The 50,742-nt window shown below is 57.5% G+C and carries 53 protein-coding genes (1 of these 53 running past the window's edge); 25 read left to right on the forward strand and 28 right to left on the reverse strand.

Going from position 1 to position 50,742, the window contains the following annotated elements; genetic code table 11:
• From CHB83_RS19055 to CHB83_RS19105, 11 genes are all read left to right on the forward strand, one after another.
• Nucleotides 1-69, forward strand: partial view of a hypothetical protein gene (locus CHB83_RS19055; protein WP_089333794.1) — the 3' end only. Its footprint begins 255 nt before the window's first position; the window shows 69 of its 324 coding nt (coding positions 256-324); its start codon lies beyond the left edge, outside the window; it ends in the stop codon at nt 67-69.
• Nucleotides 29-2,668, forward strand: coding sequence for a VirB4 family type IV secretion system protein (locus CHB83_RS19060; RefSeq protein ID WP_089333795.1), 2,640 nt, complete (start codon nt 29-31; stop codon nt 2,666-2,668). Before CHB83_RS19055 ends, CHB83_RS19060 begins: the two co-directional genes overlap by 41 nt.
• Nucleotides 2,669-2,674: 6 nt before the next feature.
• Nucleotides 2,675-4,252, forward strand: a complete 1,578-nt coding sequence (locus CHB83_RS19065) for a hypothetical protein (RefSeq protein WP_089333796.1) — start codon at nt 2,675-2,677, stop codon at nt 4,250-4,252.
• Nucleotides 4,253-4,336: 84 nt separating this feature from the next.
• A complete protein-coding gene (locus CHB83_RS19070) occupies nt 4,337-5,047 on the forward strand; it encodes a hypothetical protein (protein WP_089333797.1) in 711 nt (236 codons plus the stop codon).
• A gap of 66 nt (nt 5,048-5,113) precedes the next feature.
• Nucleotides 5,114-6,268 carry a DUF4138 domain-containing protein gene (locus CHB83_RS19075; protein ID WP_089333798.1) on the forward strand — a complete coding sequence of 385 codons (1,155 nt, stop codon included), beginning with the start codon at nt 5,114-5,116 and terminating at the stop codon, nt 6,266-6,268.
• 6 nt (nt 6,269-6,274) lie between these two features.
• Nucleotides 6,275-7,909: a conjugative transposon protein TraM gene (gene traM / locus CHB83_RS19080; protein WP_089333799.1), complete on the forward strand. Its 1,635-nt coding sequence runs from the start codon at nt 6,275-6,277 to the stop codon at nt 7,907-7,909.
• 120 nt (nt 7,910-8,029) lie between these two features.
• Complete coding sequence (locus tag CHB83_RS19085) at nt 8,030-8,938, forward strand: hypothetical protein (RefSeq protein WP_143437202.1); 909 nt, start codon at nt 8,030-8,032, stop codon at nt 8,936-8,938.
• 57 nt (nt 8,939-8,995) lie between these two features.
• Nucleotides 8,996-9,565 (forward strand): hypothetical protein, encoded by a 570-nt coding sequence (locus tag CHB83_RS19090; protein ID WP_089333801.1) that lies wholly within the window; start codon nt 8,996-8,998, stop codon nt 9,563-9,565.
• A 283-nt stretch (nt 9,566-9,848) separates the two neighbouring features.
• The gene (locus CHB83_RS19095; protein ID WP_143437203.1) at nt 9,849-10,862 is read left to right on the forward strand and encodes a hypothetical protein; all 1,014 of its coding nucleotides are present in this window, start codon (nt 9,849-9,851) and stop codon (nt 10,860-10,862) included.
• Nucleotides 10,863-10,875: 13 nt separating this feature from the next.
• Nucleotides 10,876-11,172: a hypothetical protein gene (locus CHB83_RS19100; protein ID WP_089333803.1), complete on the forward strand. Its 297-nt coding sequence runs from the start codon at nt 10,876-10,878 to the stop codon at nt 11,170-11,172.
• Nucleotides 11,173-11,313: 141 nt separating this feature from the next.
• The gene (locus CHB83_RS19105; RefSeq protein ID WP_089333804.1) at nt 11,314-13,848 is read left to right on the forward strand and encodes a T9SS type A sorting domain-containing protein; all 2,535 of its coding nucleotides are present in this window, start codon (nt 11,314-11,316) and stop codon (nt 13,846-13,848) included.
• Between the two features lie 72 nt (nt 13,849-13,920).
• On the opposite strand, the gene CHB83_RS19110 is transcribed toward CHB83_RS19105, so the two are convergent.
• The 8 genes from CHB83_RS19110 to CHB83_RS19145 form a co-directional block, all read right to left on the reverse strand.
• The gene (locus CHB83_RS19110; RefSeq protein WP_089333805.1) at nt 13,921-14,571 is read right to left on the reverse strand and encodes a hypothetical protein; all 651 of its coding nucleotides are present in this window, start codon (nt 14,569-14,571) and stop codon (nt 13,921-13,923) included.
• Nucleotides 14,572-14,829: 258 nt separating this feature from the next.
• Complete coding sequence (locus CHB83_RS19115) at nt 14,830-15,861, reverse strand: Fic family protein (protein WP_089333806.1); 1,032 nt, start codon at nt 15,859-15,861, stop codon at nt 14,830-14,832.
• On the reverse strand, nt 15,858-16,043 hold the full coding sequence (locus tag CHB83_RS19120; protein WP_089333807.1) for a hypothetical protein: 186 nt from the start codon (nt 16,041-16,043) through the stop codon (nt 15,858-15,860). Before CHB83_RS19120 ends, CHB83_RS19115 begins: the two co-directional genes overlap by 4 nt.
• 6 nt (nt 16,044-16,049) lie before the next feature.
• Nucleotides 16,050-16,640 (reverse strand): hypothetical protein, encoded by a 591-nt coding sequence (locus tag CHB83_RS19125; protein ID WP_089333808.1) that lies wholly within the window; start codon nt 16,638-16,640, stop codon nt 16,050-16,052.
• 52 nt (nt 16,641-16,692) lie between these two features.
• A complete protein-coding gene (locus CHB83_RS19130) occupies nt 16,693-17,124 on the reverse strand; it encodes a hypothetical protein (RefSeq protein WP_089333809.1) in 432 nt (143 codons plus the stop codon).
• 10 nt (nt 17,125-17,134) lie between these two features.
• Nucleotides 17,135-19,771: a TraM recognition domain-containing protein gene (locus CHB83_RS19135; RefSeq protein WP_179225568.1), complete on the reverse strand. Its 2,637-nt coding sequence runs from the start codon at nt 19,769-19,771 to the stop codon at nt 17,135-17,137.
• A 157-nt stretch (nt 19,772-19,928) separates the two neighbouring features.
• Nucleotides 19,929-21,392, reverse strand: a complete 1,464-nt coding sequence (locus CHB83_RS23890) for a DUF5712 family protein (RefSeq protein ID WP_179225569.1) — start codon at nt 21,390-21,392, stop codon at nt 19,929-19,931.
• 18 nt (nt 21,393-21,410) lie between these two features.
• Nucleotides 21,411-21,971, reverse strand: coding sequence for a hypothetical protein (locus CHB83_RS19145; protein ID WP_143437204.1), 561 nt, complete (start codon nt 21,969-21,971; stop codon nt 21,411-21,413).
• A gap of 1,631 nt (nt 21,972-23,602) precedes the next feature.
• On the opposite strand from CHB83_RS19145, the gene CHB83_RS19150 reads away from it, so the two are divergent.
• The 7 genes from CHB83_RS19150 (at nt 23,603) to CHB83_RS19180 (ending at nt 31,049) form a co-directional block, all read left to right on the forward strand.
• Nucleotides 23,603-23,965: a hypothetical protein gene (locus CHB83_RS19150; RefSeq protein ID WP_089333812.1), complete on the forward strand. Its 363-nt coding sequence runs from the start codon at nt 23,603-23,605 to the stop codon at nt 23,963-23,965.
• A gap of 898 nt (nt 23,966-24,863) precedes the next feature.
• Entirely contained in the window at nt 24,864-25,850 is a 987-nt protein-coding gene (locus CHB83_RS19155) for a replication initiation protein (protein ID WP_089333813.1), read from the forward strand.
• Between the two features lie 306 nt (nt 25,851-26,156).
• Nucleotides 26,157-26,987, forward strand: a complete 831-nt coding sequence (locus CHB83_RS19160) for a ParA family protein (RefSeq protein WP_089333814.1) — start codon at nt 26,157-26,159, stop codon at nt 26,985-26,987.
• A 5-nt stretch (nt 26,988-26,992) separates the two neighbouring features.
• The gene (locus tag CHB83_RS23615; protein WP_143437205.1) at nt 26,993-27,457 is read left to right on the forward strand and encodes a hypothetical protein; all 465 of its coding nucleotides are present in this window, start codon (nt 26,993-26,995) and stop codon (nt 27,455-27,457) included.
• Nucleotides 27,458-27,683: 226 nt separating this feature from the next.
• Nucleotides 27,684-29,630: a sensor histidine kinase gene (locus CHB83_RS19170; RefSeq protein WP_089333816.1), complete on the forward strand. Its 1,947-nt coding sequence runs from the start codon at nt 27,684-27,686 to the stop codon at nt 29,628-29,630.
• Nucleotides 29,630-30,394 carry a LytTR family transcriptional regulator DNA-binding domain-containing protein gene (locus tag CHB83_RS19175; protein WP_089333817.1) on the forward strand — a complete coding sequence of 255 codons (765 nt, stop codon included), beginning with the start codon at nt 29,630-29,632 and terminating at the stop codon, nt 30,392-30,394. The genes CHB83_RS19170 and CHB83_RS19175 overlap by 1 nt, the downstream gene beginning before the upstream one ends.
• Before the next feature lie 232 nt (nt 30,395-30,626).
• Nucleotides 30,627-31,049 carry a hypothetical protein gene (locus tag CHB83_RS19180; protein WP_089333818.1) on the forward strand — a complete coding sequence of 141 codons (423 nt, stop codon included), beginning with the start codon at nt 30,627-30,629 and terminating at the stop codon, nt 31,047-31,049.
• Between the two features lie 76 nt (nt 31,050-31,125).
• On the opposite strand, the gene CHB83_RS19185 is transcribed toward CHB83_RS19180, so the two are convergent.
• The 13 genes from CHB83_RS19185 to CHB83_RS19245 all read right to left on the reverse strand — a co-directional run bounded on the left by CHB83_RS19185 (nt 31,126) and on the right by CHB83_RS19245 (nt 37,807).
• Nucleotides 31,126-31,488, reverse strand: a complete 363-nt coding sequence (locus CHB83_RS19185; RefSeq protein ID WP_089333819.1) for a hypothetical protein — start codon at nt 31,486-31,488, stop codon at nt 31,126-31,128.
• A gap of 192 nt (nt 31,489-31,680) precedes the next feature.
• Nucleotides 31,681-32,115 carry a hypothetical protein gene (locus CHB83_RS19190; protein ID WP_089333820.1) on the reverse strand — a complete coding sequence of 145 codons (435 nt, stop codon included), beginning with the start codon at nt 32,113-32,115 and terminating at the stop codon, nt 31,681-31,683.
• Nucleotides 32,116-32,215: 100 nt separating this feature from the next.
• A complete protein-coding gene (locus tag CHB83_RS19195; RefSeq protein ID WP_089333821.1) occupies nt 32,216-32,539 on the reverse strand; it encodes a hypothetical protein in 324 nt (107 codons plus the stop codon).
• 134 nt (nt 32,540-32,673) lie between these two features.
• Entirely contained in the window at nt 32,674-33,336 is a 663-nt protein-coding gene (locus CHB83_RS19200; protein ID WP_089333822.1) for a hypothetical protein, read from the reverse strand.
• Nucleotides 33,337-33,489: 153 nt separating this feature from the next.
• Nucleotides 33,490-33,813: a hypothetical protein gene (locus CHB83_RS19205; RefSeq protein ID WP_089333823.1), complete on the reverse strand. Its 324-nt coding sequence runs from the start codon at nt 33,811-33,813 to the stop codon at nt 33,490-33,492.
• Between the two features lie 123 nt (nt 33,814-33,936).
• On the reverse strand, nt 33,937-34,158 hold the full coding sequence (locus tag CHB83_RS19210) for a hypothetical protein (protein WP_143437206.1): 222 nt from the start codon (nt 34,156-34,158) through the stop codon (nt 33,937-33,939).
• A 132-nt stretch (nt 34,159-34,290) separates the two neighbouring features.
• Nucleotides 34,291-34,575 (reverse strand): hypothetical protein, encoded by a 285-nt coding sequence (locus CHB83_RS19215; RefSeq protein WP_089333825.1) that lies wholly within the window; start codon nt 34,573-34,575, stop codon nt 34,291-34,293.
• A 3-nt stretch (nt 34,576-34,578) separates the two neighbouring features.
• Nucleotides 34,579-35,919: a DNA phosphorothioation system sulfurtransferase DndC gene (dndC, locus tag CHB83_RS19220; RefSeq protein ID WP_089333826.1), complete on the reverse strand. Its 1,341-nt coding sequence runs from the start codon at nt 35,917-35,919 to the stop codon at nt 34,579-34,581.
• Between the two features lie 22 nt (nt 35,920-35,941).
• Nucleotides 35,942-36,373 (reverse strand): hypothetical protein, encoded by a 432-nt coding sequence (locus tag CHB83_RS19225; protein WP_089333827.1) that lies wholly within the window; start codon nt 36,371-36,373, stop codon nt 35,942-35,944.
• Nucleotides 36,374-36,500: 127 nt separating this feature from the next.
• A complete protein-coding gene (locus tag CHB83_RS19230) occupies nt 36,501-36,773 on the reverse strand; it encodes a hypothetical protein (protein ID WP_143437207.1) in 273 nt (90 codons plus the stop codon).
• Entirely contained in the window at nt 36,760-37,056 is a 297-nt protein-coding gene (locus CHB83_RS19235) for a hypothetical protein (RefSeq protein ID WP_089333829.1), read from the reverse strand. Before CHB83_RS19235 ends, CHB83_RS19230 begins: the two co-directional genes overlap by 14 nt.
• Nucleotides 37,053-37,424 carry a hypothetical protein gene (locus tag CHB83_RS19240; RefSeq protein WP_089333830.1) on the reverse strand — a complete coding sequence of 124 codons (372 nt, stop codon included), beginning with the start codon at nt 37,422-37,424 and terminating at the stop codon, nt 37,053-37,055. Before CHB83_RS19240 ends, CHB83_RS19235 begins: the two co-directional genes overlap by 4 nt.
• 44 nt (nt 37,425-37,468) lie before the next feature.
• The gene (locus tag CHB83_RS19245; protein ID WP_089333831.1) at nt 37,469-37,807 is read right to left on the reverse strand and encodes a hypothetical protein; all 339 of its coding nucleotides are present in this window, start codon (nt 37,805-37,807) and stop codon (nt 37,469-37,471) included.
• A 199-nt stretch (nt 37,808-38,006) separates the two neighbouring features.
• On the opposite strand from CHB83_RS19245, the gene CHB83_RS19250 reads away from it, so the two are divergent.
• Complete coding sequence (locus CHB83_RS19250; RefSeq protein ID WP_089333832.1) at nt 38,007-39,206, forward strand: T9SS type A sorting domain-containing protein; 1,200 nt, start codon at nt 38,007-38,009, stop codon at nt 39,204-39,206.
• Between the two features lie 66 nt (nt 39,207-39,272).
• Here CHB83_RS19250 and CHB83_RS19255 read toward each other — a convergent pair whose 3' ends face one another.
• A complete protein-coding gene (locus tag CHB83_RS19255) occupies nt 39,273-40,013 on the reverse strand; it encodes a hypothetical protein (protein ID WP_089333833.1) in 741 nt (246 codons plus the stop codon).
• A gap of 99 nt (nt 40,014-40,112) precedes the next feature.
• Nucleotides 40,113-40,319, reverse strand: coding sequence for a hypothetical protein (locus tag CHB83_RS19260; RefSeq protein WP_089333834.1), 207 nt, complete (start codon nt 40,317-40,319; stop codon nt 40,113-40,115).
• A gap of 256 nt (nt 40,320-40,575) precedes the next feature.
• Between CHB83_RS19260 and CHB83_RS19265 the strand changes: the two genes are divergently transcribed.
• From CHB83_RS19265 to CHB83_RS19290, 6 genes are all read left to right on the forward strand, one after another.
• Complete coding sequence (locus tag CHB83_RS19265) at nt 40,576-41,253, forward strand: response regulator transcription factor (RefSeq protein WP_089333835.1); 678 nt, start codon at nt 40,576-40,578, stop codon at nt 41,251-41,253.
• Nucleotides 41,250-42,524, forward strand: a complete 1,275-nt coding sequence (locus tag CHB83_RS19270; protein WP_089333836.1) for a sensor histidine kinase — start codon at nt 41,250-41,252, stop codon at nt 42,522-42,524. The genes CHB83_RS19265 and CHB83_RS19270 overlap by 4 nt, the downstream gene beginning before the upstream one ends.
• 61 nt (nt 42,525-42,585) lie before the next feature.
• Nucleotides 42,586-43,368 carry a phosphatase PAP2 family protein gene (locus tag CHB83_RS19275; protein WP_143437208.1) on the forward strand — a complete coding sequence of 261 codons (783 nt, stop codon included), beginning with the start codon at nt 42,586-42,588 and terminating at the stop codon, nt 43,366-43,368.
• Nucleotides 43,369-43,495: 127 nt separating this feature from the next.
• Entirely contained in the window at nt 43,496-44,890 is a 1,395-nt protein-coding gene (gene omp85, locus CHB83_RS19280) for an Omp85 family outer membrane protein (protein WP_089333838.1), read from the forward strand.
• Nucleotides 44,891-44,996: 106 nt separating this feature from the next.
• The gene (locus CHB83_RS19285; protein ID WP_089333839.1) at nt 44,997-45,200 is read left to right on the forward strand and encodes a hypothetical protein; all 204 of its coding nucleotides are present in this window, start codon (nt 44,997-44,999) and stop codon (nt 45,198-45,200) included.
• A gap of 305 nt (nt 45,201-45,505) precedes the next feature.
• Entirely contained in the window at nt 45,506-46,075 is a 570-nt protein-coding gene (locus CHB83_RS19290) for a hypothetical protein (protein WP_089333840.1), read from the forward strand.
• 51 nt (nt 46,076-46,126) lie between these two features.
• On the opposite strand, the gene CHB83_RS19295 is transcribed toward CHB83_RS19290, so the two are convergent.
• The 5 genes from CHB83_RS19295 to CHB83_RS19315 all read right to left on the reverse strand — a co-directional run bounded on the left by CHB83_RS19295 (nt 46,127) and on the right by CHB83_RS19315 (nt 50,423).
• A complete protein-coding gene (locus CHB83_RS19295) occupies nt 46,127-47,911 on the reverse strand; it encodes a class I SAM-dependent methyltransferase (protein ID WP_089333841.1) in 1,785 nt (594 codons plus the stop codon).
• A 132-nt stretch (nt 47,912-48,043) separates the two neighbouring features.
• On the reverse strand, nt 48,044-48,346 hold the full coding sequence (locus CHB83_RS19300) for a hypothetical protein (RefSeq protein ID WP_089333842.1): 303 nt from the start codon (nt 48,344-48,346) through the stop codon (nt 48,044-48,046).
• 35 nt (nt 48,347-48,381) lie between these two features.
• Nucleotides 48,382-49,143, reverse strand: a complete 762-nt coding sequence (locus CHB83_RS19305) for a holo-ACP synthase (RefSeq protein ID WP_089333847.1) — start codon at nt 49,141-49,143, stop codon at nt 48,382-48,384.
• A 209-nt stretch (nt 49,144-49,352) separates the two neighbouring features.
• Nucleotides 49,353-50,087 (reverse strand): hypothetical protein, encoded by a 735-nt coding sequence (locus CHB83_RS19310; protein ID WP_089333843.1) that lies wholly within the window; start codon nt 50,085-50,087, stop codon nt 49,353-49,355.
• A gap of 93 nt (nt 50,088-50,180) precedes the next feature.
• Nucleotides 50,181-50,423: a hypothetical protein gene (locus CHB83_RS19315; protein ID WP_089333844.1), complete on the reverse strand. Its 243-nt coding sequence runs from the start codon at nt 50,421-50,423 to the stop codon at nt 50,181-50,183.
• Nucleotides 50,424-50,742: the final 319 nt, after the last annotated feature.

The following is a 50,742-nucleotide window of genomic DNA, read 5'->3' on the forward strand; positions in this document are numbered from 1 at the left end:
CCTAAACGCCTCACCATAGGCATCAACCATGTTCAAAAGCAAAAAGGTAAAGCAGGGCGGGCTAAATGATGCCCACCCGGTGTATCTCTACGAGAACCATAAGCTCGTGCTGAAGGATGGCCGGGTTGGGGTGGCCTTTAAGCTCAATCCGGTGGAAATGGAGCTATGGGACCCCGACCAGTATACTGCCTGCCACGCGGCCTTTCAGGCGGCATTAAAGGTACTGCCGCCCGGTACCGTCGTGCAGAAAACCGACGTGTACTATGACCGTCCGTATGTGCACCCCCCAGCGGCCGGCCACTACTTCTCCCAGCGTATGGGCCAGTACTTCGGCAACCGGATGGTACTCTACCATTCGCCGTACCTGTTTCTGAGCTTTGCGCCCGTTTCGGCTAAAGCCAACGGCAAAGCCAGTGGTAAAAAAGCCAAGCCTCCGCGTCCGGTATCGGCCTTGAACGCGCTGATCAACAACGTGGATCAGAAGCTACCCGATAACCCGTTTGAGTCGGTGGCGCAGACGCTGGCCATGGCCGACCAGTATACCCAGGAATTTATCCAGGCCATGCGGGGGGTTCCCGACATTACGCTGGAGCGGCTGGATGAAAACCAGATCCGCGGCCTGTACCTCCAGTTCCTGAACCTGGACTTTGACCGCCAGCCCGAACACTACGAGCGGGAAATCTACAACGAGGTGGGTACGCTGGCCGTCGGAGAGCAAAAGGTGTCGTGCGTAAGTCTCACGGGTCAGGGCCTGCAGATGTTTCCCTGCGTGCGCAACAATTACGGTGTGACTTCGCCCATGCTGTACCCGCTGACGCACTTTTTGGCCATTCCGCACATTCTGACCCAATCCATTCAGATTGTCGACACAAAGGCAGAACTGGAAGCGCTGGACCGCGACAAAACGATCAACAAGTCCCTTTCCAAGCTGGCCACCCAGGACAACCACCTGCGCGTAGCTGAAATTGATTCGTTCGCTGCGGAAGTACGGGCAGAAGGCAAGCAGCTCTGCAAGCTGCACGTGAGCCTGCTGACTTGGGAAACCCAGGATGCGCTGCGGAAAGAAAACATCGAGAAGGCCGCCGCGGCAATGCGCTCGATGTTCAGCTCCGAGGCTGCCGTAGAAAATTTCCTGACGCTGCCCCTGTTCTTTTCAGCCCTGCCCTGCAACGGTTACCAGGTGCCGGACCGCTGGCTGCCGACGACAACCGACCGCGCGGCCTGCTACGTGCACTGGACGACTACCTACAGATCGGCTCGCACCGGGGAGTATATCTGTGACCGGTTCCGGAATCTGATTCGCATCAACCTGTTCGACGTTAGCCAGGATAACCAGAACAGCTTGACCATTGGCCCTTCCGGCTCGGGCAAAAGCTACACGATGGGCAATTTCATTGCCCAGCGCTTTGAGAACGGTGCCCGGCAGATCATCATTGACGTGGGCGGCTCCTACCGCAACGTCTGCCAGTCGCTCAACGGGCCGGATTTTGACAAGTCGTACTTCGAGTATGACCCTGCCAACCCGATTGAGTTCAACCCCTTCTTCGTCCCCCGGGACGCGGAACACAAATGGCTCTACGCTGACGAAAAACTCAATTTCCACCTGGCCCTGCTCACGGCGCTATGGAAGTCGGGGAAGGACGGCGTGCTAAGCAAATCTGAGCGGGCTATTCTTTCGCGCTTCCTGCAGGACTACTACGCCACGCTCAACAAGTCCGACAAGCTGGGCCACCATGACGAGGACTATCCCGGCATGCAGAGCTTCTACCAGTTCGTGCAGGACTACCATGAGCGCATGACGCGCAAGCTTACGCCAGTTGAGCTGGAGCAGGAAGATCCGTTGTTCTGGAAGCAACGCGAGCAGTACCGCAAGGACTCGGCCTACATCCAGATGGACGAACTGTTTCTGGTGCTGGGGGAATACATTGAGGGCGGGCGTTACGCCAAGGTACTCAACGCCAAGCTGGACGTGGATTTGTCGGACTACCGCCTGATCAGCTTCGACATGCTGCGCGTCAAGGCTGACCCGACCTTATACCCGGTGGTGGCCATGCTTATTACGGAACTGTCGCTGGACCTGTTCCGCAAGTTCCCGCATGATGTGAAGTACATCCTAATGGATGAGGCCTGGTCGATGCTCAGCGGCGCCCTGGAGGACTTCATTGTGAATATGTACCGCACCATTCGGAAAACGAATGGCAGCATTGGCATTATCACGCAGGGTATCAAGGAAATCGTGGATTCCCCGATTGGCTACACGCTGATTGACAACTCGGCCACGAAAATCATCCTGCGCCACACCAACGAGGCCAGCCTGGAGCGTCTGGAAAAGCCCCTGGGTTTCTCGACCCACGAAATGAGCCTGATTCGCTCCATTCAGTCAGGGGAGGGCTGGCGCCAGTTCCTGATCAAGCAGGGGCCGGTAGCCAAGATCTACACCCTCGAAGCGGCCCCTCAGCTGAACGCTATTCTCAGCTCCCGCGCCGCCGACCGCAACCTGCTCAACAGCCTGGTAACCCATTACCAGCGCAATCGGCCGGTACTGGTCTTGGACCCGGCTACGGGCCGGCCTAAGCTCGGCCCGGATGGGCTGCCGGAGTACTCAACCATTGTCGAGCAGCGGCTTGATTTCGCTGTGGATGAATTCGTTTCCTCGCAATCTAAGTAATCAGCTATGCTCCTTACCCTACTTCTCTCGGGCATCGGCGGGGACCTGAACGTACAGATTTCCCAGGCTGCTTATGATATGACCCGCAATGTTATCGTGCTGCTGATGTCCTCTGTGGTGCCTATCATGATGACCATTACGCTAGTCACGACTATTGGCCGGGGGTATCTGAGCGGACAGTCGCTGCAGATTGATCTAGCCCCCCTATTCAAACTCATTCTCATTGCGGGCTTTTTGCTTTCCTACCGGACAATAATGCCCAAAGTAGGGGATTCGGTCTACTGGATCTCGCGGGCGGTAACGGGTAACGGGGCGCAGGCGCAGGCTTACACTACGCTGGAAAATTTGAAGCCGAAGCCGCCCGGCACGGCTACCCCGCCGCCGCCTACCACCGTAGCGAATGGCACTCAGGATCAGCCGTCGGTTATCTCCGGCCTGGCCGACAAGATTGCTTCGATTGCTGGCTCTATCGGGGGCTTTTCGTTTCGGCAGTGGCTACTGGAGCTGGCCACGGGTACCATTGCTCAGCTCATTCAGGTCTGCATGTTGTTCATTCAGGCCTTTCTGGCGGCCTTCCTATTTGTGGTCGGGCCCATTGCCTTTACCCTCTCGATGCTGCCCGGCTTCGGAGGGTTAATGAAATCGTGGTTTCAGTCTTACCTGAGCGTGCATCTATGGACGGTCACGTTTGCCATCATCAACAAGCTGTTTGCCCAGTATTCGGCCGCAATGGCGGCGCTGGCCGCCTCTAAAATCACGACGGTTGACCAGTATTTTGCCCAGTACGCCTCGGATGGTCAGTACCAGGTAGCGTGCATCATCTTCATCATCATGTACCTGATGGTGCCCTACATGACGAGCTTGGTTGTCGGCTCCTCAGCAGCACAAAGCTTTGTTGGCGCAGCGGCTGGCCTGGTAGCCTCCCGGGCAGCTATGGGGGCCGGTAAAGCGGCCGGCGGCGCAGTTAATGCCCTGGGAAGTGGTGCTTCCGCCGTTGGGTCGGCCATGGCCAGCGATATGCGGGGTGCCGGCGCAGCTATGAATACCGCTATGGGCGGATTCGGGGGCTTCGGTGGGGGCGGGGGCGCAGCTTCCGCCGCTGGTTCCGGGGCGGGCATGTCAATGGGGGTTGCTCCCATGATGCCAGGCGCCGGGGCCTCCAACGGCTCGGCCCGCACGGCCGCCAGCTACGCCACGTACTCCCCGCCTCCGCAGCTGGGTGCTCCCTCCTCTGCGCCTGGGGGTTCGGGTGGCTCCTGGGGCTCGGCAGCCCCTTCCAATCCGGGGGCCCCGAACCACATGGTCAACTTGGGCAGCTCCGGCACTATGCGCGGGGTAGCCAATGGCACGGGCCAGGTTGGTGCAGCAGCCGGCGGCTCCGCAGCCGGTTCAGCTGCTCAGGCCGCGCTGCCTGGCCCTCCTACCGTTTCTGCGCCTTCTTCCAGCGTCGCCCGCTACCAGGGCGGCTCCGATGAGGGCACCGGCGCGGTCGACGTAACCGGCGGCTCGGATGGCGGCAAGCCTCAGCCGCCCATGCTCATAGCTCCAGGCCTCGGCCGGGGCGGTTCAGGTGGCTCCTTTTAAGCCGCATTCACTCCTTCAAATTTCACCTTCGGAAGCCTGGGCAGTCGGGAAGATAAGCCCCAGGTTCCCCAACTCAACAGCGAAATGAGCAACCTCAAAGACTTAAACCAAACTTACTCGTCGATGCGCCTGGTGGCGCTGGCTGCCGTGGGCCTGGCCATTGTAACGATGGTCGTTAGCGGCGGGCTGGTATTTCATGCCTACGGCGTCGTGGGCCAGCGCGTGTACGTGGTAGGCAATGGTGGTTCTACGGCAATGGCCTTGGCCGAATCACCGGAAGATCATACTGAATACGAGATGCGCAACCTGGTCCGCACCTTCGCCCTGAATATGTTCGGCCACGACCAGTACACGTTCAAGAACAACCTGAATACGGCTCTACCCCTCATTGATGATATGGGCGGCCGTCTGCTTTACGATGGGTTTAAAAAAGGCGCTGTACTCGACAACTACATCAAGTTCGGGGCACGCACTACGGCCAGTGTGGATAGCATTGTCCTCGATACCAATACGCTGCCGGTCAAGGGTCGCCTCTACATCCGGCAAAAGGCCTTTATCGGGGACCGGCAGAGTAAGTCGATGCCCATGGGCATGAGCTTCGAGCTGACCAATACCCACCGCAGCAACTTCAACCCCTTTGGGTTGATGATTACCCGCTTCAACTATATCCCCTACAATCCGGAAGCCTCCGAGAAAGAGAAGCGGATACTGCAGGCTCAGAAGGACCGCGACGATGCCCAACTCCAGCAGGCCAAAGTTGAAGCGGAGGAAGCCCAGAAAGAAGCCGCCCAATAATCGCCGCTCCACCGGGGCCTGCGGGCCCCGGTGCTAATCCTCAACTCACTTTTTACTCCCCAACTCGTGAAACTCTATATCCTGCTCGGCCTGGGACTACTTGCAGCACCAGCCGTTCACGCGCAACGCCGCGTTCAACCCCTTCCCGCCCAACTGCCCGCTTACTCACCGGCGGCCTCGTCGTCAGATCCGGCCGTTGGCCCGGCTGGCTTCCATACTGGCGGGTACACCAACCAAGGCCAGCACTTTACCGTGTCGCGCCTGGCCCCGCCGCCGCCGCCGACGCCCCCCGGGGCTACGGCAACTACGTTAGATATTGCCGTTTCGGATAGCTCAACAACGTATCTGGTGTTTCCGGGCTCTGTGTCGCTGGTCGACGTGGGGATGATGGATAACTACCTCGTGAAGATTGAAGCCAACTCGGTTTTCATCCGCGCCCGCAAGAAAGTATCGCCGCCTACGCCCATCATGGTGCGCCACGGCAGCAAGTATTGGATTGGGCGTCTGGTGACGGTGAAGCGGCCGGTCCTCACGCTGTATGACTTCACGAAACCTGGGGCGTTAAACCCGCCCCCCGCTCCGGCTACGCTGTCGGGGGCGGATTTGCTGGGCAGCCCGGATGCCATTATCGGGGACGTGCAGGTAGATCTGAGCGGTGACGTTCAATCAACGGCCGGGGGGATGCAGACCGGCACTGGCGCCGTGCTGCAGGAATCCTCGACCGGCGTTGGCCCCGACAATGAGCTGGCCATGGACCGCGCCGCCAGCAAGAAAGCGCGCATCAATGCCATGCTGCGCCGCCTGGATCAGTACCGGGAGGAAATCAACAGCGTGGCCGTGGTCGACAACCGCCTGTCTTTTTCCCTCTGCAATGTTCGTAACGACAAGCAGTTTACCTACCTGCGCTTTAAGCTGGTCAACTCCTCCAGCATTGACTACCAGGTAGACTTTGCTGATTTCACGCTGGTCGAAAACGACAAAAAACGCTTCCTCGGCAAAAAACGCAACGAGGCCCGGCGTCCGATGATGCCGGCTGGAGGCCACCCCAACCAGCGCGTGAAAGGCAATTCTACCGGTTATATCTATTACGCCGTGCCCCTGTATGCGGCCACGGATGAGGGCCACCTGGCAGTAGGCCTACGGGAATTGAGCGGTGCCCGGGCCATCCAGCTGCGCGTGCCCAGCCGCGTGATCAACACTGCTTCCACCTTTATCCAGTAAGCTGCTATGGATACTATCGAAAATATGTCTCCCATTGGTGGTTCCAGCACGCCGCCTTCTACCCCGCCGCCCGCTTCAGCCCCGGAGTCTGCCGCCGTAGAACCCGCTGCCGGCGCTGGCGAAGCTGCTGCACCGGCCGGGCCGGAGAAACCAGCTAAGGAAAAGGTCGATTGGGGCCAAAAGCTGCTTGACAACAAGATTACGGTGGGTATTGTCCTGGCCGTGCTCATTCTGGCCGGCGTAGCCGGTATCTGGTTTTCACTGGAAAACGAGGCTGCTGCCCAGGCACCTTTGGCGGCGGCTTCCACGGAGCAGATGGATGCCCTGACCAGTGACCCCACTCCGCCCGAAACGAAAGAGCCGATTGCAGCCGTCGACCAGGCAATGGCGGAAGAAGCTCGCCCCGTTCAGGAGGAACTGACCCCGGAGCAGCTGATGGTGCAGCAAAACCAGCCTAAGCCCAATGAGGAGCCCCAGCTAACCCCGGCTGAGCAGGCGGCGAACCGGGCCAAGTACGCGGAGGCAGCCCGCGCGGCCAATACCGAGCAGGTGCAGGAAACCCGCCGCGACCCTTCCACTGGCCAGTACAGCCAGCAGACGGCCACCCGTCAGCGGGTACCGGTCAGCAATGGTTCAGCTCCTCGCCGGCAGGAATGGTCTGCTACCTCGACCGGCAACATGAACCAGGCCAGCTACACTCCGCCACGGCCGACCCGCGACAGAGACGGAACACCCTTTGAAACCAACGACGAAATCAACATGATGCTCCAGAACCTGCCGAAAGGGGTGCACGACAACTATGAGCGCATGACGGGCCGGCGTTTCCGCCCTCTGCTGGCCAGCCAGCAACAGCAGGTTGGGGAGGCTGATAAGCGCCGAGCGGAAATGGCTTACATCCCCGGTATGGACGGCTTCAATACGGTTCGCTACCGGGGCAGCAATGCCAATGCAGCGGATGAGGAATTGATCATGCCCGATGTTTTTTACCGCTGCAGCATCCAGGGCACTCAGCTGGTCCGCACGGGCTCAGTGGTGATGTTGCGTCTTTCGGAAGAAGCCACATTCGGCGGTGTCACGTTCCCCCGCAACATGGTATTCTCTGCGCTGGCCTCGGTGGAAAGCAACCGGGTTACGCTGACCATTGACCGGCTGGGACAGTACAAGGTGGGCGTAGAAGTCTACAACTACAGCTACATGCCCGGCATCATGATTGACCCGGCCAAGCGGGTGAAGCCCCAGGGCCAGGAAGGCATTGCCGGCTCGATGATGCAGTCCGGCACCCAGGAAATCAGCACTGCTATTCTGCAAAGCTCCCAGGCAGCCAACTCTTGGAAAGGCATTGCTGGGCGGGCCGGCGTTACGATGCTTGGCCGCCTGCCCCGGGGTGGGGTGCGCCTGCGCGACGTGACCCTGCCGGATGGCTACCCGGTGCTCCTCACGCGCACGGGGAAAAGCTCCGCTGGCAGCGCTTACCAACAAGGCGGCCTGATGCAGCCCAGTGGCCTAATGGGTCAGGACGGCAACCCCATGCAGAGCCCCCTGATGCAGGGCGTCGGCCAGGGTGGCTATCCCAGCCAGCCCGGCTACGATAACCTGCCCCCGGCCTACGCTCAGCCCCAGAGCCAGGGTCAGCGCCGCTAATACGCTCCATGCTTTACCCTGCTTTCGGCTGTTTCGGCTTGCCCTATCCTAGGCGGCCCGTGAGTAGCGACAAGCCGAGCCATCGGAGGCAGTTTTTTTTCACTTTCAACCCCTTTACCTATGAGAAAAACATATAAGCATGCCCTGATGGCGCTCTGCTGCGGGGTCGTGCTAACCTCGGCTCCCCGGCCCGCTGCCGCGCAGTTCCTGACCACTGACGTTCCCCACATCGGGGTTCAGGTAGCGGAATTTGCCAAGAAGGCGCAGGACTGGCTGAAGCACCTGGAGAATTTCCGGGTCGTGCAGGACGCGCGCAACATTGCCTCCACGGCAAAGGATATTTCCGGCCGAATCCGGGATATAACCGGCGAAGTGCGGGGCCTGACGGAAGATGGCCTGAACCTGCAGAAGCAGATCCGGGAAGATCTGAAGAAAGTAGCCGCGGTGAAGGACCTGAAAATCTCCAACATGCGGGATTTGAAAACCCTCGTCACCAATCTGGCTAACCTGAATCTGGGCCACGCGTTGCCCTCCGTTGGCCAGGGCAACCGCTTTGGTCAGCTGCTGGCTTCGGCTACCGACAACGATGCCAAGCAGGTGAAGGAGATGTACAACTTCGTATCGAGCACGTCCGGTACGCGCCGGAATGTGCTGGAAATGCAGTCGCAGAAGGAACTGGCTACGCTCAATACCCTGGCGCTGGAAAACAGTAACCAGCAGGAGAAGGTAGCTATGGCCTTCCGCTACAAGCGCATGGCTGATGAGTTGTCTGAGCAAGCCGTTGAGCTGCAGGACGGCCTGAACACCCAAGGTAAGTTCTCCATGACCGACGGGGAACGGGTGCTGGCCCAGGACCGGGCGGCGCATAACATGGCGCAGGCTCAGGAATACCGGGAAAAGGCGGAAACGCTGCTTGCGGCTTCCGCCGTCAAGGGGCCGACCCAACTGGCCACCGAACAGGTCGTGCAGGATCAGGTATTTGTGGCCTCTATGCAGGGAATGCTGGAAAGCCAGCACCCCGGCTATTAAGCCGCTGCTCGACCAACCCTAGTCATTTAATCACCTTCAGGTACTAACTCTACTTCTATGAACCCACTACTGCGCGTCGCCCTTATTGGCGCGGTTTGCATTGCGGGCCTGGGGCAGCCAATGGTGGCCCACGCTCAGCGTCAGGTTAAACACCTCAACAGCCTTACCGTGCAATACGGCAAGGCCTCGGAAGGCACGTACTACCGCGCCGGTTATTCCCGATTCCTCTCCGACAAGGTACGGTTCGACGTAGTTGCGCTGCGTGAATCAGGCCGCGAGGATCACCCGAAAACCGGCCCCGATACGCCGTACTATGGCTACGACTTTGGGGTAGGTATTGCGCCCAAGTTATTCCGAATTGGAGAGGCCGTGTACGTGCATCTGCCCGTGCAGCTGCACGGGCGCTACGACCGCATGACCCAAGCCACGGCTTCCAGCAGGGACGGCCACCGCGAGGTAACGCAGGGCTTTTCAGCGGGTCCGGAAGTTGGAGTATCGGCCGATGTATACGTGACTAACTGGGTATCGCTCTCGGGCCAGGTATCACAAGGCTACCTGGCGTTTCGCCCCCCCGTAACTAGCTGGCCGCGCTACTTTGGGGGCGGGCTACGCTTCCACTTCCGCTAAGGAATAGCTACCTTTACAGGGCTATGCAATAGCTTAACGGTACTGAATGGAAAAAGCCCCCTGAACGCCTGTTCAGGGGGCTTTTTGTGTTTAAATATCAACACGTTACCTGTGCGGCGGCTTGGAACTCCAGGCCGCTTTCTTTGTGCCCTTACTTGCAATTATATTTAATCGCTTTGTTCGGTGAATGTACCTACCTTCGCAACTATATTTAGTCGCAAAACAACTTACAGGCTTTTCCTATGAACTCAGCTCTTTCACCCTCAACCACCTAACCCCCGGTATGGAAACGCAAGTACATCCAACCCCATCGGCCGCGCCGCCGGCCTTCGTGCCTTCCCACAACCGGAGTTGGCAGGATCAGGCACTCCCCGCCCCGCTTATCAGCTTTGACCAGGCGGAGGTTGTGGCCCTGGGCCTGCTCCGCCGGGAATCCGAAACCCACGCCCTCGTAGGCTTGGGGGTTGCCCAGGTAGTGGCCACTCTGGACGCCGCCGGCATTACAACCAGCCTGCTGCTGCTCTCCGGCCGGGGTACGATCGTTCCGGATATCGTGCTGCAGACCAGCCCCGAAGAAGCCGCCCGCTTTGATGCGCTGCACGCGGAAGTTCTCTGCGGACCGCAGCCTGCCGATACGGAAGGTGCGACCTGGTTGCGGCAACGCCGACTGGCCCACCTGCGCCTGCTGGCCATGGCGGGCGAATCGGCGCAGGTATTCCTGCCCGACCTCGACGCCAGCTGGCAGCCGGCCAGCGGTCAACCCATTGGCCAACCCTCGATGCTGCGTTGGCTGCTACAGTCAACGCCTTTGCTGCTGGTGGGAGCCGTGGCAATGGTGGTCTATATCTACAATGCCGGCGCTAACCCGGATCTATGGCCCCTGTTTCTGCTGCCGCTACTCGGTGCATGGGCCTTCGGGGGCTTATTGTTCTACCGCTTGTCGGCTTATCGGCAATCTGTGGCTCAGGCCTGGATGGCTCGCCCGGCCCGGCTGCGTCCGGACTCGTTGAAGGTAGCCCAAAACCTGGCGCGGCGGCCCTGGGTGCTGCTCTACCTGCCGGTCCTGCTGGTGCTGGTAGCCTTCATTGCCCTGATGGTTCTGCTGGCCAATTCCGTCCTCATCACGATCAGCGCCATGACGCTGCCGGTGTCGTTGGCTTTGGCATCGCTGCTGGCCCTGACCTACGCGATTGGGCGGCGCTACCTGAATGAAACTCGTGAACAAGTGCAGCTGCTGCCGGCCCCCCTGCTGCCGGTAAATCTGGACGAGTTATGGCTTTCCTACCTCTACTACTAACTCGGTGGTTGTGATGAATCAGTCCATTCTCTCTGCCGCTCCGGTTCGTGAACCGCTGGCCGCCCGCTGCTCCCGACTGCTACTGCGCCTTCGTCAGGCCTCCCACCGCCCAACTGCCACGCCTTCATTTACGCCCGACTACGCGAGTTTCCGGCCCCGGGCCTACCGGCCCTACCCCCCGCACCTGCGGGGGGCACGGCATCGTCGCTCGTACTGGCGCCGCACTCGTCGCGCCCTGGGCGTGGCCATTCTGATCGTGCTGGCAATTTCAATGGTCACGCTCGCCTGCGGCCACTTGCTGTCGGTCTGATGCACTTACTCCGATACGCCCTCCAGGCCGCACTTCTATGCGGCTTAGTACTGGTGCTGGTGCCTTACTGCACGTGGCGGGTGCTGGCAGCAGCTCCCCGCTCCTGATCTGTCCCTTTCAATTCCTTTCAATTGGCTTACGATGAAACTTTTTACCAAAGCCCTCGGGCTGCTCCTGCTGCTTATCAATTGCACCTTTCAGGCCCACGGAATGGCTCGGGTCCCACCGGATTCTGCTATCCACCTGCCGGCCGGAATGGCTCGCTGCAACCAGGTAACTATCGCCTGGAAGTCAACCGCGGCTGATACTGCCCTGTACAAGGGTAAAAGGAGCCTGCTGGTATTGCAGGCCGTTTCCACTGCTACCGCAGCACCGGAGGCTCAATCAGGTACTTCATACATTCCCAGTTCGTTTTTCGGTGCTGGCCAGCAGCTTGGTCCTGGGCAATTTGTCGTGTATGCCGATACGGGGCATGTAGCCACAATCAGCGGACTGCAGCCCAATACAGCATATCGGGCGGATGTCATCGCGTACTACGATTCCATCACATTTATGATGGGTTCTCTCCATTACGCGAATCCAGACCCAGCAGTAATCGATACAAGCGTATCGCTGTATTTCACCACGCCTGGCTGCTCGACTTCTACTCCGCCAACCCGGGGAGCATCAGGTGCTTCGGCTAATGTTATCGACTGTTCTACCGCTACGCTGACCGTTAACCGGGGCAATGGGGATGGAAGGCTTATGGTGATCCAGCGGGTGCCTAGTGGGTCCCTTGGTGCATTCCTCAGCACAGAGCCCCAAAGTGGACAGTTTTACTTTCCCAATAACCTTTACGGCCGAGGGCAATCACTTGGCCCGGATGCGTATGCCGTGGCCCTGGGGGCGGATTCCACAACGACACTCTATGGCCTGATCCCAGGGGAGCGTTACAAGTTTGTGGCCTACGAATACCTGAACGAGCGCGACGGTGCCGGTGCCAATACCAATGCCAACCCTGGCTATGCTGCTCCGGTTGATACGGCGTACTTCGATGTTCCGCTATGCGGCACTACGGAGCCCCAGACTGCAGCTACAAACTTGGTGCAGACCGACACTACGGCTACTACTATCCGCATTACCTGGACTAATGGCAGCGGCACCGGCAGGATTGTGGTACTCAGCCCGCTGACCAACATTGGGGGCTTGCTACTCCCAACTCAGAATACGGTGTATCCAGCTGCCGCATTTGGGCAGGGTGGCCAGACTCGTCCCGGGGCATTCGTTGTCTACAACGGCAGGGACAGCGCGGCCACTATCACTAACCTGCAGCCAGATACCTACTATCAGGCCCAAGTCTATGAATACAATGAGGCCGCCGACGGAACGCCAACCTACTTGCTGAGCCAGGCACCCGCGTACGGCTTGGTCAAAACTTATCCGGCTCCAGCAGCAGTTGCGCCCAGTAAGATTCGGTTTCACTTTTCAGAGCCCTTTACTTACTACGATGGTATTACGCTTATTTCCTGGAAGCCCGGCACCGGCACCCATTATTTGATTCTGGCCCAAGAGGTACGCCCCGGCCGGGGGCCTTTGTTTCAGCCAGTTGATGGCACATTCTATAACCAGCGTACCAATAACGATATGACTCCTGCCTCGCGTTTGAGCGGAAGCACTTACCTTCTTTCGAGAAAAGCTTATACAAGCGCCAGTGACACGCTTATTTACCTGCGTAACGCTAGCATGGGCCATGAATATGAAATGGCCGTGGTTGAGTACGTGCTGGATGGTAATGGCCTGCCTGTCTACACCAGCAGCACGCCCATGAACTTCCGCACCGGCCGCTTCGCTCCGAGTCTGAAAGGTTCGTTGGTCAATAATGAGCCAAACCTACGCTTCAGTGTTAGCGCCCAGTACCACTCTGACTATTTCCAGATTTATGCCTCGGAGGACAACACCCGCTTTACAAGCGTAGGCACACGAATTCCGGTAACGCAGGATAGCGTTATGAGCAGCGTGAGCCTCACCCAAAATTTGTCGCTTATCACCGTCCCAACTTACTACCGGGTTGAGCTGCATCACCGCGACGGGGAGCATGTATACTCGAATACGTTACTGCTGACTCCTTCCAAGCCGTTGCCGGTTGAGCTGATTCGGTTTACCGGCCGCCTGGGCGCCGGTAACCAGGCGACGCTTAATTGGGCTACTGCCTCTGAGAAGAACAGTGCCTATTTCGAGGTGGAGCGCAGCACGGATGGTCAGCGTTTCGTGGTGGCGGGCCGCGCCAATGCCGCTGGCACGTCGACCCAGCAGCGCTCCTACGAGCTGCTGGACCCCCAGCCTATTAGCCAGCTTACCTACTACCGCCTGCATCAGGTAGATCTGGACGGCTCGAATACTTACTCCAGTGTAATCACGCTGCGGCCCGGTCCGCTGGATCTGCAGCTGTCCGTTTGGCCCAACCCGGCAACCACGGGCCAGCGGGCTCAATTGCGCCTGAGCGGTCTGCGGGAGCTGGCCAGCCCGGTGCAAGTAACCATTCGCTCGGTCCTGGGCCAGGTGGTACGCCAGCAGACCCTCGCGGCCGCGCCGGTAGTTGACTGGAGCTGGTCCCTGGCCGGCTACTCGCCCGGCCTGTACCTGGTTGAAGTGCAGACCAGCGCCGGCCGTCAGGTGCAGCGTTTGCAGGTTCAGTAACGCTGCAGTTTGCCAGTAAGCAAAAGGGCCGCCCTACATGGGGCGGCCCTTTCTTATTTGCACTCTACTGGCCTACACCTCCAGCGTGGGCTCCTGCAGCACGGTGTGGGTAAATGGAATGCCCAGTTCGCGCAGAAACCCTGGCATTAACTCTCCTAGCCTGGCATTAGCCTGCCGCAAGGCCTCTGCCTGCAGCACCTGATTAGCCTCCGGGTCCAGTCCCGGCAAGTCAGGGCCCTTGAATTGCGCGCCAATCAGGCTTTGCTGCCGCTGCATGTACTCTACGCAGGCTTCGTACTTCCAGCCACCCTTGGGGCGGGTGATGCTTACTACCTGCGCCGGATTGCTACCCTGCACCACGCGCAATTCCGCCACGTCCAGCTCGTGTGCTTGTACCACGTCTACCCAGCTGATAAACGAGCCGTCCGGGTGATTATGCGTGATGATGCCCCCGCGCGCTAACACCTTATGGGCGGCCGTCAGCTGGACGCCTCTTTCCGTACCCTTAATGCGGGCCAGTTCCACTCCCTGCGGGGAATAGATAAACCCTACTTCAAAGCTGTAGTCAGCCAGCTGCTTTTCTACCGACCATAGCCGATGCCGAAAACCTGGGGCTGGGGAAGCAACAATGCTTCTTACGTCAAACGCGGCGAGTGCCCGCTTCACTGCGGCCCGCTCTAACTTGGCGGCGGTGCCGTTTCTCGTACTTTTTTTGGTACTCATACTGTAATTATATCAAGGCCGTCGCATCTTACTTTACGCTAGGCCCAAGCCCAAAAGGGCCGGTTATTGGCGCAGCCGAAGCTGCCGGATGGGAGTGCTTCTTTGAGTGCCTCCCTTACTTAATACGAGAAATCTTAGGCTAACCGGAAATAGGAGCATAAATATTTTTTCATTCTGTTCGCTGCTCCGGCCCAGGTAGTGCAACGAAAAGCCCCCGGCAACCTGCCAGGGGCTTAGTTCTATCGCTCGTTGCTAGGATTATCGCTCCTGCTCGTTGCGGCTGCTGGTCCGATCCGGAAGGGCTGCGCCCCGTTCCTGGTTCGGACGCTCCACGTAGTAGCCTTTCAGTTCGGCTAACTCCGAAGTTGCTTTCTCAAAGCGCTGGATGTAAGGGTCTACACCCTGTCCCTTCAGGGAGTCGCCAATATGGCGAGCTACCTGGAGGTTCTGCTCATTGATCTGGCCTCGGCTGAATTCCTGCTGGGTCTGTTTCAGCAGGTCGAAGGTGTCTTTTCCCCCCACCCGCCCGCTAAGTGTGTCCTGAAGAAATGCGCCCGCCTGGTTCAACTCGCGGGTGTGCACCGTTTCGTGCTTCTCCCGCGTCATGGGTAATTCATTCTCGCGCAGACTGGAACGACGGGCCAACTCGGCCTCAGGGCCCGGGGCCGGCCTAGTGACGGCACTGAGCGCCTGCTCCAGTTCACTGCGGTCATTCTTGGTGCTGTCCTTGGCCAGCGTCTTTTCTGCGGCCACCTTTACGCCCGGGGCATTTTCAAGCTGCACCTCATAGCCCGCCTGCTTACCGATCTGCTCCGCCACGATGTTGAGCACAGCATCGTTGCCCGCCCGGAACGGGGCCACCTGGTAGTACTGGTCGTAGTAGTTGGCGAAGCGCTTAACAAACTCGTTTTGGTCGAGCCCTTTCAGGCCGTTTTCCTTCTGAAGGTCCGCGCTAATCGTGTTCAGACGGGAATTTACCTTACCTGCCTCCTCGAAGGCCAGCGGCTCACTGGTGGCCACGCTCTGGCGGTTGCGGGAAATGTCCTGGCCAGTATTTTCCTTCAGGTCTTGCCGAGTCTGGCCGGCCCACCCGTACACGTCCTGCATGGAATACTCGTGGATCTTGCGGAAGTGGTCCGCGTCGAAATTTCCCCGAATGACTTTTAACCCCTCGCGGAGTTCTCCGGTGCGGAAGTCAGTTGTTACCTGCTGGGCCGCCCGCATTACTTCCGGGTCGGTAATTCCTAATTTATTGGGCGGCACGTCGCCGCTCCCATAGCCATAATTCATTTGGATGAAGATTGCTCGGCGTCCGAATCGGCCGACATGGAGGATTTGCTTGATTTGCCAGCGCGGCTGCCAGGTCGCTTTTTGCTGATGTTCTGGCCGTAGGGTAGCTCGGCTCCGTCGAGTAGGTAGTCCACGTTGTTTGCCCGACGCTCCCCTTTCTGGTTCCTGCTGATTTTCTTCATGGCGGGCTAGTTCTCGAAGTCCAGATCCCGTTCATCCTCGTCGGCCTGAACCCCAGGCCCCGCCCCGAATCCTCCCTCCTCCTCGTTGCCCACGTCATAACTGCCGCTGCTGCCACTAAGTCCGCTTTCGGCGTAACTGGTAGGCGCCTGCTGAAAGCCGCTGTTGCTACTGGAGCTTGGCTTACCCGTGGAAACCGGCGAAGTCGGCGCTGTCGATGCAGGTGGGCTGGCCGGCGCCGAAGCAGCCGGCGTAGTACTGGTATCAGCGTCGACTAGCGTGGGCTCGTCCGAATTCGCATTGCTGGCAATTTCATCGTCGATGCGTTGGCGCTCCTGCTGCAACAGCTGCTGCTGGTTGGTGTCATGAGCCTGGCGCTGACGGTCTTGCTCCTGGCCATCTTTGGTGCGCTGAATCACGTCCTGGGTTAGCTCGTGCAGGCATTCTTCAGAATCAATTTCGCCGCGCTCCAGCTTATCGAGTAGTGCCTGGGAATTGGGATGCTGGTAACTAGGCAGCTTTTTCAGGCGGGCTGCCAAGCCTGCGTAACTCGGCTCGCCGCCGGCAGCATCAGCATCAAGGGTCCGGTAATAGGTCATACTGAGAATGGGTAAAAAGTGAAAAGGTCGGTTTGAGAGGTTCGGGGCAGAATCAGGCAGCTTGCTGCATCTGCTGGGCCGGAGTGGCATGAAGAAAGTGGGCGGGCGTCCGGCTATGGTGTCGTACCCAGCCGATAAGCTGGCTTAGGCCCATCTTCCAGGCCCGTATCACATCGGGAGGGGGCTGGGGCTGCCGCCAACTGATGAGAAGCCAGGCATAGGCCGCTGGTGCCTGGTGCCCCAGCAGCCCGCTGGCATTGATGTCGGCCCGACGCAGGAAGCGAGTCAGGCCTTCATAGTTGCCACCGTGAGTTGCCCGCTGGAAGGTTGTCAGCTGGCCTAGTAAGTCCCGTAGGGCCTGCCGTAGACGCTGGAGCTGGGTGGCTGAGAAAGGAGCGGCCCCGATACCGGCCCACTGAAGAAAAGGACCGGCACAGATAACGGGGTGCTGCTGGAGTAAGTCAAAAACGGAGAGGTCGACCATGATGCGTTGTTTAAAAGTTCTTCACTCCTAAATCTTCCGGGGTAGGCACCTGATTTTTGGGCCGTAGGGTATTCATAAAGCGGGGCAGCTGAGTCGCCGGATCAGTGCCGGCAATCAGCTCCGAAACCTCCCGGTATATCTTGTGGTGATTGGCCTCGACCATGCGCTGCATGGGACTTTCAGCGGGCTTCTGCTCGGCCTGCTGCAGGCGTTCCATCTGGGCCTTGTGCGCCAGTACCTGCTGCTCCCGTAAGCGCTGTTCCAACGGAATTTCCGCCGGGGTGGCATCAGCCGCCGGCGCTGGGGTAGGCGTTGGGCTGGGAGTCGGTAGACTTGACTGCGGCTTAGGCTGATGCTCCTGGCGGCTCTGCTCCGCTACAGCTTTGGCCGCTTCAATTTCTGCTTGTAAGTCGGGGGAGCCAGTGGCTGCGCCAACGATGGGGGGAGTACTCGGGTCCGTGGAAGCCGGGGCGGTTGCCGGCCCCGTGGCATCCGGCTCCTGATTGCTGGCCACAACGTCGGCGGCTTGCTGCTGTAGCTGGGCTTGCTGCCGCGCCATTAGCTTCTTTTTCGCCGCCGCCCGCTGCTCGTCAAACTTGCGGCTCCGCGCATCCTCCTCTTGCTCCCGCTGCTGGGCCAGCTCTTGCAGGAGCTGCTGCGCCCGTTCCCGGTCCTTCTTCAGTTCCCGTTCGATCTGCGGGGTAACCACGCCTTCGGCATCCTCGAAAATAGAGATGGGCTGGATGGGAAAGTCTCCGGGCTCAACCTCGCGGTGCATTTGGGCCTGAAAGAAGCTCATGGGCGTTTCAACGGTCTGCCCAATGAACTCTCCCTGCCGCAGGGTGTAGGCATCCTGCACGCGCACTACCTGCCGTTCCTGCACGCTTACGCTCTGGCTGACATTGCGCCCTCCTCCAACTTTCCCACCGCCCATAGACTTGCCGGACGAGACAGAAACCATTTCAACATCCTCTTTTCCCACCATGTCGGAGACGAGTTTGGCCGTCTCGGCGGAGTTGATTTTGCCGAAAAACTGGTTGTTCAAGTTGCTGATCAGGACCTGTGTTTTGTCTTTTCCGTACGCATCAACCATCTGCGCCACGTCCTGCGTCATATACAACATGGCCACTTTGTTGCTTCGTGCAGTGGCGGGTATTACCTCCAGGCCTGGCACATAGATGGTAGCGCCTTCGTCAATAAGTACGAATGAAGGGTGTTTATTCTGCTGGTTCATCAGCTTTAATGCTACCGCAATGATGCAGCTGATAACCGGGGAAAAGGTCCGCGCCAAGGTGGGGTCGTTGCCGATAGTGAGGATGGTTGGATTCGACGGATTGTTTAAATCCAGCGAGAATCCTTCCCCGCGCGCCTCGTCCGGAGAGAGCACCCAGCTGATTTCCGGAGTAGCTAATCGAGCCAGCGCAATCTGCAGCGAGGAGATAATACCGGCCACTTGTTTCTCTGCTTTCTGCTCTACCGCAGTAATAATGCTTTGTACCAGCGCCTGACTTCTCGGGTCAGTTTTAAGCATGCTGAGTACGTGCGTAAAATCCTCGTACACCGCAATTGCTACTACATGCGGGACAGTGCATAACGCTGGAAAGTTATTTCTAAGAAACCAGATTATACCGGTTAAATAGGCTTCCGCGCTTAACTCAAAAAAGTTATCACCTCCTTTGGCACCGCCGGGATTTAAATTATTTAAAATAGTTTTTGCGTATTCCATTGCATACGCTGGCATTGGCATATCCTGTGGACGGAGCGGATTAATTTTTTCCGTGCGCTCCATGTCTATAAAATTAATTACCCGGTGTCGTAATGGTTTATTTAATTCACCGGCGTAAACCAGGGCTTTCTGTGCTGCGCTGGCCAGTACTGGAAATTTAAAGTCATATATCAAACCGCACATGCCTTTTTTAACAAATTGCTCTAAAAAAGGCTCACCAATTGAATATGTCTTACCAGCACCGGCACCACCTAATACCAATGTTCCCCGGAAGGGATTCGGCACATTTACGTATTGCTCACCCTCGGCCAGCAGTACGATTCCATAATCAGTATCCCGCCGCACCTTCTCAGCCTGCAGGCGTCCGCCGACGTATTTGGTCGATGCACGCAGCTGGCCGGCAATGAAGCCGCAACCCAGCACCAAGGCCGCCGCCACGGGATAACCGGTGGCCAGCATATCACCGTGGCAGAACCCCATGAGCAGCAGCAGTGCACTCCCAAACGCAAGCAATGCGCTCAGCACTACTACCGGCATCTCGACTTCCTTGGGCTTGCGCGGCACCTTACGCGGGGCTCCGATCTTTGGCGGGGCCGGCTTCTGCATGAATATGAGGGCAATGGATACCAGTACCAGCAGGGCGCGGGCGCCCAGGCCTGCCTGCATGTCGACGGCCTGGCCTCCGTAAGCAGCCACCGTATCACCTATTCCGGCCATGGGGTCCCCACCACCGCTGCCACCGCCCACAGCCCCGAATATATCCATCGGCGCTCCAGGCTCAGGCTTGGTCGGTTTAGCCGGCTTCTCTGGAGCCTTCTTAATGGTTGATTTCGCCGTTGTGGCTGTTACCGTAGCTTTGGGCTTGGGTTTGTCTCGCTCGGTAAGAACATAGTACTCCCCTCCGAGAACGAGCAACAGCATGACCAAACCAATTAGGGAGGCGTTGCCCCCGCTTCCCGGGGGCCTGGCCGTTGGTGTACTGGGTGCAGTAGACATTTAGCGTAGAATTGAATGGTGAATCAGCTTGCGGGTATTTCCCCCCGAAAGCTACCAAAAATCAACCTCTACGCAATCAAAATTAGTCGCGTTCCTCGTCTCCGCGAATGTCCTGAGTATATCCCTGAGTGCCCAGTACCCGCCCCAGATCCTGGCCAATTCCAGCCGCAGTTTGAGTAACGGAAGGCTGGTAAGTCCGGGCCAGTCGAGCTGATGGCCGGGTGAATTTAGGTGGCATTGGCTGTTTCTTTGCAGGTGCTGGTGACGACGGCAGCGTAGGATTCAGGCCGTTTTCGGGTCGTTGAACTCGCCCCGTTCTCAGAAACTCGTAGGGTTCCCTCACCGCTTTAGGGCCCTGTGCTTCTCTACCGATTCGTCCGAGCCGACCATAGAAAGCCTTGCTGTACTCCTGATCTCTGGCAATTTCAAGTACCAGATTGTGCACCAATTTCTTGCCTTCAGGCAGCTTCGTATTGATCCTATCTACTTGATCAAAGAGGCGTTTATCCTTTTTATTGTTGTCGGCAATAGTGTTGGCAACGGTCTTGGCATCCTTACCAGTTCGCAAAAACTCATAGGGGTAATCATGGTATTTCTGCTTACCAGCCTCCTTTCCAAGCTGCCCTAATCGACCGTAAAACTGCTTGCTGTAATCAACTCGCCGCGCCGCTTCAAGCACCTTGTTGTGCTCCAGCTGCCGGTCGGCCGGGAGCTGTTTGTTGACCTTATTAACTTGGTTGAACAACTGTTTGTCACGCGCCGCATCAGTAATCCGAGTAGATTTTTGCTCAGCGCCTGCAGCATACTTTGGAGGTGTTCTGCCTTCCCTTTGCGCTGCCCGACGCCGGATAGACTCGGCAATTTCCTCAGCGGTCTGGGTCTGGCGACGGCCAGATTTTGGCCGTTCAGCAGTATCATTCTCCTTTGATTTGCCTTCACGGGTAGCCTGTCTAAGCGGACCAAACTGCTCGGTGAAGGCTGCATTTCCCTTGGCCATGAAGTCCACCCGGTTGAAGCGAGCGGCGCTGCCCAGCGGATTGAGTGTAATCTTTTGCTCGCGGTCGCGGGCCGAAACCATAATGTGAATATGGGTTTGCGGTCCCTCTTTTTTCTGCCCACTAGGAGCGCCATCGTGCCCGCGGTGCTTCCGCTCATCGTGCTGGGTAGCTATCCACACCAGATCTTTTTCGCCCAGCGGCTGGCCTGATTTAGTTACGAAATTAGCCGCGTATTCCTGCATCACCCGGGCCGTATAGTCCCGTAACTTCTGTGGATCATGGCCAATATGTTCCAGCTCCTGAGCGCTTGGACTAATCACCAAGGAGTAAAATTTCGCGTCGTCCCTGCGCAGTCCTTTTCGGTTGGAGTCGATAAGCTGCACGGCATCATCTCCGCTTAGGTCTGCCCGTTCAGAGTTAAAAAAGGTGGCCTGCTCCCCCTGTTTTTTGGCTTCGCCTTCGAGGTAATTGGTAGCCTGACGCGCACTTCCCCGGTTGGAATAGGCGTTCTTTCCATTAGTGGCCGGGTTAATAATCTTGATGTACATAAGCCGTAACTAGGCCTGCTAAAAGGTCGAGGATGGAGCCGAACTACTGGCTGTGGAAGTCGCTTCAGACACAACCCTGGTCCGCTCAGGCCAGGGTGTGGGCTGGGCAGATATAGGCGACGGGCCCACTGTTGGCACCACCTTTTCGATCAGCTCATTCCAGCGCTTGGCCACATCCAGATCCCTTTTTTCGTTGAACTCCCGGTGCTTGGCAGGGTATTCTTTTAAGTCACGACCCAGGACTTTGAGCATAATCTGCTCTCCTAAACGACGGCCATATAACGCCTCGATGTTGTTCAAGACCAGCTCCTGAAACATGGGTAACAGCAAGGACTCCTCCTGCCCGCTCAGGTGTTCGTGGATGTTCTGATCCATCGCCTGCAGGTAGGTGAACAAGGTCTTTTCGTGACCTTTCAGGAAGCCTGCTGTATTCTTTTCGTGTTGCGTAAGCCAGCCGAATAGCCGGTTGCCTAGTGAGTTTACTACCCGCTCCAGCTCACTGATTTTATCCTGAATCACGATACCTTCCCGTTCCTGATTCTTTACTGGATCAAGGCCTCGCTGGGCAAAATAAGTCACGGCGGCGGAAGCATATTCAGATGCTGTGAGGCCTAAAACGTCAGCTGCAGGAACCATCAGTGCATGTGCCTCGTGGGTCAGATACACTTGTTTCCGAGCGCTTGATGGCCGGCGTTTAGGCTTCCTCTGGCCGGGGGCATTGTCAGGGCGTTGGGTGGACATAAAGACCAAATTTGGTGTCGCTAATACGGCTGATTTTTAGTAATTTGTACCTGAAAAGTATGCAATTAAATTTAATATCATTGCTGAGGGCTTGCTATTTCGTGCTTTCAACGGGTACTGACACCGCTAAAACATCTGGCTATCAAATGATTATATGCTAATGGTTTCAGAAAATCTCTGATTTTCGTTCTAAATCACTGACTACCACCGCTTTAGCGTGGAGTATGTGATGCCCCTCTTGCTAACTATCGTTTGCGCTTCTTCTAAGCGGCTATTCTCCGGCTAGAGCTACCGTCGCCTGGTGCCGTATGCCGGCCTTTTGGACTGCTTCACCACTGCCCCAGGAGCTGGCTCTACTACTGCCCCTCTCACCTGGCCAGATCCGCCGAGTAACTGCCCTAGTATCTCCGGCTGCCTAAGCTCCAGTGGACGCCCTTCGCTACTGACTGAACCCCTGCACCTGGCTGGTCTGGCAGAGTAGCTTACACCCTTCGCGCCCGAGGACTCACCTGACTGCCTCCGCCTGCACATACCCAGTGAGTCTGCTCCCGTGTGAGAGTGCCCTCGCGCCTGTGCACCCACGCCCGCGTGAACCCTGGCCTTCCCACTCCAGAAAGTTGCCCTTTTAACTTGACGGATTTGGTGTCATAGTTCACGGATCAAATGTCATAGTTGGAATTCTATGCCTGCTCACTAGCCCATACAGCACTAGTCTGCTCGGGCTCGCATGACACACCAAGCACCTGAGCGCGCACCCACATCCCGCCTACCTGGGTACGTTGGCCCACCCACACACATGCGCGCGTACCCGCCTGTGTTCATGCTCGCCCACGTTCCCGGATTTCAGGATTTTCGCCCGGTCCCCTATTTCCGAATTAGCACAAAGCAACCGATTCGCCTTGTCTTGTACCAAGACCTTCTGATTGTATATCCAATTTCTTCAAACCTGTCTGACTAAACATCCCGGCTGTCGCGGATTTCAAACCTGAGCCCAGGCAGCCTCTAAGTAACCTACTAGATTATTTCGGCCTCACGTGTGCCCGTGCACCCGCATGCGCGTGTGCCCTCGTGCGTACGTGTGTGTGTACGTGTGTGTGCGACCTGATCTGACGCTACTTCAGCTGCACAAGAATCTCTATGATTTTCGGTTTCTATGAAATACTTAATTTCAGCACAAACAGATATTTCACTAAAGTATATATTAGTCTAAATCCGCATCTGACCAAAAACCCGGTAAATACTATTTTGGACTTTCTTGTTTTGCTCTATTTTCCTCAATTCTCTTTCACTAGGCTTTATACTTTCTCCCTTTGTATGTGGGCGTGTGTAGGTGTGCCTGCTCCCATGCACGTACACACGCCCGCGACTCCCACCACCAATACCTCTGCAGTTTCGATTTTTGCCTTACCTTGGCCACTCTGAATTAGCTACCGCACCTCATTCCATTATCCTCACTCACTTTGCTTCTCATGGACAGCCAAGATTCATCCGCCAACCCATCTCTCGAACTGACTGGCGCTGATACCGACGCCAGCACCTCTGCGACCCCATCCGCCGACAACTCCGATGCAGCCGAATCCTCTGCTCGCTCTGCCTCTAGTCCCAAGCGCAAAGCAGCAGCTCCAACTGCTCCCGCCGCTTCTGACCGAGTTGGCCAGTCGTACCGCCTTACCCAAAAACAGGACTGGGGTATTCGCTATGCTGCCCTCATGCTTGAAACCCAGGATGGCCAACGACGCACACAACAGGACCTGGTGGATCAGGCCGTCTGGGAATTGCTGGAGCGCCTGAAGAAAAAGGGCATGAGCTTCCCCGATACCCTGGCCCTGTAGCTCTCAGCGCTTCACGGCTTTCTGACAACCCGGTTTTGCCTCACGGTAGAGCCGGGTTTTTCTATTCACGCATTTTCCGCCCCTCTGTTGAACGATCTCCCCTGCCGCGTCCCCTTGTGAAGGCTCAGGACTGAAGTTGAATCCTGGTGCATAAAAACAGGGCTCTAAGGCAAAACTTATGAGACCTCCTACCCTGCTAGCCACCAGCTGTTCTGCATTGCCCAATTAGCTCTAGGTATCTGTTATAATAATTATTAAAATAATGCAATCCCTTAATGCGGTATTGGTTGGTTGTTTTGTCCGCTCCGCTTCGCTTCGCTGGTGTTTTGGTCGCCCTTTGAAAGCTTTTCTCTCACGCGAAACACAACCTTGTGAGATTTGTAAGTATTTGTTCTATTTGTAGGGGTCTGTAAGTTATTGATTTCTAGACGGTTTTGCTGTTCAACTATGACATTTCATCCGTGAACTATGGGCATTTCGTCCGTGAACTATGACATATGATCCGTGAACTATGACGTCTGATCCATGAACTATGGACATTTCATCCGTCATCTATGACAAGAGTTATCCACAGTCATAGTTCAGATTTCTAACTATGACATCTCATCCGTGACCAAAGTTGGCTCGTGAGTGGCGGCTGGTGGCTGAAATTTTCGGCACCGAAGCCGTTACTTCTCCTGGTTTGGAGAAGTCAAATTACGATTTGAACCGGTTTCGGTCCTCATATCTTGTTGAGACACAACTCTTAATGCGATTAAATTTAGTTGCAGAAGTGCGAACTATGACATTTAATCCGTCTAACTATGACATTTGATAAGCGAACTATGACAAAGAAATATTGTTGCAATATTTCATATATTGCCTCACAGTATCAGCCACCTTCTAATTCCTGCCCCCGATGTCCGAAGCTTCTTTAGTTCCCGCTACCCGTAACCAGGTCCGTCAGCACAATGTGCTTACCACAGCGCATTACAGCTACACCAAGCTCCAGATGGACCTAATGATTTTCCTACTCTCAAAGCTTCGGAACTCACAGGACGATCTGGTTTACCTGATTCCTGTCAAGGAGCTGGACAAAGCCACCGGAAACCAGCACAACTACACCTACCTGCAGGAAGCAACCGAAGATATGGGCTCCCGGGTTTTCAAGGTGAAAAACGGCAACCGGTATGAGCAGATCTGGATGTTTCAGAAAGTGGCTTACCTCGACGGGGAAGGCATGATTGAAATGACTTTATCCTCTACCATCCTCCCTTACCTGTTCGATTTGAAAAATAATTTTACCTCCTACGAAATTGCAGCATTCCTAAAATTGAACAGTATGTATGCTAAGCGTATATATCCGCTCTGTTCGCAATGGAAAGATAAAGAAGCCACCCCGGTTTATGATATTTTACAATTAAAAGGAATTCTCGGTATTTGGGATGAAAAGGAAAATATTGAGGGCTATCCTGTTTTCGGAGATTTTAATGCTCGCGTACTGCAACCTTCCATCAAAGCAATTAATGAGGTAACCGATCTGGAAATTTCGCTGGTTACTGAAAAGAAAGGCCGGGCCATTAAAGCGGTTGGTTTTACTGTGAAGCAAAAGCCTCGTGCCCTGGACGCAGATTCCTCCCCGGCCGGACCGCTCTCGCTACCGGAAAGCATCACTCAGGCCCAGTTTGATAATGCCAATCGAATTCTGAATGAGTATCATATTGTTGATCAGAAAATCCGCGGGCAGATATTCGCCAGCCCGGATATGATTCGGCAGGTAAACAAATTTGCCTTCGACCTGAAGCAAGACCGAGTAAAGGCAACTTCTAACCCGGCCGGCCTGCTGCTGACTGTACTGGGTCTGGTAGAACCCAAGAAAAAGCCATCTTCTAAGTCTACTAAGTAAACCTAGCAAACTCAGTGTACTCAGTAATGCTGGATACCCCTGATCCGGGGTTCTTCCTACGATGTATAGGTTATTTGGTCTACCTAGTCTACTCGGCTTACAGGATAAACAGAGATTACTCAGGCCACACAGTAATACAAGTGCACTCCGAAAACCTAGTAAATCCTTTGTACTAAGTGCAATTGGTATACTAAGAAAACAAAGTAAATCCGGTATACTTAGTAAAATAAGTGTACCGGATTTGTTTTTGTAAACTCAGTGTACTAAGTTTACCAGGTACACAACGCAAACCAAGTTTACCGGATTATGGACAACCAGCAACGTACCTGCCGCGTCGTGGCAGTCACCAACAACAAAGGGGGAGTAGGTAAGACCAGCAGTACGGTCGCCATTGGTTCCATCCTGCAGACAATGGGCTACCGGGTACTGCTTGTGGACCTCGATCCTCAGGCCAACATGACTACCCACCTGGCCGGCTCCGGTGTTGAGTTTGAGCAACACATCGGAGACGTGCTAGCCGGCTCTGCTTCTATTCAGGATCTGGTCCTGACCTATGCTCCTCAGTCAGAAAACGCCGACGAGCAAGCCCCGGAGGAAGTTACGCCCGGCCTGGACTTTGTACCCTCCTCGTACCAGTTGAATTTGTATGAGAAGGGCATCACTAAAAAGGCACAGTATGCCTCCCTTCTTCGCCAGGCTCTCCGCCCCATCCGACCCTACTACGACTTTATTCTGCTCGATACGCCGCCGACGCTTCAGACCTATACCCTGGTGTCGCTGGTGGCCGCCGACGCTTACGTTATTCCAGCTGAGCCGGAGAAGTTCAGCTATGATGGGGTAAAGGCAGTAATTGAAGCCGCAGCTGATGTTAAGGATATGCTTAATCCTTCCTTGGAGCTGTTGGGCATCTTCTTCACGCGCTATAATCCTAAGCTGCGCAATAGCACGCATGATCTGGTGGTATCAACTATCACTAGCTCCTTCGGGGAGGAAGTAATGCTGCCAAACGTGCGCAAGGATGCCGCAATGCCTAAAGCCCAGGTAGCAGCCCGCACGATTATGGACTTTGCCCCGCACTCAAACAGTGCAATCGACTATCACGCGCTCACGGCTGAGCTGCTAACCCGCCTTCCCTAATCCGTATGGCCGCACCATCCACCGAGAAGCCTAACCTCGACGCGCCCAGCTCTACGCCGCCCCGTCGTAAGATATTTGATCTGGAGTCCCAGGTAGCTGAACCGACCGCTGACGTAACCCCCGACTCAGCTGCTGCCCCTGTTTCTGCGCCGGCGTCACCTGCTGCCTCGCCCGCTCCCAGTGCCCGTTCCCGCACGAATAAGACGGCCACTCCCGCCGTTGCCCCTAGTCCGGAACCGGTTTCGGGGGCAGTAGGGAAAAAAAGAGGGCCCAAACCATCTGCTGAGCCCATGGAGCACTCCACCTTCAAAGTGAAGTCCGCTCACCTGCAGAACCTGGATAACATGCTGGAGGATGCCCCCCGCCACGTGCTGAAGCAGGATTTGATGGACTTTATTCTGACGGACTTCTTTGAGCGCTACAAGAAGCTTCCCGATGCTCTCCGTAAACGCAAACCCAGTACCAAATAAGTAAACAGGCCCGGTCGCAGTGCAGCAGCCGGGCCTGTTGTTTTGAGTAGGGGAGGGGAGGGGAGGGGAGGGGCAACAAGCCTGTTAACTTGCCGTGACGTGCATCTATCTGGCCCGGCTGGTTGCTGTAGTCTACATTTCCAGCCCCGCCGCATAGTTGGTACGGAAGTACGTCTAATTGCAACTAAATTTGATACTGTTAACCAAACCGTCTATCTATAAAATCATGTATACAACGCGTTCTGGACGGTTTATGAGTTGCTTATGCGGCTGGAAAGGTGGCCTGCTACTTTTGATGGCGGGGCTGTTGCTGGCTGTTGAGTGGTTACAACCAGTACAGGCCCAGGCTTCCTTACCCAGAGTCTACCCACATATCGACTACCCGGTGGATACCTTGCAACGCTTGGTTAGAAATCCTCGGGTGCCGGATACCTCCCGTGTGTTCTTTCTCGCCCGGCTGGCCCAGTCAATCGGCTCCACGGACCTGACCAAAGCCGCCAAGTATGCCAATGAAGCCAACCAACTCGCTCAGCATCTGGGCTACGTTCGTGGCCAGCTGCAAAGCTTGTGGGTGTTGGGTAGCACCAAGATGGAAATGGGGGATTACGTAGCTGCTATCAAGGTATATCAGCAAGCTGTAGTCCTGTCTGAGAGTACCGGCCATAAACGGATGCTGGTGCCTCTCTACCGAAACCTGGGCAACATTAGCCTAGTTACCGGTGACCCGGTGCGCGGCCTCAATTTTTTACTGGAAAGCTACCGAGTGCTGCGGGGATTATGTCCTGAAATAACACCGGAATGCGTGGAAGATTATTCGCTGTGCTACACCAGCCTAGGGACTGCGTATTTTGAGCAGAAACGATACCACGACGCAAAAGTGTACGCGCTGATGGCCTTGATGCTCTACGACCGGTATAGTACGGCTCCCGGGGCCGCTAAAGCAAATCTGCTGCTTGGTCGCATCTACCAGGCCGAGTTGCCCCATACCCCGGCCCGGTTAGACTCAGCCGGCTTTTACCTGCAGGCGGCCCTGTACATTCAGGCTACCAAGGAAAACGAAAAAGAGGTAGCCGGTAATTTGATCAGCTTGGCTGAGCTTTACCAGCAGCAGCGCAAGTACCGCGACATGTATCAGGTCGCCCTTCGTAGCCTGAAGATGGCCCGTAAGGTGGGCTCTATTCCATTCGAGCAAGATGCCGCTTCCCTGGTCGCTCGTGCATCAGCCGCACTGGGTAATTATCAGGAAGCGTACGGCTATCAACTCCAGGCGGAAACCCTGAATGCCCGAATGGTCGACGAGGAAAAAGCCCGCGCCCAGGAGCAGCTGCAGGTACGCTATGAAGTACAGGCCCAGCAGCAGCGAATTGGCCTGTTAACCCAGCAGACTGAATCCGACGCCGCCGCTGCCCGCCAGCAGCGACGTTGGCAGTGGATGCTGGTGTGCCTCTGCAGTACGCTTACCCTGTTTCTGATCGTGGGTACCGTGCTGTTTGTGCGGCTTCGGAAAAGCCGGCGGGAGTTAGCCTACGCCAATGAGGAGTTAGCCTGCGCCAACGAAGAAATTTCGCAGTCCATGGCGGAAAAAGAGGTGCTGGTTCAGGAAATTCAGCACCGGGTTATCAATAATCTGACGCTGATGGGCAGCCTGTTGTCCTGGCAACGTGATACGATGCCTGACCCGGCTCTGGCCAAGATCCTCGACGGGAACCGCGCCCGGTTGCAAAGCATGGCCATGGTGCACAAATTTCTATATCAGGCCGACAACTTAGCCTCCGTCCGGTTGGATAATTACCTGCAGGCGCTGCTCGATTCTCAGCACAGTGCCCTGGCTCGTCCTGGCATTACACTGAAAACGAACCTGGCTCCCGTACTGATGGATGCGAAGGAAGCGGGCTACTTCGGCCTGATTGTAAACGAGGTAGTAACCAACGCCTACAAGCACGCCTTTGTAAACGACAAAGGGTGCTTGATAGTGGAACTGGTTCACCAGGGCGACGGCTTCTTTCTGGGTATCACTGACGACGGCAAAGGCTTACCCGAAACAGGCTATGTCTCCCGGCCCAATTCCATCGGCATACAGTTGGTCAAAACCCTGACCAAGCAGCTTAAAGCTAAAATTTCAGTTCAACCGCAGCTAGTGGGCACGCGCGTTGAAATAACCCGACTTTTCTAATGGCTACAATCCTAATTGTCGAAGATGAGTTGCTAATCGCGGCCGATATCGAACGGACCCTGGTACGCCTTGGCCACGCTCCCTTAGAGCCCGTGGATAGCAGTGAGGAAGCGTTGGAAGTCCTGAGCAGTCAGGCCGTCGAACTGGTGCTGATGGATGTAAACATTGCCGGTACTATGGACGGTATTGCAACGGCCTTACAGGTACGACGGCAGTTCAACCTGCCGGTGGTGTTCCTGACAGCCCGCACGGATACCCCTACCATCAACCGCGCCAAGGTGGCCGACCCCTACGGCTACATCACTAAGCCGTATACCGACGACTCGATAAAGGTTGCGGTTGAACTGGCCCTCTACAAAGCCTACCAGGCACCGGCGCCCCGTCCAGCGCCAGTGGCTGCACCTGTCGAGCCCACTCCGGAACCTGTTCTGGTTACGGCCGACAAGGTGGATGATTTCATGTTCGTCGCAAAAGGAGCCCGCTGGGTCAAGATCTATCTGAAGGACATTGTATACTTTGAGGCCAAACAGAACTACGTGCAGCTGCACACCGAAACTGAGAAGCTGGTTTTTTATCACACCTTCAAGCAGCTGGAGGCCAAGCTACCGAGTAGCTTCCTGAAAACGCACCGCTCGTTTATTGTTAATCTGGATCACGTGCGGGCTTATGAGGAAGGGGCCGTGGAAATGAGCAACAAGGTATTCGTTGCGGTAAGCCGCACATTTACAGCAGACCTACGTAACCGCCTTCAGTTACTCGGCTAGCCGAATAATGTTGTCACATATATGCGGCCGGGACGATTTTGCCCCGGCCGTTCGTGTAGTAAGCTTGCGCCTTTTACCCTGTTTTAGGGCGGCTCGTCAAATACTTCGGGTGGGGTAAAACCGGAAACGTAGATTCGTTCAACGATCCAAAAAAAGTACTCTACCGCGTTGAGGTTGATCTTTTTCAGGCGCGTTGTATTGCTATCCAACCCCAGAATTTCCGTTCGCTACTATGGGTGCCCTGCAGCTTTCCTCCTTTCCTTCCGAAACTTTCCCCGCCGCTCAAATGAGCATCCTGCCGACGGCGCTGCCCAGCCTGGGCGCGTGCTGCATGATCTACATGGCAGAACTCTATAAGCGCCGGGGTGCCCCAGTCTCAGTTAATGTCCGGACGCAGGATATGAGTGAGGATGAGCTGGGTCCAGTGATAAGCCTGGATCACGCCTCAAAGCGGGCGCCGAAAATGCTGCGTCAAGAAACCGATCAGGCACTGGTGGCCGAGCTGCTGACGAAAGTAAAGGTAACGGCCCCTGATGCCGTTATGAAGTGGAACGAGGATGAGCGCTGCTGGTACATCAAAGCCAAGCGGCCAATTATGACGCCGGCCCTGCCCCTGCACAGACAATTAGTTTCCACTTCCTGGATTAACAACTAACTCGCTCCGGGTGAAAAAGTATAGGTGAAGGTTAACAGAAAGGCCGCCGGACTGCTCCAGCGGCCTTTCTGTTGGGTTACCGGCCTACCTCCTCGAACTCAACTACCGGCCCGGCTAAGCTCCACCGAACAATTTTGTTGCCGGTGTTGGCCAGCTCCTCGGCCTCCAGCGTGCGAAGGAAGTCCGCGGGCAATTCAATGCCGTGGTAGTCGCAGATGAACTTAATTTCAATGGCCTCATAAATGGCACCTTCCAGCAAGGTATCATACAGGCGCTCGGCCTCGTCGCCTTCGCCGGCTGTCAGGTTCAGAAAGAACTCCCCGAGTCGGCGGTCCCAGCCGCAGCGTAGGGTGGCCACCTGACCGGCGGTGCTGGTGCCTTCCTGTTGGTCGTGGCGGTTGTTGGCGGCAAAGGCAGTGATGAATGTGTGCTGGCTCATGGGGAAAAGTGAAAGGTTAAAGGGTTGCGTTGTAATAGGTTATACGGAAATCAGCCACCTTTCCGCTAATAATTAGCAACAAAAAACCCCCTTAATTTCTCCCATGTAGCTATTTATTCCCCAACTGCCCACTTGCCCTAATACCAAAGAAGCCAGACCGGGCGGCCTGGCTTCTTCGGTAAGGGTATGCTACTACAGTAAACTCAGTTGCATGGCTTGCACCGGTTCCCGGGCGGGCTCAAACGTGGCGGCCCAGATCTGGCGCCGCAGCTCCAGCAACTTTTTCTTGCTCTCGGCAATTGTGCCTGATTCCGCTTCGCTGTGCACTCGCCCCCGGGTCCGTTGCAGTAGTCGGTGCAGACTCCAGAGTTCGTCGTGCAGTGCCAGCGCCAGCGGGTGCGGCCGGTAGCCTAACTGCACAAGGGGTAAGGGCTGAAAGTAAAAGGCGGTATCGCCGTGTACTACTCGTCCCATGGAGACAAAGTTAAAATTGCCCTCCACTTGGGCCCAGTCAAAACAACCGGCGGCCGAGTTCCACCCATTGTTTTCGGGTAAGGCTGACAAGGGTTTTTTAACCTCGATCAACTGAAGTGCTGAGTGGGTTTGCTCGCGGCGGGACTGGCTCATATAAATAGAGAAAAATGGTGCTTAATTCTCTATAATATACGTATTACGTTGCTTTTTATTTGCAAAAAAACCGTTTATTTTCCCTTGAAACGGCACTTTTTTACCGACTCTGTTTCTGCTGATTTACCGGCTGCTTATCCTCAGGCAAGGCGTTGATTTCGGCCAGCAGATCCTGCAGCACTACCTGCACATCTTCGCCCATTAGATGAGCCAGCCGATACACGTCGCCTAGGCTGAGCACGCTGGGATTCTCCTCGGCCTTCTTTACCGTGCGATGCGCCATAAGCAGTTTTTCCTGCAAAGTTCGGGAGGTATAGCTGCCGGCTTCAATCATTTGTTTAAATGTGCGGCCTTTACCACCGGAACGGCCGGATTTGCCGGCGGATTTGGTAGTGGCCGGTTTCTTTGAGGTAGAGGAATTCATGCGGTAAGTGTGTGTACGGCAAAGCCGGAGTGGTAGAAATTTGTTGTCAATTATACGCAATCGAAATTTAACCGTTGCTACATATCCGCGTTAACAGAAAAAGCGGGGCGCCCACTGGCCCCCCGCTCACCTGTCTAATCATCCCCTCTCAGTACTGAGTCGCGGGCCAGCAGCACATCACCCACGATATAGTCAGGTGCTCCCTGCCCAGCAGTGCTATACGTGCCCAGGGGGTATACCAGGTACCATAGGCAAGTTGCCAAGGCGTTGATCGGCTTGCGGGCGTCCTTCCCATCCTCATCGAGAACCAGGCATGTGCCGTCCAGCTTATGAGCCTGCTGCTCCCCATCCCAGGAATGAATGCTGATAAAGCCCCCCACGGCCTCCTGCATCTGGTCCAGGCTCAGGTTGGTGCCCAGTTCCAGCGCTACCGGCTCTACATCCCCGCCCAGGCTCAGGCGAACCGCGCCCGTCTGGTCGAGCAATTGCAGAATAAGCTGGCGCTGAAGCCGGAAGAACGTCAGCAACTGGAAGCGGTCGACAAACCCCCGCTCGCCCAACTTGAAGGAGAAGCCATCATAGGTACTCGTGGTGAACTGGCGGGAAGTTGTGCCGCAGAGGGCAATTATGCGGGCCTCGTCGCGCTCCTGCAGAAACAGGCGGGCCGGGCAGTCCTGCCACTCGCCGCCGGCATGGGGGCGCATTTGTAAGGCGTGCAGGCTGAATAGGGGATAAGTGGCATCAGCTCCGGTGAGGGCAGCAGCATTGAGGGCGACTTCTTGGGCAGTACGGCTCATAGACGGAAGGGGAAAGGTGGTTGCGTTGTATGCTCCTTGTACGTCTTTTTAGCCCTTTTTGTTAATAAAAAGCAACAAAAAAACTGCTTGAAAGCTCTATTTCTGAATACGTTGGCTTTCTGCCCTATCGCCCAGATAACCCTGTTGCTCTGCTCAGCGCCGGTTGCTGTTGCGCCCGGTATAGCCAGGCAAGCAATAGGTAGGGTCGGCCAACCGCCGCAGCCGGTCCTGACAGTGGTATACTTGCCAGGCCAGCTCCTTGCTACGCTTGGCCGCGGCCGTTGTCAGCTTCTTGTAATACCCTTTGTTCTCGATGATGTGGGCCGGGTCGTTGTCGTGCTCCTGCAGGCTCGCGGTTACCTCGATCAGCAGTTGCTGCGCCTGCTCCTGGGTCATGCCCGCTGGGTTTTGCCGTAGCAATGAATTTGCCCGTTTGGCGCTGTCGGTAAGAGTTGTCCGGGTAGTAAAGGGCCGCATCTTTATCAGGTTTGGGTACCCTCTAAGTACGAAAAAACCGCCCTTTTCGATGCTAAATAGCAACGAACAACGATGCTAAATAACAACAAAAAAGGCGGCTGATAAAGCATTAACCCGGTTTGTTTAATCGGCAGCATCTCCGGGCTGCTCCGAGTCGATGGACCACTGTTCACGCCCGCCGTCCTGCCAGGTATCGTATTCAGAATCCATAATTTCATTCCGGTCAGCACTGTTCATCTGCCAGAAGTTCGCCGGCACCTCCAGATGCACCTGCTCGGTGTGGGAGTAGCTGGTGAAAGTGGCATCAATGAGCATCGTAGTCGGGTTTTTCTCTTGGTTGGCCATGGGAGATTCGTAAGAGGTTGCGTTGTCCTCTGTATACATTTGCCATTGCCTGCCTGCCGACAAAAAAAGGGGAAAGAACGCCGGTTGCGGCCATTCCTTCCCCTGCTGCCCGGTAAATGAGCCGCTACCGGCTCACCCGAACAAGGTGCCCTGCACTGCTGCCCCCGGTTCTCCGTCTGGAGCCTGAGCGGCCGCCACCAGCTGCAGAGAGCCCAGCTTGAAGTTTTTGGTTTCGGCCGGGTCCGTGACCGTGCGCTTGGCCACCGTGCGCGTCCGCTCCGCAAAGCGTACGGCGTACACGCCGCCCCCGACTTTCTCCGTGATGGGGCCCTGGCGCTGGTTGTATTTGGGATTGGAATGGCTGGCCTCGACTCGCTGGCCAACGCTGAAGGTGCTGCTGCGGGGTTCTTTGCTCATAGCTCAGGCGGGGATGTGAGGTAGGGTTCGGGCTTTCTCTTTGAGGAAATGATCCAGCACTGCCTCGACGGGGCTGGCTTGGCCGCGGCGGCGCCCTAGCAGGTTGGCGGTTTTCTGTACCTGCAGCACCTGGTTGATCAGGTCCACGTGCTCCGGCTCGTCGGCGCACACTTCGCGTAGCAGCTGCTGCTGCTCGTGCTGCTTGCGGGTTTGGGCTGATGCCGGCAGCGGAACCGGGTAGATGCTGTTATAGATGCCGGCAACGGTGTGGGCAAACAACCCATCCCGGTGCCACAAGGCCTGTATCACCACCAGTTCCTGATAGCTGATAAAGCTCATGGTAGGGTCAACTTCCCGCTGGATGGTATACTGCGCCTGCAACAGCCGTCGCAGCACCTCGGCCCGGGTATTGGCCGAGTACGGCCCCCAGGCCTCCTCCCGGATATAGCCCCGCCGTAACTCCTTCTGCCGGTACCGGGCTGGATTATCGCGGGCCTCAATGAGGAAGTTGCGCAGATCCGCCAGCGGCTCCATCCACGTCTCGCCGTTCTGAATCAGGCCTTCCATGGATTTGTCCCGGGCCACCACGGTACACACCCAGCATCCAAAGCGACTCTTGCCGCAGGAAGCCGTGGCGGTGTCGATTACCAGGGGGCAATCCTCGTCGACGGATGCGCTCCGGTAAAGCGTTATCAACTCCTTGTGCGTCCCGCCCCAGGGCGGCGGTACCTGGTTCAGGTACTGCCATAGCTCGGGCGTCTGCACGTCCCGGATGGGCGCAAATACCGACGCATTGGGCAACACATGCTTGCGTAGGCGCCGGCCCTGCACGGCATGCTTACGCATCGACTGGGCCCGCTTGCTGCTTTCCGCCTCGCGGGTACCCAGCAGTATGATTACTTCACCCGCTGAGCTGATTTTACTCTGGATGAAGCGGGTAGTAGGCGAGATTTTCAGCCGGTCCGTGCACCACCGAAAGCGCGTGTCCGGGGCCGGATAGCCCAGCCCGATCAGCTTGGCCCAGAAGGTTTCCTGCAACTGGGGCAGCGTGCGCTGCACGATAAAGGGCATGTCCTGGGTTTGGGCGGCCTGCTCGATGCGGCTCAGCTGCTTATCGACAAACTGCACCACGCGCGGATTTTCCACTCGGGTGTCGTTCGTCACAACGTAGATAGGGCGGCTGCGCTGCTCAGCCGGCAGCTTGGCGACTGAGCGCCAGGCCAACTGTAAAAGCAGCGTGGAGTCCTTGCCCCCGCTAAAGCCCAGAATCCAGGGCTTGTTATTGTCGGGCATCAGGTATTGATCCTGTAGCTCCGCCTCGATGAAGGCAATGTTCAGGGGCATAAGGCAGAAGATAGCTCAGTGATTAGTAGCACTCGGCGTAGGTGGGGTCCTCGGGCGCTGCATCCGGGTCGATCCTATCGGCCTCGTCGAAGAAATCCAACTCCTCAAGCGGGCTGGCGCCCTCCGGCCCATAGGCCAGGTCAATCAGCTCGCACAGAGCGGCTACGGCTTCCTGAAGGCAGCTGAAGCGCTGCACCCGCGCGGCCGGGGCCTCCCCGGCGCCCAGCTGCTCGACGGTGTTGCTGGTGATGGCGTGCAGCAACTCCTGCTCAGTGTGGGCAAAGTCCGGCCCGGCCACGTAGTAGCGGGCTTCCCAACGCAGGATATAGCCCAGCAGCAACAGGCCTTCGGCGCCACCGGCGTTGAACTGGACCCGCTGCCCCTTCCCTTGGGGAATGGGAGTGTAGAATTCCTCCTCGATGTGGAGACGCGACGGCCGTGGAGCGGTAATCATGGCGGCAAGGGTTTGTACTGGTTTGCGTTGTTGTTATTTATACGCAAAGCCGCCGGTAATCGTTGATTAATTGTTGACGAAAAGCAACAAAAAAAGAGCCGTCACCAGCTCCTTTCTCCCTATTGCCCTATTCTTCCTCGTCCTCACCTGGTTTCTCAACCTCCGCTATTTGCTGCGGCAGTACCTGAGGCCGCGCTTGGCCGCCCCCGTACCGGATGGGCCCTGGTCGATCTTCCCAGGCCTGAGCCTCATAGCCGCACTCCCCGCAGGCCACATACCACAGAATGCACAAGGGAAAGTGAGCAGACAAGCCGATTACCTGGTGCAGCATCAGGTCGCCGCAGCGGCCGCATTCCAGCTCGGACAAGTCCGGTTCGGTTCCGGGTTTAGAGTCCATCATGAGTGGCGGGGCGGTTACGCTGGCATAGCAAGGTTTTCTTGGACCGGAGGCGGCTACGCCGGGGCCGTACGGGGTTGTAAGCCCCGGCAACCACCCGGATGAACGGCACCTGCAGCAGCAGGCAGGCTGCGTGGCGCCGGCGCTGGGATACGGCTTCCGTTACATCGGGCACGTGCGCTACGAGTACGCAGTAAAACGTCATGGGGGAGTCGGCTTGCCGGTGGGCAAAGGGACACCGGTAGCAGCTGCTCGTGCGAATCTGGCGGGCGAGGGGCTGGTTCATGCGTTGGGCTGCTGTATTGGAGCCAGGTGCTGGCTTACCTGGTAGAGAAAATGGCTGCGTTCCTCGAACACCTCGTGGGCTGGTGGCCCGTCGGCCTGCAGCTTGAATGCTGAGGCGTGGGGTCTGGCCGCATACACATCGGCTACATGCTGGTATAAGCGCCCGATCAGGTAGACCTGCGTATGCAAACTCTCGGGCTCATTAACGGCATCCAGGGCGCGGCTCAATAGTCGGCTTTGCTCAGCACTGGCCATCATCGAAGCCAGCAAAGCAGCGCTCCTTGCTTGCTCGCGGGTGCGCTCCAGCATGGCTCCGTCGTGGCGCAGAGTTGCCGCCGCTTCAGTAGGGGAGGGCAGGGAGGGTACCATGGGCAGTAGGGAGTTAAATGATCACTGAGTGGTTGCGCACCCGGCTAGTAATTGTCTTGGCCGCAGGCCTCCGCGTTAGCCAGCAGGGCTATCAGCTCCGCGTCGTACACTCGCCCCATCTGCTCGGCATATTCGGCCTGAGCCTCCGGGGTGGCTTGCTGGGCCAGGTAACGAGCGTGCATCAGCTGCTCATCCATCCATTGCTTTAACCGACCCAGCACGGCGGCGGGCTCCTCAGGAATTTCCTGCAGGCTATTGTGGTCCAACTGCTCCCCGATCAACTCCTCCACCGAGGCATGAGGCTCCCACTGGCCTTCCTCGCCTTCCGAGAACAAGGCAGTGATTTCAGCATACAATTCGGCAGGCAAAATATCATTTTTCATGCTATAGAAGCTATTTTTTGTTGTTATATATACGCAAATATACGTGTACTAGTTGTTCTCATTCAGCAACAAAATATGCTAATTAATGCAAATAAAAATGATTGCACAAATCAAATATTACGCGATTAAAATTAATTGCATAGTAGCTTTAACCCGCCATAAATAGGGGCCTCGCAACCTCACTAAATCCCTGTAGCTCATGCAAAAGAAAATACTGCGTTCTACCCTGGCCTGCCTGCTGGTAGGAACTGCGCTCAGCGCCCGGGCCCAGCTTGTAAATGATGAGCCCGCTGGGGCCATCCCCGTACCGCTGGACTCTGCCCGGAGCCCGCTGCTCACCACGACGGCCGGGGCTACGGCCTCCGCTGCTCCGGCGCCCCAGCCCTGCGGAACCACGGCCGCGGGCAAGGATACCTGGTACTCGGTTCAGGTACCCGCCTCGGGCGCTGTGACGGTTACGACGGCTGCAGTAGCCGGCTCTCCGCTCACGGATACGGTGCTCGAAGTTTTTGCCGGCAGCATCGGTAGCCTTATCCCCCTCGGGTGCAACGACGACTACACGGCTGGCCACCATTTTTCCTCGATGACGGTGGTAGGCCAACCGGCTGGCAGCACGCTGTATGTGCGGGTGTATGGCTTCGGAAATGTCGGCGGGGCCTTCTCCCTGCATGCTGCGACTGCGGCGCTGCTGGCCAACGATGAAATCAGCGGGGCTATTCCCTTGCCGGCTGATGGCCAGTATTCGGTTGTCGCGGCCACGAATGCCGGCGCTTCCGCCACCGCCGGCGTGCCCGCACCTCAGGCGGCCTGCCTTCAGTCAACGGCCCCAATCAGCAATGATGTATGGTTTAGCCTGGTTGTACCGGTTTCTGGCCATGTGGCGGTGCGTACGTCGCCGGTGGTAGGGTCAGAGTTGTCGGATACGGCGCTGATGCTGTACTCTGGCACGCCGGAAAAGCTCACTCAGTTGGCCTGCAATGATGATCTGGGGCCTAACAACTTTTACTCCGGGGCCCTGGCCTCCGGCCTTACGCCTGGCTCAACGGTGTATGTGCGGGTATGGAGCGCCCAGTATTCCCTTACCGGCGCCTTCAACGTGTGCGTACTGACGCCCGCGACCATGACTGCTCCGATGAACGTGGCCAAGCTTCCGCTCCTGGTATCGGCCAATCCGGTACACGAAAGCCTGAGCGTAAAGCTGCCTACGCTGGCCGACCAACGGAGTGCCCAGCTCTCGCTGCGCAACAGCGCGGGCCAAGTGGTCAAGCTGCGACTGGTCAGCCTGAAAGCGCGGGAGGGCGAAACCTCGCTGGATGTGTCGGATCTCCCGGCCGGCATTTATTCCCTGAGGCTGCAGACGGGATTGAGTATCGGCACGCATAAGGTTGTGATTGAGTAAGCTCCCGGCCTCGCGCATGCAACAGAGCCGCCCCGCTGTCGTGGGGCGGCTCTGTTGTTTTCCAACCTAGGCGGCGACGGCCTGCAGGTCCCGGCCGAACACGTACTGGCTGCGGGGAGACTGTTGAAACTTGGCGGGTACTTTCTCAAAGTCGGCTACGATGCCCAGAAAGCCCTCTGCGTGGAAATAGCCCTTAACCGTGGCTTTGCCGCTCAGCCCCCCCGGGCGGCTGACCATAAGGGCTTTGCCTACTTCCGGAACTTCGCCCTGGCCCGACCAATACAGACCGCCCGGGAGAGCATTCAGGCGCGGCGCTTCGGCCCACATCGGCAGCGGGGTACGCTGTTGCTCAGCGGCCTCGCGGCGGGACTGGTTGGCCGCCCGGAGGCGCAACAGCTTCTCGGGTGACATACGCCGGGCCTTGCGGTAGATTCGGCGCGGGGCCTCGGCCGCCACCGGCTGCGCCATTGGTTGTGGTGAGGCTACCGGTTCTGCTACCAGCTGCTGCTCAGGCTCCGGTGCGGGTTGGGGGTCGGCAACCGGCTGGCGGCTCCCTGCTTTGATGCCGGCCACATACGATACCAGGGCCCGATGCCAGCGTAAGAGTTGGTTAATGTCGTGGCAATGCGCTGCCTTTACCATGGCCACTTCCCGCTGCGCCTCACTTATCAGCGGGCTGGTGAGTGCCTGGCTGATGATGCTCAGGGCCGATTGGCGGATTTCCCGGATGCGGCGGGCCACCGCTGATTCTGTCTGGTCGGCTGTCTGAGGCAGGGCAATGAGCTGGGCGCTGGCAAAAGAATTCATGGCTGTCGGCTAAGGAGGTTGGAAGGACTTGCGTTGTAATAGCGTATACGTCCGGAAACCGCCTAGCGTTTATAAAAGACAACAACAAAACAAGCGTTTTTATGCCGTAATAGCCGTTTTTCCCCTGCTGCCCGCTTTTCCATCTACGTTGCTTCGGCAGGCAACCCGGTAGGCATGTTGCTCCTGATCTAGTGCCTCAGCCAGGGCGCGGGTCGTCTGCCGCTGCACCTGCTCGGCCGGCCAGTGGTGCTCCCGCTGCTGTCCTTCATTACTGATGCCCGGAAACATGCGCCGGGCTTCCGCCACCTTGTTCTCATAGGGGTCGCACTAGAGTAGGAACGGAAAACAACGTTAAGGCTGAGCGCTCCAATTTTAGTGGGCGGGGTGTCTCAGAAAACGGACAGCTGCTGGGCGTGGGCCGGGCCTGGCCTATCTAGAAAACTGGCGGAAAAGCTCAGGAAGCAGCGTAGTTCCGAACTTTCTAGACAGAACGCTCATTGCCCCGTCAGAAAGTCTTCAGAATTGCCGGCTACCTTTCCGCCGTTCCTAAATTTGCTTTCCCGTGAAGCTGCTGATTGTAGAAGACGAGCCGGCCCTGCGCACCTCCCTGGTGGAATACCTGCGCCAGGACGGCTATGTAGTAGAGGCCGCAGACAGCTACGCGCAGGCGCACGAGAAAATCAAGCTCTACCAGTACGACTGCGTACTGCTGGATTTGACGCTGCCCGATGGCAACGGGCTGGACGTGGTACGCACGCTCCAGGCCGACCGCTCCCCGGCCGGCGTACTGATCATTTCAGCCCGGGGGGCGATTGACGACAAGGTGCTGGGTTTGGAGCTGGGAGCCGATGACTACCTAGCCAAGCCATTTCACCTCTCGGAACTAAGCGCCCGGCTGAAGGCCATCATCCGGCGGCGGCAGTTTCAGGGGCAGCGCCAGCTGCTGTTTCAGGAACTGACCGTATTTCCTGACCAGTCCCGGGTGCTGGTCAATGAGGAACCCGTAACGCTTACACGCAAGGAGTTCGACTTGCTGCTATATCTGCTCTCCCATCCCGGCCGCGTGCTGACCAAGGAATCCATTGCCGAGCACGTCTGGGGCGACGCGGCCGATGCGGCCGACTCCTTCGACTTCCTCTACACCCACCTGAAAAACCTCCGGCGCAAACTGCAGGACAAGGGTGCCGGCGACTACATCCGCTCCGTGTATGGGGTGGGCTATAAGTTCAGCACGGAATGAAGCTGCTTGTTGCCACCAACCGCTACTATCTGCTGCTGGCCACCGTGCTCTTCACGGCCGGCAGTGTGTTCCTCTACTACGGCGTGCGCTGGACGCTGCAAAGCGAAGTGGAGGAGCGCCTGTTTCAGCAGCGCGACTACCTGCGGGAGCAGGTGCAGCGCACCGGCCGCCTGCCCGGCACCCCGTTTGAGGGCCGCATGCAGCTCAGCCCGCAGCCGCAGCCGGAGGGCCTGCGCGATACCTTGTTGCTGGAACCGTTGGAAAACGAGTTGGAGCCCTACCGTCAGCTCACCTTCCGGCTGCCGCTTAATGGCCGGACCCAGTGGGTGTCGCTGAGCAAGGCCCTGCTGGAAACGCACGAAGTCCAGCGCCTGATTGTGCTGCTGCTGGTAGGGGTACTAGGCACGCTGCTGCTGGGCGTGGTGGGGCTCAACCGTTGGCTGACCCGCCGCCTCTGGGCCCCGTTTGAGCAGACCCTGCACCAGCTGCGCGGCTACGACGTGCGCCAGCACCAGGTGCTACAGCTGCCGGCCACCCACATTGAGGAGTTCGCCCAACTCAACCACACGCTCACCCACCTAAGCGAACGGGTCGCGGCCGACTACGTGCTGCTCAAGGAGTTCACGGAAAACGCCGCCCACGAAACCCGCACCCCGCTGGCCATCATGCAGGCCAAGCTGGAACAGCTGCTCCAGCTGCCGGATTTGCCCGCGCCGGCCGGCCCCTTGGTGGGCGACCTGTACGCGGCCGTGCAGCGGCTGGCCCGCCTGCACCAGGGGCTAACGCTGCTCAGTAAAATCGAGAACCAGCAGTTTGCCGCCGCCCAGCCGGTACCGCTAGCTGGGCTGCTGCGCGAAAAGCTGAGCCAGCTGGAGGAATTCATGCAGCAGAAGAATTTGCAGCTGGACGTGCAAATCAGCGCCGAGCCGGTGCTTGCGCTGCATCCGGCCCTGGCCGATTCATTGCTCAGCAACCTGCTGCACAATGCCATCCGCCACAACCAGCCGGGCGGCCTGCTGCGGGTGCAGCTAAGCGCCATTGAGCTGGTCATCACCAACACCGGCCCGGCCCTGGCGGCACAGCAGGCGCCCGCGCAGTTTTTCGAGCGGTTTCGCAAGCAGAATGCCGCGTCCGAGTCGCCCGGCCTGGGGTTGTCCATCGTGCAAAGCATCACGACCTTCTATGGCTTTACCGTGGCATACGACTACGCCCCGGATTCGGCGCGGCATACGCTGCGTGTCCGGTTCGCTTCAGCGGTTCCCCGCCCCTGACCCCTACAGAATGTGCACAGAATTGCGCTCTACGTTTGGGGCGTACCTGCTGCTTTTTTGTATGCCCCGCTCCGTGTTGCTCCTCTGGCTGTGCTGGCTGCTCCCCCTGTTCCCGTCCCGGGCCCAGACGGCGCCTGCTGTTTCGGTACCGCCTTCCCTGCGTGACTCCACCACCCGCCCGCCGCTCTGGCAGGGGCCGGTGGCGCGGGCGCTGCTGGTGCCTACGCTGCTGCTCACGGCCGGCGCCCTGACCACCCATCGGGTGGAGGCGCTGGAATCAGACGAGGAGCTGCGGGAGGAAATCCGCGAGCATATGGGCCGGCCCACGACGACGCTCGACAACCAGCTCCGCTACCTGCCAGGGGCCGTAACGCTCGGCCTGGGCCTGGCCGGGGTGCCGGGCCGTCACAAACCCGTGGACCAGCTGCTGCTGGCGGCGCTGGCCTTCACCCTCAACGATGCGGTGACCAGCAACCTGAAGAAGCTCACGCAGGTGCAGCGCCCCGACGGTTCCGACTTCCATTCCTTTCCCAGCCAGCACACCAGCCTGGCCTTCGCCTCGGCTACGTTTCTGCACAAGGAATACGGCGGGCGTAGCGTCTGGTACAGCGTGGGCGGCTACTCGGTAGCAGCGGCCACAGGAGGTATTCGCATGGCCAAAGACGTGCATTGGTTTTCCGATGTGCTGGCCGGAGCCGGCGTGGGCATTCTGTCAACGCAGGCCGCGTACTGGCTGTACCCGCTGGTAACAAAACCACTGCGCAAGGTGCTGGGCAACCGGGCGCTGGTCGTGCCCAGCTACCAGCAGGGGGCCATCGGGGCCACCGCCGTCATGGCGTGGTAAGGCAAGCGTAGGAAACTACAGAATGCCTTCAGAATCGTGCGGGAGCTTTGTCGGACTACCCTGCGCCAACAAGCCAGCGCATGCGTTTCCTCACCAACTGTCCCTCCCATTGCCCAGCAAAAAACACATGAAAACAAGCCTGTTGCGTACCTGGCTCACGGCCTCCCTGGGCCTGTGCGCCGCCGTGGCCTCTGCCCAGCAAGTGGACAGCCTCTCCTTTATCCGCTCCAAGCGCATGTCGGACGCCGACCTGGCCAAAAAACGGGAAGGCCTGTTCGTGACCGGACTACCCGACCTATCGTCCGACCCGGTCACGGGGTTCGGCGTGGGGGTCAAAACCAACATCATCTGGAACGGCACCCGCGACAATCCGCTGTTTGCCTACACGCCCTACCTCACACGCCTGCGCGCCAACGCGGCGTACTTTACCACCAACGCCCGCGAGTTCACCCTGTCCCTGGACGTGCCCTACTACAAGGGCACACGCTGGCGCTACCGCGTCGACTTCAAGGCCCAGCAAAACCCAGCCAACCTGTACTTCGGCTCGTCCGAGGCCACGCTCGGCCGCCTGCGCCTGCCCTCGAACCCGGACGTGACGTTTGCCACCTACGCCCAGTACGACGCGGCCCGCAAAACCCTGCGGCCGGGGCAGGCCGGCGAAGCCGCGGAGGTTACCGATGCCCTGTCCAACCGGTTCCGGGAAACCGAGTTTATGCTCAACCTGAAAGCTGACTACGCCCTGGGCAAAGGTCGCTGGCGCGTGATGGGCGGCTACGAGATTCAGCACCTCTCCTACGACACGTTCCAGGGCACCAAGGCCGAAGCGACCCGTAACGGCGAAGAAACCACGGCGCCTAACGGCACGTCGCTGCTACAGCGCGATGCACAGCAGGGGCGCATCTTTGGCCTGGACGGGGGGTGGGTATCCATCCTGCAGACGGCGCTGATTCACGACACGCGGGACTTCGAGCCCGACCCGACCCGCGGAGTGTACTTTGAAGCAGCCAACGAGTTTTCCAGCCCCGTCATCGGCTCGCAGTTCCGCTTCAACAAGCTGTTTTTTCAGGGCCGGGCCTACCGCAAGCTGCCCGTGGGCCCGCGCACGGTGCTGGCCGGCCGGGTCGGCGTGGGCAACATTTTCGGGAAAGAAGCGCCGTTCTTTGAGTTTCAGGACCAGTGGAGCCCCGACGGCAGCATCAACGCGCTGGGGGGGCGGCAGTCGCTGCGCGGCTACCGGGCCAACCGCTTCCTGGCCCGCTCGCTGGCGTTTGCCAACGCCGAGTTGCGCATCCGGCTGGCCGATGTCAAGCTGGGCAAGCAGAACTTCGGGCTGGGGGTGGCCCCGTTTGCGGATGCCGGCACAGTGCGCGACCGGTGGCAAGACCTGGGCCTGCGCGACGTCCGGTTTTCGTACGGAGCCGGGGCACGCATTGCCTGGAACCTCTCGACCATGCTCTACGCGGATTACGGCGTATCCAAGGAAGACCGGCTGTTCTATTTCGGCATCGGGCAAAACTTCTAATACCATAACAGCGCGGCTCAGGGCTTTCCGGCAGGCTATTCCGGTTTGATAGCGGCGCCATGCGACGGTTGGCCTACTGCTTCGCTGCTTCGCTGCCTCCCGGCCCATGCCCGTAGAATTCCTCAGTGACGAGCAGGCCGCCCGCTTCGGCTGCTACGCCGACGACCCCAGCCCCGAACAGCTGGGAAGAACGGCTTGCCGAATTTTCTTAGCGTTGTTTTCCGTTCCTACTTTAGTGCGACCCCTCATACTCCAGATGGGCCCCGTTAGCGGCCTGCTGGGACCGCCGTACCTGCTGGGTTGCCTGTAAGCTTCGAGGGCTTCCAGCTAATCCATGAGCAAAGAAATCCCCAGGTGCTTACAGCGTCGACAAGCTGAATGGGACGGTAGGGCAGGGGCTTTAATGGGTCGCCACCCGAACTTATTTGGGAATTTTTATTGCTGTTATTTATCAACAGTACCTTGCACTTTGTTTTTAAACGACAACGCAAAAAGGGCTTAGCTATTATATTAAGAGGGTTTTTACTAACTTTCCCAAAATGAACCCTCTACCTTAATCCAGCTTTATTGCGTATTCTCACGCGTTTTAATTCCTCCCGGTACCCTCATGCTGCTATGAAAAAATACCTACTGTTCTCGCTGGTGGCGCTTTGTGCCTGCGGATCTCCCTCTTCAGAAACAAGCCAGCCGACGGCTACAACCGGCACGGCGCCCACCACCGCTTCCCCTGTCATTGATGAGAAAAACGGGTTCCGAGAACTGCAATTCGGCCAGCAACGCTCCAGCATTCCGGATCTGGTGGAAATGCCCGGCCGCGACTACGTGGCCATCAAAGACTACCAGAAAAAACCCGATAAGGAAAAGCTGCAGGTAGGGAATGCGCAGATCAGCGACATTACCTACGGCTTTTATAAGGATAAGCTGGTACGAGTATCCCTGACGGCGCTCGGGGACAACACGGATAAGCTACTAAATGCGGCCATCGGCTTGTATGGGGAGCCTACTCAGGACAAGCAAGCCATTTTACCCGCCCGGGCCTATTGGTGGATTGGTGAGAAGGCAATCGGCTCCTATACCGAAACCGGTAAAGAAGGAAAGCGCGGTTATTTGGTGCTAAGCGACAAGCAGGCCGTCAATGAGGCGGAGAAGCAACCAGCCAACGCGGCCGGCCCCGCCGACTTGTAATCTTTTGGCCAAGGCCCCGGCAGTACTGCCGGGGCCTTACGCTTTCCAGGCTTAGGCGGCTTGATCGAGCCAGCTCAGCTGCTTGCCTGGTCCCGTGAGTCGGCGGACAGTGGCCGACTGTTCGGCCGGCGCCCGCTGCACCGTCCCGGCCGGGGCTTCTTCCTCGGCTACCACGGCCGCCGCTTCCAGCGCCAGCAGCACCGGCCCGGGTACGGTCTGTGGCTCGGGGGCCACCGGTGCGGGATCGTAAGGGCTACGCTGGCGCTGCTGGTAGGCCTTCATTTCAGGTTCGGGTAACCACTGCTTACCGGCGCAGGCGCGTAGGTTGAATTCCTGCCAAAGCATTTCCTCCTTAAATTCGATATGGAGGGTGCCTTTCTTGAAAAAGCGCAGGTTGAAAAACTGGCTCTCGCAATCATTATCGAAGGAGGAGCCCGGGTACACCTTGCCCAGCCGGTCGAAACGGGTTTTTAGTGCCCGCTCAATGGTGTAGCAGGTATCATAGTTCTCCCCGGTCAGGTAGCACATTACCTTATCAATATCGCTATAGTGGCTCCCGCAGTGACTATTGATATTGAAGCGGCTGCCGTAGGTTTTCAGGTCGCGGGCCGTGCTCCAGTCGTCCCAGCGTACCCAGTTGGGGAGCACCAATTTACGGTTGGCCTTAAATTTATCGTTGCTTTTCCAGCCCTCGACGTGAACCCGGTTTTCCTTGTGGTAGGAGGTGAAAATGTCGAACACCGCCACGACGGCTTTATCCAGGATGGTTGTCCGGTTCTCGAACACCATTTCAACCAGGCTGGCCACATTCTCTTTGCAGAATTGCATGTAGCCCTGGGCGCGACCATAACGCTCGAAGTCCTTGCGAACCTGGTTTGTCATGTATTTCTGAATATTTACCTTGTCGAGAACGACATGCCAGGCGCTCTGATTCAGGTTGTCGCAGAACTCGTTGTAAACGGCCCGCTTATTCGGGCTGCTCTTGATGGCCTCGTTGGCCACGTCCAGAATATCCTGCTGGTAGCTCACGAGCTGCGAGCCGTAGAACTGCAGCGTACGCCGGGCGCGCATGTAGTCTACAAATGCCTCCTGGGCCTGCTCATAGCCTACCATCATATTGCCGATAACATCCTGCAGGGCTACGGCGTCGGCAAAGGTGTCCTCCGTCAGCTCCGGGCCGCTGTGGGTGCGCCCACGCTTGCCGCTGTGAAAGTCAAAATCCAGCGGGTCACGCTCGGCCGGCCGCTGCAGGCGTACCAGCGAAACGTGCACGTCGGTTTTGCGCTCGGCCTCCTCGGCTAAAAACACCTGGCCCAGCTCCTCTACGCTGCCATGGTCGGCAATCAGCTTGGCCAGCAGCTGGCGCGTCTCGGTGAAGGGGTTGCGGATCGTTTCCGAGTTCAGGATGGTAACCACGTGCCCCCCGGGCGCTACAGTCTTAAAGGCGTGCAAAATATGCTTGTCGGCGCAGCTGAAGGGTGGGTTCATCACCAGTAGATCAAACTGGTGGCCACCCTCGTAGCCCAGAAAATCATCAGCGATTACCTTGTAGTTCTTGCCCTGGAGCATGGCTTTCAGCTCCTGGTCAATTTCGCAGGCATACAGGTTTTTGCTGTAGCTGCTCCAGTGCCCATTGTGGGTGCGGCGTAAGTGCTCCTCAATCCAGTCGAGAATTTTACCGCTCCCGGCCTGGGGGTCGCAGATGGTCATGTTCATTAGCGCCGACTCGTGATACCCCCGCATTCCCCGGCTGGTGTCGCGCGGCTGGGCCAGCCACGGTTGCAGCATCGTTTCGATTACGGCGTCTGTCGAGGGGAAGAATTCGGCGTTGAACATGCGGAAAAAAATAGGGGTAAAACCTCTGTCTTTGTTGTTATTTATACGCAAAGCCCTATGATCGCGTTGCTCAAAATCCACAAAAAAAGGGCTTTTTAGGGCCCTTTAAGTGTTTTTCTTCCTACTGCCCTATTACGCATTGACGCTGCCCCGTACCTTTTGCAGGGCTTTTTCCAGGTCGGTTTCATGAATGGAATAGAAGCGGTGGAAGTCGCCGGCCTCGGTCAGCTCCACGCCGTCCCAAGTACCATCCGAATCCCGGTAAATTACCTGGCAACCCGTCAGGGGCCGGTTTTCCTCGCGGCTGATTTCGCTCAGCACGTAGTCGATATCATTGGTGACGGTTTTGCCCTGATCCTCGTCGATGATCTGCACGATGTTGTCGCTGCTGATCTCGTAGGTGAAGCTGGCGTGGGGAATGCGAGAATGGCGCATAAGGGTAGGGGGTAAATGGTTGAAATGAAGCAGAATCAAGCCGCCTGCGCGACGTTGGGAAAGCAATCGAACAAAGAGACCTGCCGGCCCTCGCGGCGCCAGCTACGCGCCGAATCGTAGGCCTCAATGCGGTCGGCAATCAGACAGGCCCGGTCCCCGCGCGTTTTGGCCGTAGTGCCGGCGAAGCGGGCGGCCTGGCCACTGTTGCGGGCCACGTTGGTCGAGTCGCCGGAAGTAAGCGGCAGCACGGTAAACACCTTGGGGTCGAGCATCCGCAGGCCGTGGAGCTGGCAGAGCGGCCGGCCGTGCTCGTCGGTCACTACTTCCATCATTTCCCGGATGCGTTGCCACCAGGCCCGGCTTTTCAGCACTTCGTACCCGATGCCGCCGCCCAGGGCCACCGTTTCGTAGTGCTGAGCCAGCCACAACAGCCGGTCGAGGGAATGGTGCATGTGGTAGACCGGAACTCCCCGCAGGTGCTCAGGCCAGCGGGCCAGATAGGCATTGTTCTGGGCCTCTGTCCCGGCAATGTGGTCGGGGATGATGGCCCAGAGAAACCGTGGGTGCTGCTGGAGCTTTTCCACCCAGGCGGTATAGCCGTCGTAGTCCTGGAACTCAGTGTGGCCCTGCCGCCACTTGCTGAATGCCCCGTTATCGAGTACGAACCCTTTGCAGACCTCCAGCACGAGGCTGAGCTGGTCGCGCCGCTCGTAGCTGACCAGGCCCCAGCGGTCGGTCAGCACCTGTCTAGCGTCGGCCTTGCTGCCTCCGATGGGAGTACCGTGAATTTTGAGCATCCGGGGTTCAGCACACTTGATGAAACCCGGTTCCTGGCGCGTAGGCATTGATTTCAAGAAATGTGTTTGTTGTTATTTATACGCACACACATTCCCTTTGTTGCTATTTAGGCGCAGTAAAAACGGCTTTTTATCAGCGGTTCTGTTCCCGATTGCCCACAAAAAAGCCCGACCAGGTAACCAGGTCGGGCTGCATTGCAAAAGGCGTATTACATACCTTCTACCAGGGTCACAGCCAGGCGGCTGTTCATTACTTTCTTCGGGTCCTCCTTGGGCTTTCGCAGAATCCAGCCCTTGCCATTGGTTCCTTTTATCCAGGTGCGCGGCTCCGATTCCGAGCTTCCCAGCTCCAACTCGGCCCACTCGTCCAGGTGGGACGTTTCGTAGCCCGCTGCGCCACCCGTAACAACCAGCGGCGAGCCGGAGCCTTTCGAGGGGACGGTGATGGCAACATAGTTGGGGGCTTCCTCCGAGCCTAGGCCTTCCACGACAACAAACACGCCGTTTGCGGGCATTGCAATGTTGTAGCTGGACACATCCAACGACAACAACCCTTTGGGGGCCTCTTTCATCTGCTGGGCGGATACCATAATCGGGGCCGGCAGCAGTGGCGCATTCTCAGGCACGGTTGCCACCTGACTTTGAGGGGCCGCCAAAAGTTGTACCCGTAGTCGCCCAGCCCGCACATCGGTCGGCTTCAGCTGCACCTGGATGGTGGCCAGCGTGCCGCTGGTGGTTGCCGGCAGGTGAACCGCAATGTTTGTCCCGGCTACCAGGCTATACGTGCGCAGTGCCTTTACCTTTCCACTGGTGAAGGGGGTTATGGTAACGGTCTTGCTCGGCCGCACGGTGACTTCAGCCAGCGTCTGTGCGGGGATGGGCCTTAGCGTGTCAGGCTGCGCTGTGCCAAGCGAGCCGCAGAGAAAAAGAATAGATGCGAGCATAGTATATTTTTGAGACTGCAAGATCTTAAAACAAAAACAATACCGGGCAGCGATGCCCGGTATTGTTTTCTGACTGCAACGAGTGCCTGCTGGTTAGTCGCAGAAAGCAGAGTTGGGGATGGTGGTACCGCTGCCGAAGCGAATGCCGAAAACCCAGTAGCTCCAGGTGCCGCCACCGTTGTCGTCACAGTGCATGCCCGAGCCGAAAAGTTTCGCTTCGGCTTTATTGGCCGGAGCTGCTGCCAGCATGACGCCGCAGGCCATCGCGCCAACAACGGCTACTTTTTTGGCTTTGGAGCGGGCGGCAGCCAATACGTTTTTGAACGTCTTTTTCATGGTACTTGAATGTGGAAATAGAGTGCCTACTCTGTTCGCTTTTCGGCATACGCGGCAGCCATTTGGAGGCCACGGATCAAACATAGCAACTAAATTTAATTGCATCAATAACCGCAATTAAATTTAGTTGCGAAATGTCATTCGCAGTTGGATTTTACCCTAACCGTGCGATTTCCACGGCCGCGATATTGCTCTCCGCAATCGGGTAAGCGCTACGGGGCCCTCCCAGGGCTTACGCATCAAATAGCAGGGAGTATGAGAAGAGCAGACCTTTGCCTTTTCAGGCAACGTCAAGGTCTTTATGCTCAGCCACCTACTC

Source organism: Hymenobacter mucosus (assembly GCF_900188255.1).
GTDB lineage: Bacteria > Bacteroidota > Bacteroidia > Cytophagales > Hymenobacteraceae > Hymenobacter > Hymenobacter mucosus.

Bases quoted from the DNA above. Each gene is read 5' to 3' on its own strand.
- CHB83_RS19060 (WP_089333795.1), top strand. From the start codon at position 29: ATGTTCAAAAGCAAAAAGGTAAAGCAGGGCGGGCTAAATGATGCCCAC.
- CHB83_RS19065 (WP_089333796.1), top strand. From the start codon at position 2,675: ATGCTCCTTACCCTACTTCTCTCGGGCATCGGCGGGGACCTGAACGTA.
- CHB83_RS19070 (WP_089333797.1), top strand. From the start codon at position 4,337: ATGAGCAACCTCAAAGACTTAAACCAAACTTACTCGTCGATGCGCCTG.
- traM (WP_089333799.1), top strand. From the start codon at position 6,275: ATGGATACTATCGAAAATATGTCTCCCATTGGTGGTTCCAGCACGCCG.
- CHB83_RS19085 (WP_143437202.1), top strand. From the start codon at position 8,030: ATGAGAAAAACATATAAGCATGCCCTGATGGCGCTCTGCTGCGGGGTC.
- CHB83_RS19090 (WP_089333801.1), top strand. From the start codon at position 8,996: ATGAACCCACTACTGCGCGTCGCCCTTATTGGCGCGGTTTGCATTGCG.
- CHB83_RS19095 (WP_143437203.1), top strand. From the start codon at position 9,849: ATGGAAACGCAAGTACATCCAACCCCATCGGCCGCGCCGCCGGCCTTC.
- CHB83_RS19100 (WP_089333803.1), top strand. From the start codon at position 10,876: ATGAATCAGTCCATTCTCTCTGCCGCTCCGGTTCGTGAACCGCTGGCC.
- CHB83_RS19105 (WP_089333804.1), top strand. From the start codon at position 11,314: ATGAAACTTTTTACCAAAGCCCTCGGGCTGCTCCTGCTGCTTATCAAT.
- CHB83_RS19110 (WP_089333805.1), bottom strand. From the start codon at position 14,571: ATGAGTACCAAAAAAAGTACGAGAAACGGCACCGCCGCCAAGTTAGAG.
- CHB83_RS19115 (WP_089333806.1), bottom strand. From the start codon at position 15,861: ATGAATTATGGCTATGGGAGCGGCGACGTGCCGCCCAATAAATTAGGA.
- CHB83_RS19120 (WP_089333807.1), bottom strand. From the start codon at position 16,043: ATGAAGAAAATCAGCAGGAACCAGAAAGGGGAGCGTCGGGCAAACAAC.
- CHB83_RS19125 (WP_089333808.1), bottom strand. From the start codon at position 16,640: ATGACCTATTACCGGACCCTTGATGCTGATGCTGCCGGCGGCGAGCCG.
- CHB83_RS19130 (WP_089333809.1), bottom strand. From the start codon at position 17,124: ATGGTCGACCTCTCCGTTTTTGACTTACTCCAGCAGCACCCCGTTATC.
- CHB83_RS19135 (WP_179225568.1), bottom strand. From the start codon at position 19,771: ATGCTGTTGCTCGTTCTCGGAGGGGAGTACTATGTTCTTACCGAGCGA.
- CHB83_RS23890 (WP_179225569.1), bottom strand. From the start codon at position 21,392: ATGTACATCAAGATTATTAACCCGGCCACTAATGGAAAGAACGCCTAT.
- CHB83_RS19150 (WP_089333812.1), top strand. From the start codon at position 23,603: ATGGACAGCCAAGATTCATCCGCCAACCCATCTCTCGAACTGACTGGC.
- CHB83_RS19155 (WP_089333813.1), top strand. From the start codon at position 24,864: ATGTCCGAAGCTTCTTTAGTTCCCGCTACCCGTAACCAGGTCCGTCAG.
- CHB83_RS19160 (WP_089333814.1), top strand. From the start codon at position 26,157: ATGGACAACCAGCAACGTACCTGCCGCGTCGTGGCAGTCACCAACAAC.
- CHB83_RS23615 (WP_143437205.1), top strand. From the start codon at position 26,993: ATGGCCGCACCATCCACCGAGAAGCCTAACCTCGACGCGCCCAGCTCT.
- CHB83_RS19170 (WP_089333816.1), top strand. From the start codon at position 27,684: ATGTATACAACGCGTTCTGGACGGTTTATGAGTTGCTTATGCGGCTGG.
- CHB83_RS19175 (WP_089333817.1), top strand. From the start codon at position 29,630: ATGGCTACAATCCTAATTGTCGAAGATGAGTTGCTAATCGCGGCCGAT.
- CHB83_RS19180 (WP_089333818.1), top strand. From the start codon at position 30,627: ATGGGTGCCCTGCAGCTTTCCTCCTTTCCTTCCGAAACTTTCCCCGCC.
- CHB83_RS19185 (WP_089333819.1), bottom strand. From the start codon at position 31,488: ATGAGCCAGCACACATTCATCACTGCCTTTGCCGCCAACAACCGCCAC.
- CHB83_RS19190 (WP_089333820.1), bottom strand. From the start codon at position 32,115: ATGAGCCAGTCCCGCCGCGAGCAAACCCACTCAGCACTTCAGTTGATC.
- CHB83_RS19195 (WP_089333821.1), bottom strand. From the start codon at position 32,539: ATGAATTCCTCTACCTCAAAGAAACCGGCCACTACCAAATCCGCCGGC.
- CHB83_RS19200 (WP_089333822.1), bottom strand. From the start codon at position 33,336: ATGAGCCGTACTGCCCAAGAAGTCGCCCTCAATGCTGCTGCCCTCACC.
- CHB83_RS19205 (WP_089333823.1), bottom strand. From the start codon at position 33,813: ATGCGGCCCTTTACTACCCGGACAACTCTTACCGACAGCGCCAAACGG.
- CHB83_RS19210 (WP_143437206.1), bottom strand. From the start codon at position 34,158: ATGGCCAACCAAGAGAAAAACCCGACTACGATGCTCATTGATGCCACT.
- CHB83_RS19215 (WP_089333825.1), bottom strand. From the start codon at position 34,575: ATGAGCAAAGAACCCCGCAGCAGCACCTTCAGCGTTGGCCAGCGAGTC.
- dndC (WP_089333826.1), bottom strand. From the start codon at position 35,919: ATGCCCCTGAACATTGCCTTCATCGAGGCGGAGCTACAGGATCAATAC.
- CHB83_RS19225 (WP_089333827.1), bottom strand. From the start codon at position 36,373: ATGATTACCGCTCCACGGCCGTCGCGTCTCCACATCGAGGAGGAATTC.
- CHB83_RS19230 (WP_143437207.1), bottom strand. From the start codon at position 36,773: ATGATGGACTCTAAACCCGGAACCGAACCGGACTTGTCCGAGCTGGAA.
- CHB83_RS19235 (WP_089333829.1), bottom strand. From the start codon at position 37,056: ATGAACCAGCCCCTCGCCCGCCAGATTCGCACGAGCAGCTGCTACCGG.
- CHB83_RS19240 (WP_089333830.1), bottom strand. From the start codon at position 37,424: ATGGTACCCTCCCTGCCCTCCCCTACTGAAGCGGCGGCAACTCTGCGC.
- CHB83_RS19245 (WP_089333831.1), bottom strand. From the start codon at position 37,807: ATGAAAAATGATATTTTGCCTGCCGAATTGTATGCTGAAATCACTGCC.
- CHB83_RS19250 (WP_089333832.1), top strand. From the start codon at position 38,007: ATGCAAAAGAAAATACTGCGTTCTACCCTGGCCTGCCTGCTGGTAGGA.
- CHB83_RS19255 (WP_089333833.1), bottom strand. From the start codon at position 40,013: ATGAATTCTTTTGCCAGCGCCCAGCTCATTGCCCTGCCTCAGACAGCC.
- CHB83_RS19270 (WP_089333836.1), top strand. From the start codon at position 41,250: ATGAAGCTGCTTGTTGCCACCAACCGCTACTATCTGCTGCTGGCCACC.
- CHB83_RS19275 (WP_143437208.1), top strand. From the start codon at position 42,586: ATGCCCCGCTCCGTGTTGCTCCTCTGGCTGTGCTGGCTGCTCCCCCTG.
- omp85 (WP_089333838.1), top strand. From the start codon at position 43,496: ATGAAAACAAGCCTGTTGCGTACCTGGCTCACGGCCTCCCTGGGCCTG.
- CHB83_RS19285 (WP_089333839.1), top strand. From the start codon at position 44,997: ATGCCCGTAGAATTCCTCAGTGACGAGCAGGCCGCCCGCTTCGGCTGC.
- CHB83_RS19290 (WP_089333840.1), top strand. From the start codon at position 45,506: ATGAAAAAATACCTACTGTTCTCGCTGGTGGCGCTTTGTGCCTGCGGA.
- CHB83_RS19295 (WP_089333841.1), bottom strand. From the start codon at position 47,911: ATGTTCAACGCCGAATTCTTCCCCTCGACAGACGCCGTAATCGAAACG.
- CHB83_RS19300 (WP_089333842.1), bottom strand. From the start codon at position 48,346: ATGCGCCATTCTCGCATTCCCCACGCCAGCTTCACCTACGAGATCAGC.
- CHB83_RS19305 (WP_089333847.1), bottom strand. From the start codon at position 49,143: ATGCTCAAAATTCACGGTACTCCCATCGGAGGCAGCAAGGCCGACGCT.
- CHB83_RS19310 (WP_089333843.1), bottom strand. From the start codon at position 50,087: ATGCTCGCATCTATTCTTTTTCTCTGCGGCTCGCTTGGCACAGCGCAG.
- CHB83_RS19315 (WP_089333844.1), bottom strand. From the start codon at position 50,423: ATGAAAAAGACGTTCAAAAACGTATTGGCTGCCGCCCGCTCCAAAGCC.